Here is a 54,818-nt window from a genome sequence, read left to right on the forward strand (position 1 = left end):
GCCCAAGGTCGGGCAGCGCGCGGCCGGCGTGCGCCGGGCGGCCAGCACAGCCCGGCTGGCGGGCGAGGCACGCCGGCGTTACGCCGCTGCGGCGACCCCGCGCTCGCAGCCGGCCGCGTCACCCGGCGGCGGGAACCTCGCTCCCACCCGGCCGGCGTCACGCGGCGGCGGCGACCTCGCGCTCCCAGCCGGCGGCGGTCTCGCGGAAGCCGACGCGGGTGAGGTAGGCGCGCGACTCGGCGGGCGCGGCGCCGCCGATCACGAGCCGCCGGAAGCCGTGCGCGGCGAAGACGCCGCTGTCGCGGTACACGAACTCGCCGGGCGTGAAGTCGCGGTACCGCGGCGTCACGTAGTCGAGGTCCACGCGACCGACGCCGGAGCCGGCCGACCGGACGACGACGGCGCCGACGAGCTCGTCGCCGCGGACGACGACGAACGCGGCGGACGGCGCGGGGTCGGTGGCGGCGAAGGTCGGGTGGAAGCGGGCGATGTCGGGGGCGTGCTCGGCGAGCAGGTGGTGCAGGACGGCGTCGTCGGAGGGCACCTCGAGGACGCCGTACACCTGCTCGTCGTGGCGTTCGCGCTGCAGCCGGACCAGCCAGTACACGTCGATCACGGCGATGACGCCGTTCATGACGGCGAACGGCCAGATGCCGACGATCGTGTTGTACACCGTGGCTATCACGGCCCCGGCCAGGTTGAGCACGCGGAAGCGCAGCACCCTGGCCTGCGTGAGCGAGACGATGACCAGCAGCGAGCCGGCCCAGCCGACGATCTCGAGCCACACCATCCTGTGAGAGTAGCGACGGACGAAAAGGGCTCGCGCCACCCCCGAGACCGGCGGATGGTGGAACCCATGACAACGTGGTCGATCCGTGAGGTGCCGGTCTGCGACACCGTCGACGCCCCCGAGGCCTGGCTGCTGCACGGCTACACGGCGGCGATGAACGAGGTCCTGCTGACGTCGTGGGGCAACCGGGACTTCGAGCGCACCGCCCAGGAGGTCCTCGGGTCGCTGCACGACCAGCGCTACGACCGCAAGCCTCGCTGGGTGGCGGTGCGCGACGACGACGCCGACGCCCCGGACCCCGAGCGCGTGCTGGCCTACGCCGCCGTGAACATGCCCCTGCAGGACAACACCCACACGGCGCACACGGATCTCGGCGTCCGGCCCGCGCACCGCTCGCAGGGCATCGGCACCGCGCTGTTCGACGCCGTGGAGGCGACGGTGCGCGCCGACGGCCGGACCAACCTCACCATGTCGACGGACCAGCAGGCGGAACCGCCGGAGGGGCCGGACACGCTCGCCCCGTCGACGGGTTCCGGCCGGGTCTCGACGACGGACGCGGGGACCCGGTTCGCGCTCGCGCGCGGCTTCGCCCTGGAGCAGGTCGCCCGGTACTCGCGGTTCGACCTGCCGTTCGACCCGGCGTTCATCGCCGAGCACCGCGCGCAGGCCGAGGCGAAGGCCGGGCCGGACTACGGCACCGTGAGCTGGCGGGGCGCGACGCCGGAGGAGTGGGTGGACCAGTTCGCCCTGCTCAACACGCGGATGAGCACGGACGTCCCGCTGGGCGGCCTGGACCTCCAGGAGGACGTCTGGGACGCGGAACGGGTCCGCGTCACGGAGAAGCAGTTCGAGGAGCGCGGGATCGAGCTGCTGGTCCTGGCCGCGGAGCACCTGCCGACGCGCACGCTGGCCGCGTTCACGGCGTTCATGGCCGTGCCGAACACCGACGAGTTCGTGCACCAGCACGACACGCTGGTGCTGAAGGAGCACCGGGGCAAGCGCCTCGGCATGCTGGTCAAGACGGCGAACCTGCAACGCCTCGCGGCGGAGCGACCGAGCGTCAGGCGCGTCGGCACGTGGAACGCCGAGGAGAACTCCTACATGCTCGCGATCAACGTGGCCCTCGGGTTCCGGCCCGCGGGCGGCTCCGGGGAGTGGCAGCTCAAGCTGAGCTGACCCTCGCGTGCGGCATCGCCTGCTGCCACCACCGGCCCCACCGCTCCTGCACCTGGCCGAACGTGACGTCGTCGAGGCCGTAGGTGGACAGGATGGCGTCGACGGTGCCGTGCGGCGGGGTGTGGGCGGCGGGCGTCTCCATGAGCACGAGGTACATCTCGGAGATGCCGTGCAGCCGGAGGCCGATCTGCAGCGGGGTCACGTAGTCGAGGGTGCCGCCGAGCAGGGTGCCGTCGGGCCGGCGCGCCTGGACGTGCCCTCCGACGGGCACACCACGCACCCCGATGAGCCCGGCGCGGTCGAGCAGCCGGTCGTCGCGCTCGCCGGCGGGCAGCCCGAAGCTGCTGAGCGTGCGGCGCTCCTGGTCGGGGTGCACGGTGACCGCGAAGCGCAGCTGGTGGGCGAACGCGATCCAGCCCTCGTCGATCTCGTCGCGGATGCCGTCGAACGACGAGGTCCCCTGGTGGCTCCGCCGGGTGATGGTCAGGTGCGTGTGGTGGGGCTCGTGCACGGCGGAGCGCAGGGTCAGCGTGTCGTGGTGCGGCCAGTGCAGCTCGTGGATGGTCTCGTCGCCGACGACGTCCTGCGTCTCGGTCGGTCCGTCGACGAAGATCTGCTGGATCTCGGCGTTCAGCCCGTCGTGGTCCCAGCCGAACCAGCGGTGCACGAGCTCGGGCTCGCGCAGGTGCTTCGAGACGGTGCCCAGCGGGGCGCTGATGTCGATCGCCACGATCTGTCGGAGCTCCAGCGTCATCGCCATCACCTCGGTACTCGACCAGCCCAGCGGATCTTCCGACCGTAGCCCGGCCGGGCCGCGCGCGCGATCACTCGAGCGGCAGGACCGCGAGCGCGTCCGGCTCGACGCCCAGCACCACGACGTCGCCGACGGACCACCGACCACCCACGGGGCCGAGCGCGGTGACGACGCCGATCCCGTCGACGTCGACGCGGACCTCGGACCGCCCACGCCGCGACGAGATCCCCCGGACCGTGCCCTTCGCGACGCCGGCGCGGTCGACGACGAACGCGCCCTCGGCCAGGGCCAGGGTCGCGGCCGACGAGGCGACCCCGAGGGCCTCGCGCAGCGGCGCGGCCGCCGGGCCGTCCAGCGCCACGAACGCCTCGTAGCCGAGGAACGACGCGACCTCGCGGCTGACCGGCCGGGTCCACAGCGACGCGGGCTCGTCCACCTGCAGCAGCCGCCCCGCGGACATCACGGCGACCCGGTCGGCGACCGCGAAGGCCTCGTCCTGGTCGTGCGTGACGAACACGGCGGTGGTGCCGGTGGCGACGAGCGCGGCGCGCAGATCGACGGCGAGGCGCTCGCGCAGCGCGCGGTCGAGGGCGGACAGCGGCTCGTCGAGCAGGAGGAGGCGAGGTGCCGGTGCCAGGGCTCGGGCCAGGGCGACGCGCTGGCGCTCGCCACCGGACAGGGTCGCGACGGCCCGTGATGCGTAGCCGGCCAGGCCGACCAGCTCAAGGAGGGGCGTCACGTCGGAACCGCGCGGCAGGCCGTACCCGACGTTCCCCGCGACCGACCGGTGGGCGAACAGCTGCCCGTCCTGGAACATCAGGCCGAACCCGCGCCGGTGCACGGGCACCCCGGCCAGGGAGACGCCGTCCCAGGAGACCGAGCCGGCGGCGAGCGGCTCGAGGCCGGCGACCGCCCGCAGCAGGGACGACTTGCCGCACCCGGACGGGCCGAGCAGCGCGACGACGGAGCCGGGCGCGACGTCGAGCGAGACGCCGTCGACGGCGGTCGACGACCCGTACCGGACGACGACGTCGCGGAGCGACAGACCGTTCACCACTCGCCTCCCGCGCCGGGGGCGCGCAGTCGTTCGCAGGCCGCGACGATCCCCGCGGTGAGCACCGCGAGCACCACCGACGCGGCGAGCGCCATGCCATAGGACTCGGCGCCGGGGCGCCCGATCAGCCGGAAGATCACGACCGGCAGCGTGGGCCGGTCGGGCCGGGCCAGGAAGGAGGTCGCGCCGAACTCCCCGAGCGACGCGGCGAACGCGAACCCGACGGCGAGGCCCAGGGACCGCGTCGCGATCGAGAGGTCGACCGTGCGCAGCACGCGGCCGGGCCCGGCGCCCAGGGTCGCGGCGGCCTCACGCAGGCGCGGATCGATGGCCCGCAGCACCGGCAGCACGGTCCGCACGACGAGCGGGACGGCGACGACGGCCTGCGCGATCGGCACCAGGACCGGGCTGGTGCGCAGGTCGACCGGCAGCCCGAACGGGTGGTGCATCGACAGCAGGAACCCGAACCCGACGGTCACGGCGGACACGCCGAGCGGAAGCATGAACAGCGCGTCCAGCCCGGCCACCGCGCGCCGACCGACCGCCCGCCGGGGTCGTCGCGACACGACGAGGGCCACGAGCCCGCCGACGACGAGCGCGAGCACGGTCGCGTCCAGCGCGACGCGCAGGGAGTTGAGGGTGGCCTGCCAGACGGTCACCGTCAGCGAGCCTCCGGTGGTGCCGAGCGCCGTGTAGTTGTCCAGCCCGACCCCGTCGCGCGTCTGCAGCGAACGGACCACGAGGTTGACCAGCGGCAGCGCGAGCAGGGCGACGACGGCCGCGGTCACCAGCGTGGCAACGACCGTCAGCGCGTGCCCGTCGCCCGGGGGCATCCCGGCGGGCCGGCGCAGGCGCAGGGGGCGGACGGTGTCGAGATCGGTGCTCAGCGACAGCGCCAGCTCCCGCCGCGAGCGCGCGCGGCCCGCCACCGTCAGTGCTACGGCGACGACGACGAGCTGCACCACGGACAGCACGGCGGCGGCGCGCAGGTCGAGGAACTGCGTCGTCTGCACCCAGATCTCGGTCTCGATGGTGCCGAACCGCAGGCCGCCCAGCACCAGGACCGTGCCGAAGGCGGTCGCGCAGTAGAGGAACGTGAGGGAGGCGGCGGACGCGATCGCCGGCGTCAGCGCGGGCAGGGTCACGGTCCGGAACGCGCGCCAGGGCGAGGCACCCAGCGCCCGCGCCGCCTGCTCCGCCCGCGGGTCCAGCCGCTCCCACAGCCCTCCGACAGCCCGCACGACCACCGCGTAGTTGAAGAACACCAGGGCGGCGACGATCGCGGCGAACGTGCCGTCGAGGTGCAGGAACCCCAGCGGCCCGCCGCTGACCAGCAGCGAGCGGAACGCGACGCCCACCACCACGGTCGGCAGCACGAACGGCACCGTGACCAGGGCTCGCACCGCGGCCCGGCCCCGGAACGAGTGCCGGTACAGCACGTAGGCGCCGGGCACGCCGAGCCCCACGGAGATGACCGTGCCGAGAGTGGCCTGCGCGATCGTCAGCCCGACGATCCGCCACGTCCGGGGCCGCGAGAACACGTCCGCGAAGCCGCTCAGGTCCAGGTGCCCGTCGACGACGAACCCCTTCGAGATCATCACCGCGACGGGCCACGCGAAGAACAGCCCGAGGAACAGCAGCGGGACGACGACCGCCAGGGACCAGAACGCGACGAGGCGCGCCCGACCGGACGCCACCGCGGGGGCGGCGTCCGGTCGGGTGAGCGTCGAGACGGCCATGGTCAGCCGATCACCGTGTCCGACCACTGCGTGAGCCACGCCTCGCGGTTCTTCGTGATGTCGTCCGGCGCCACCTCGAACGGGTTCGTCGCCAGCGGGGCGAACGCGGCCCAGTCGTCGGGCAGCGTCGCCGTGGTGCTCGCCGGGTACATGTACATGGAGCCGGGGATGTCGTCCTGGACCTCGTCGGAGAGCAGGAAGTCGAGCAGCTTCTGCGCGCCCTCCGGGTTCGCCGCCCCGGCCAGCACGCCGGCGTACTCGGTCTGCCGGAAGCACGTGTCCAGCAGCGCGCCGGTGGTCGGCTCGGTGCCGCCGTCGGGCACGGTGAAGGGCGGCGAGGACGCGTAGGACAGCACGATCGGGCGCGGTCCGTGGCCGCCGCCGCCGGAGAAGTCCGTGTCGTACGCGTCGGACCAGCCCTCGGCCACCTTGAGCCCGTTGTCCTTGAGGGCGGTCCAGTAGGCCCGCCAGCCGTCGTCGCCGAACGCGCCGATCGTGGCCAGCAGGAACGCCAGGCCCGGCGACGACGTCACGGGGTTGGGGACCACGAGAAGGTCCTTGTACTCGGGCTTGGTGAGGTCCTCGAGGGTCACGGGCTCCGCGAGTCCGTGCGACGAGAACCACGTGTGGTCGACGTTGATGCAGACGTCGCCGTAGTCGATCGGCACGAGGGCGCCCTCGTAGGCGTCCTTGGTCGCGGTCGGTGCGATGACGCCCTCGTCGACCACGCGCGACGCGAACGTGTTGTCGATGCCGAACGTGAGGTCGCCCAGCGGCGCGTCCTTGGTCAGCACCAGCTGGTTGGCGAGCGTGCCGCCGTCGCCCGGCTGCACGACGTCGACCTTCAGGCCGGTCTGCTTCTCGAAGTCGGCCAGGATGCCGTCGGACAGCAGGAACGAGTCGTGCGTGACCAGCGTGACGGTGCCGGACGACGAGCTGGGGCCAGGTTCGTCGGAACCGATGGCCGAGCAGCCTGCCAGCGCGAGCACGGCGGCGGCTGCGACGAGCGAGTGGATCCTCGCCATGGGTGATGCTCCTCCTTGGTCGGAAAGGAGGGGGTCGTCGCGCGCCGACCACGAAGGCCGACGGCGAGGACTGAGAAGCCCGACTCCCTACGCCGGTATCAACCGGATCAGGTTCGAGGGTCTGCGGTGGTCCGCACTCTCAGCGTCCAGACCCGTGGGTCCGACGCTCCCCTGTCGTTCGTCGGCGATCCTACGCCGCCGTGGAGCGGCACGGAGGCGCAGGCCGGGCTACGGTCGTCGCAGACCGTCTCGCACCCACGGAGGATCAGATGTCGGACGACAAGCAGACGCAGTCCATCGTCGCCAAGCTCGTCGGGACCGCCGCGGCGATCGCTGCCGCCTTCGCGGTCCAGCAGGTGCTCAACCTGGCGTGGAAGGCGGGGACCGGGCACAAGCCGCCGAAGGCCGACGACCAGGGCGACGCCGGGCTGACCGAGGTCGTCGTCGCGGCCGGGGTCGCCGGGGCGCTCGTCGCGATGGCCCGGGTGCTGGCCACCCGCGGCACGGCGCGCTTCACCGCGAAGACCGACTAAGCCAGACCTGGACCCGACGGCCGGAGGTGCTGCACGACCTGGACCGGGTTCCCGTCCGGGTCGGCCACCCACGCGATCAACAACCGGTCGAGCCACCCGTGCGGCGCTGCCAGCGCCGGAGCACCGCCGGCGACGAGCCGGTCGAACGCCGCCGGGACGTCGTCGGTCCACAGGACCACGGCCGCGCACTGCCCGCCGGCGATCGGGTCGAGCCCGTGGTCGTCCCGGGTGGACGCCTCCGACGCGATGCCGAGCGTGTACCCGTCGAGCTCGAGGTCGACGTGGATCGGGTCGCCGTCCGTCGGCACCCGGAAGGTCTCGACGAAACCCAGGCGCTGGTGGAAGGCCGACGCGCGCGGCACGTCCGGGCTGAAGAGGATCACCTGCGGAGCGCGGAACATCACCGACCTCCGAGCTCGGGCATCGACGAGATGCCGAGCTCTCGGAGCACCCGCCTCGCGGCGTACCAGCCGCCCAGCCCGTGCACGCCGGGGCCGGGCGGGGTCGACGCGGAACACAGGTACACGCCGGAGCGCCCGGAGAAGTACGGGTCCAGCCGGCGGGTCGGGCGCGCGAACAGCTGGCGCAGGCTGGCCGCCCCGGAGGAGATGTCGCCGTCGACGTAGTTCTCGTCGTGGTCGCTGAGGTGCGCGGCCGGCGTGCAGCGGGAGGTCACGACCACGTCCCGGAACCCGGGCGCGTACCGCTCGATGTGCCGGGTGACGGCCTCGGTGACGTCGACGGTGGAGCCCTTCGGCACGTGCGCGTACGTCCACAGCGGCCGCCGTCCGTGCGCGACGCGTGACCCGTCGACCACGGCCGGGTCGCTGACCAACGTCATCGGCAGCTCTGCGTGCTCGCCGCGGGCGACCGCCCCCTCCGCCCGGACCATCTCGGCGCGCGTCCCCCCGACGTGCACGGTCCCCGCGAGCCCTACCTCGGCCACCGTCCACGGCACCGGGCCGTCGAGGACGAAGTCGACCTTCGCGGCGGCGTCGCCGTACCGGAACGCGGCCAGCTCCGCGCGGATCCGCGGCGGCAGCCGGTCGCCCAGCACGCCCACGAGGGTCCGGGGCGTGGTGTCGAAGACGTAGCAGTGCGCGCGCGGGAGGTCCTCGTAGCGGCGGACGCGATGGTCCGTGCGGACGGTGCCGCCGTGGGCCTCGAGGTCCGCGACGAGCGCCGCCGTGATCGCGCCCGAGCCGCCCCGCGGGATGGGCCAGCCGCCGTCGCCGTGCGCCAGCGCGGCCAGCAGGAGGGCGGTGCCCGCCGCGGCGAGCGAGGGCAGGGGGCCGATCGCGTGGGCCGCGACTCCGGTGAGCAGGGCGGGCGCGAGGTCGTCGACGAACCGGCGGTCCCACGCCCGCGTCCCCTGCTCGAGCACGCCCAGCCCGAACCGGGCCGCCGCCACCGGGTCGACCAGGGGCACCGACCGCTTGTCGCCGAGCGCCACCTTCACCGCCACGTCCGGGTCGAGCGCGCCGACCAGGGACCGCCACGCCGGACCGTCGACGCCGAGCCCGCCGACCGTCCGCGCGAGGTCCCGGTACGCGATGCCGGCGCGACCGCCGGCGAGGGGATGTGCGTAGGACGCCTCGGGCACCACCAGCTCGACGCCGCGCGCGGGCAGGTCGAACGCGCGGAAGAAGGGCGACGCCCATGCCATCGGGTGCACGGCCGAGCAGACGTCGTGCACGACCCCGTCCGCCAGGCCGAGGTCGAGCGTCCGGGCACCGCCGCCGACGGTCGGCTGCGCCTCCAGCACCTCGACCGTCAGGCCGGCCCGGGCGAGCGTGACCGCGGCGGCGAGCCCGTTGGGGCCGGAGCCGACGACGACGACGTCGCGCGCGATCATGACTCCGCGCGCTCGTCCCGCGCCTGCGAGCGCACCACGTCGTCGGTGAGCTCGTCGACCACCAGCAGGTCCCCCCGGACCTTCCCCGTGCGGTACCCGGCCCGGCCCACCATGTGCGCGGCGACCGGCGCCGTGAGCATCTGGAACACGGCCACCAGCACCAGCGCCCACACCGCCCCGCCGGAGCGCAGCCGCAGCGCCAGCCCGATGAGCACCAGGATCAGGCCGAGCACCTGCGGCTTGGTGCCGGCGTGCATGCGCGCCAGCAGGTCGGGGAACCGCAGCACCCCGACGCCCGCGGCGAACGCGAGGAACGCGCCGCCCAGCAGGCAGACCGCGGAGGCCACGTCGGCGACCGTCGTCCACTGGTCCTGCGTCATCGGACCTCCCCCTCGGCTCCGCCGCCGTGGTGCTCGTCGGGACCCTCGCGTCGGCCCGAGCGGCGACTCTCCTCCGCATCGTCCTCGGCGTCCATCCGTTCGGCTTCCTGCGCGGCGATCTCCTCCCGCGTCCGCACCCGGCCCTCGCCCTCGGGCTCCACGGACGCGAACCGCGCGATGGTCACCGACCCGACGAAGCCGACGAGCGAGAGCACCACGAGGATGGGCACCACGTCGGCGCGGCGGTTCACGGCGGCGTAGAGGGCGACGGCGGCGATCATCGTCGTCACCACGATGTCGAGGGCGATGGTCCGGTCGAGCATCGACGGGCCCTTCTCTGCGCGGATCACGGCCAGCGCGAAGCCGGCGGTGAGCAGCACCCCGCAGATCACGACGACGGCGGTCACACGCGCACCCCCAGCCCGGCCGCGGCCAGCTCCTCGTCGGACGCGAACGCGCGCAGCACCCGCTCCTCCTGGTCGAGCACGGACTGTCGCGCCGCCTCGATCCCCCCGCTCTGCCGCACGTCGAGCACGTGCAGGTAGAGCATGCCGGTGAGCCGGTGCGCCTCGACCACGAGCGAGCCGGGCACCAGCGAGCACAGCTCGGCGGTCATGGTCAGGTAGAGGTCCGAGTGGCTGCGCAGCTGCACGCCGATGACCGCACCCCGCGGCACGTACCGGGGGCGCAGCGCGATGAGGCTGACCTCGAACGACGCCTTGACCAGGTCGGTGCCGAAGCGCACGAGCAGCCGGACCAGCCCCACGGGGCGGATCCGCCCGTGGAACTCGATGGGCGCCATGCGCAGGCCCGTCGTGACCGCCAGGGCGATCAGCAGGCCGGCCAGCACGTTGCCCACCGACAGGTCGCCCCACAGGAAGACCCACACGACGGTCAGCCAGGCGACCGTCGCCCACTGGGTGCGCAGCTTGTGCCGGCGCGGGTGCAGGCTCATGGGTGGGTCTCCGCGACGTCGTCGGACACGCCCTGACCGCGCTCGCCGTCGGGCAGCACGGCGTCGACGTACGGGCTGCGCTCGGTCAGGGCCACGGCGGCGCGCTCGGTGTAGGCGTACAGCGGGCCGGCGGCGACCGTGAGCAGCAGGCCGACGCCGACGAGCGCGGCGGTGGGCGCCACCATGCCGAACGGCAGGCGCACGGGCGGGCGAGGCTCCGACGGCGTCTGCCAGAACGCCTTGTTCCACGCCTTGACCAGCGCGTACAGCGTGAGCAGGGACGTCACGACGCTGCCCGCGACGAGCACGTACGCCAGCGGTGTGCCGACTTGTACGCCGGCTTCGAGCAGCCCGACCTTGCCCAGGAACCCGGACAGCGGAGGGATGCCGGCCAGGTTCATGGCGGGCACGAAGAAGAGGATGGCGAGCACCGGCGTGAGCTTGGCCAGGCCGCCCAGCTTGGTCAGCGACGTGGACCCGCCCGCGCGCTCGACCAGGCCCACCACCAGGAACAACGCGGTCTGCACGGTGATGTGGTGCGCGACGTAGTAGATGGCGGACGTGTAGCCGAGGTCGGTGGCCAGCGCGACGCCGAACACCATGAACCCGATGTGGCTGACGAGAGTGAAGGAGAGGAGTCGCTTGATGTCGTCCTGCGCGACCGCGCCGAGGATGCCCACCACCATCGTCGCGAGCGCCGCCCAGAGCAGGGCGTCGTCCAGTCGCCCGTCGGGGAACAGCAAGGTCTGCGTCCGGATGATCGCGTACACGCCGACCTTCGTCAGCAGGCCGGCGAACACCGCCGTGACGGGGGCGGGCGCGGTCGGGTACGAGTCGGGCAGCCAGGCGGACAGCGGGAAGATGGCCGCCTTGATGGCGAACGCGAGCAGCAGCAGCACCTGCAGCACCAGCCGCACGCCCGGGTCGATCTCGGGCAGGCGGAGGGCCAGCTGCGCCAGGTTCACCGTCCCGCAGGCGGCATAGATCATGGCGATGGCGACCAGGAAGAGCACCGAGCTGAGCAGGGCGACGACGATGTAGATGGTCCCCGCTCGGATGCGCTCGCCCGTGCCGCCGAGCGTGATGAGCACGTAGCTGGCGGCCAGCAGGATCTCGAAGCCGACGTAGATGTTGAACAGGTCGCCCGAGAGGAACGCGTTGGCCACGCCCGCGGTCAGCACCAGGTAGGTCGGGTGGTAGATGGAGACGGGCGCGGACTCCTCGTCGTCCTCCCCGCCCTGCGCCAGCGAGTAGAGGAGGACGCAGAGCGTCACCGCGCTGGAGATGGTGAGCATGAGGGCCGACAGCCGGTCGGCCACCAGGTCGATGCCGACGGGCGCGGCCCACCCGCCGACGTCGACCACCAGGGGGCCGTCGTCGGCGAGGACCAGCAGCGCCACGCTGGCTGCCAGCACGAGGCTCAGGGCGACGACGGAGACGAGCCGCTGCACGTTCGGGCGGCGGTAGAGCGCGAGCGCCAGGCCCGCGGCGGACAGCGGGATGACGACGGGCAGCGGAACGAGCCAGGTGTAGTCGTTCACGGGTGCACCTCCCTCGCGGGTGCGCCCTCGTCGGTCTCGTCCCGGGCCTCCGCGGCCTCCTGGTCCAGCGTCTCCGCGCCGCCCGCCATGTCCGAGCCCTCGACCGCCAGCTCGTCGAGCGCGGCGAGCCGGGCGATGCGGCGGTCCTCGACGTCGTCCTGGACCTCGTCATGCCGGTGCAGCTGCCAGGAGCGGTAGGCGAGGGCGAGCAGGAACGCGGTCATGCCGAGGGTGATGACGATGGCGGTGAGCACCATGGCCTGCGGCAGCGGGTCGCTCATCTGGCCCTCGGGCGTCGCGCCGACGATCGGCGGGCGGCCGGCGGCGCCACCGGCGACGAGGAACAGCAGGTTGGCGCCGTTGCCGATGAGGATGACGCCGATGAGCACGCGCGAGAGGCTCCGCTCGAGCAGCAGGTAGACGCCCGCGGCGAAGAGCACGCCGATGGTGACGACCAGGACGATGTTGGGGCTCATGTCGATCACGGCACGCCCCCGCCCCAGCTGGCGGGCTTGGCCCCCGCCTGCACCTGCGACGGCACGTCCCGGTCGCTCTCGATGTCGCCGCCCGCGGCGTCGACGGACACCGGGTCCTCGCCCGTCTCCGCGCGCCGGTCGATCTCGGCGCCGAGGCTGCGCAGGATGTCGAGCACGAGTCCCACGACCACGAGGTACACACCGATGTCGAAGAAGAGCGACGTCACCAGGTGCAGGTCCCCGATCACCGGCAGGTGGAGGTCGAGGATCCAGGACTGCAGCACCTCGCCGCCGGCCAGCAGCGCGAGCAGCCCGACGCCGGCCGACAGGAACAGCCCGAGACCGAGCAGCAGGCCCGGCTGCACGGGGGCGGCCTCGCCCAGCTCGTACCGCCCGCCCGCGAGGTAGCGGACGATGAGCGCGATGCCGGTGACCAGGCCCGCGGCGAACCCGCCGCCGGGCGCGTTGTGGCCGCTGAACAGCAGGAAGACCGAGTACACGATCATCGTGTGGAACAGCAGGCGCACGACGACCTCGAAGATCACCGACCGCCGCTGCGGCGCGAGCGTGCGACCGGCCTGCAGCCACTCCTGCCCGCGCGAGGCGCTCGACGGCACGGCGGACTCGTCGCGGTCGGCGACCATGCCGCCGGCGTCCACCAGCGCGTCGTCGCCGCCGGGCCGGCGCAGCGCCGCCATCGGGTCGTCGACCCCGCCCCAGACGGCCCGGTCCTTGCGCGCGTCCTGCGCCCGGTAGATCGCGCCGGCTCGCCGGGACAGGAAGACGAGCGACGCGACGCCGGTGGCCGCCACGAGCAGCACCGAGATCTCGCCCATGGTGTCCCACGCGCGGATGTCGACCAGCGTGACGTTGACGATGTTCTTGCCGCCGCCGAACTCGACGGCCTCCTTGGCGAAGTCCTTGGAGACGGGCAGGTGCATCCGCGCGGTGGGCGCGACGAGCGCCACGCCGGCCACGGTCAGCCCGACCGCGAGCCCGAGCGCCAGGCGCACCCAGCGGCTGGCGGCGAGCGGCCGGTCGGAGAAGTACGGGGGCAGCCGGCGTAGCACCAGCACGAAGACCACGAGCGTGACGGTCTCCACCAGCACCTGCGTGAGCGCCAGGTCGGGGGCTCCGTGCAGCAGGTACAGGCCCGCCACGGAGTAGCCGCCGATGCCCAGCAGGATGACCGCCTTGAGCCGCCGTCGCGCGCGGACCACGAGCAGCGCGGAGACGATGGTGCCGGCCGCGAACACCAGCTGCGCCGGGTTGTCCCAGACCGTGAAGCTGCTCGGGAACGTGGTGGCGGCCAGCGTGGTCACGCCGACGGCGAGGACGAACACCACGAGGATCAGGCCGAGGTAGAGCGGCAGCGAACCGCGCTGCGTGACCGCGGTGACGTCGGCCGCCACGTCGTCGAGGCGCCGCATGAACCGCCGGTAGACCACGTCGGCCTCGGGCCCGCGGTAGCCCCCGGACTGCCACCGCTCGACGCGGTCCCGCACGACGAACAGGAGCGCGCCGGCCAGCAGGATCGCGAGCGTGAGGACGAACGTCGGCGTGAACCCGGCCCACAGCACCAGGTGCCCGGGCGGTCCCTCCGGGTACGTGTCGGCGTAGGGCCGCAGCAGGTGCTCGCCCAGTTGCGGCAGCAGCGCCACGGCCAGCCCGAGCACCGCGAGGATCATCGCCGGCCACACCAGCAGCAGCGACGGGTGGGTGATCGACGCCGGGTGGGCGTCGTCGCGCGCCGCCTCGCCCAGCGACGTCCCCGGCTCCGTCGACTCCTCGAGGGACTCGGGCACCACGGCGGGCTTCGTCGCGAAGGCCCCCCACCACAGCCGCAGCCCGTACGCCACCGTGAGGACCGAGCCCACGGCGACCGCGCCGAGGAGCACGGGCTGGTCGTGGAGCGCCTCGAGCCCGGCCTCCTTGGCGACGTACCCCGCGAACGGCGGCAGCCCGATCATCGACGCCGTCGCCAGGGCGCCGGCCAGCGCGGTCACCTTGAGCTCGCGGCCCACCCCCGACAGCCGGCGCAGATCGCGCGTGCCGGTGGCGGCGTCCACGACGCCGACGACGAGGAACAGCGCGGCCTTGAACATGGCGTGCGCGCCGAGCATCGCCAGGCCGGCGAGCGCGGTGGCCCGCGTGCCCAGCCCGACCAGCAGCACGATGAGCCCGAGCTGGCTGACCGTGCCGAACGCCAGGATGAGCTTGAGGTCGTGCTGCCGCAGCGCCCGGTACCCGCCGAGCAGCAGGGTCCCGCAGCCCAGCACGGCGACGATCCACACCCACGTCGGGTCCGTCGAGTACGCCGGGGCGAACCGCGCGACCAGGTAGACGCCGGCCTTCACCATGGCCGCCGCGTGCAGGTACGCGCTCACCGGCGTCGGCGCCGCCATCGCCGCGGGGAGCCAGAAGTGGAAGGGGATGAGCGCCGACTTGGTGACCGCGCCGGCGAGCAGGCAGACGATCGCGACCGTGACCGCCGTGGTGCCCTGCGGTGGGTCGGCGATCACCTCGGACAGCCGGTACGTGCCCGCCGCCTCGCCCAGCAGCACGATGCCGACGAGCATCGCGAGCCCGCCCGCGGTCGTGATGACGATGGCCTGCATGGCCGCCCGGCGGCTCGCCTTGCGCTCGGCGTAGTGCCCGATGAGCAGGTACGACGTCACCGTCGTGAGCTCCCAGAACACGAACAGCAGCAGCATGTCGTCCGCGATGACCAGTCCCAGCATCGCGCCGGCGAACGCGACGAACACGCCGCCGAACCTCCCCAGGCCCGACGCGCTCGTCTTGAAGTACGCCGAGCAGTAGACGAGCACCAGGGCGCCGACACCGCCGACGATCAGCGTCATCAGCCACGACAACGTGTCCAGCCGGAACGTCAGCTCCAGCCCCAGCGCCGGGATCCACTCCACCTGCTCGACCGGGCCGTTCCCGGCCTGCACCTGCGACGTCCAGCTCAGCGCCCAGACGGCCGCGGAGGCCGGCGCGAGCGCGAGCACCCAGAACGCCTTGCGGCCCATCAGGCGGACGAGCAGGGGCGCGACGACGGCTGCAGCCAGGTGAACGGCGAGCAGCAGCAGCACGTCCGGCTCCGTCCTGTAGGGCGGGTGGTCGGTCGGTCGGGTCGTCAGGTTCTCGTTGTCAGGGGCAGCTACGAGCATGCGCGTCGGCGGCGAGCGGCGCCCTCACGATGCACTGAAGATTTGGTCAAGACTCTACCAACCGATTTCCCACGCCTCCTCCCACGGTGTCCGGCCGGCGCCGCGTTGCGACGTCCGAACCCGCCGCACGTGTGACCGGTGGGGCCTCTGGGGCACCGCGTGCGCCACACCAGCACCGTCCGCCCCAGGTGCGGCAGGGTCGGACGCCCACGCGCGCTCGGGGGCGGGCGGCGCGGGTGCCGGGCCCGCGGCGCCGCTACCGTGGCCGCGTGGATGCGCTGCAGGTGGTGTGCCTGGTCGTCGTGGCCGTCGCGACCGTGGTCGGCGTCGCGATCTTCGCGCGCGGCGCGGGCGCGATCCTGCGCACCGTCCGCATCGGGCGGCCCGAGTCGGGGCGCTGGGCGCCCGTGGGTCCCCGGCTGGCGACGCTCACGCGCGAGGTGCTCGGGCACGGACGGTTCCAGCACCGGCCCGTGGTCAAGATCGCCCACTGGGTCGTCATGGTGTCGTTCGCGCTGCTGTTCCTCACGCTGCTGACCGGCTACGGGCAGGTGGTCGACCCGTCGTTCTCACTGCCGCTGATCGGTCACTTCCCGCCGCTGGAGTGGGCCATCGAGGCCATCGCGTGGGCGTCGCTCGTCGGGATCCTCGCCCTGATCACCCTTCGCGTCCGGCTCGGCTCGGCGGAGCGCGGGTCGCGCTTCTTCGGGTCGAACCAGGCACAGGCGTTCTTCGTCGAGGCCACGGTGCTCGTCGTCGTGCTCTGCGTGCTGGTGCTGCGCGGCCTGGAGTACGCCCTCGGCCCGCAGGACGCGTGGCACTTCCCGCTGACGGCGTGGTTCGGGTCATGGTGGAGCGGGGTCGCGACGAGCACCCTGGAGACGGCGATCGTCGTCGTCGCGACCGTGAAGATCCTCGTGTCGATGTCCTGGTTCGTGGTCGTCGGTCTGCAGCCCACCATGGGCGTCGCGTGGCACCGGTTCCTGGCCGTCGTCAACGTGTACGCGCGCCGCGAGCCGACCGGCGGCGTCGCGCTCGGGCCGCTGCAGCCGATGACGCTCGGCGGCGCGCCCGTCGACCTCGAGGCGCTCGAGGACCTGCCCGACGACGCGCGCCTCGGCGTCGGCGCCATCGAGGACTTCACCTGGAAGGGCCTGCTCGACTTCTCCACCTGCACCGAGTGCGGGCGCTGCCAGGACCAGTGCCCGGCGTGGGCGACGGGCAAGCCCCTCTCGCCGAAGCTCGTCACGCTCGCGCTGCGGGACCACGCCGCGGCGACGGCGCCGTACCTGCAGGCGGGGTCGGTGGACCAGAGCCATGCGGGCATCGACCTGCTCGGGTCCGGCGTCATCGACCCCGACGCCCTGTGGGCCTGCACCACGTGCGGCGCGTGCGTGCAGCAGTGCCCGGTCGACATCGAGCACGTGGACGCCATCGTCGACATGCGGCGCTACCAGGTGCTCATGGAGTCGGCGTTCCCCAAGGAGCTGGGCGGCACGTTCAGCAAGCTCGAGCGGCAGGGCAACCCCTGGGGGCTGCCCGCGCGGAACCGGCTCAACTGGGCGAAGGGGCTCGACTTCGACGTGCCGGTGGTCGGCGTCGACGTGGAGTCCGCGGCCGAGCTCGAGTACCTCTTCTGGGTCGGCTGCGCGGGCGCGTACGAGGACCGGGCGATCCGCACGACGAAGGCCGTCGCGGAGCTGCTGCACACGGCCGGCGTCAGCTTCGCCGTGCTCGGCGACGGCGAGTCCTGCACGGGTGACCCCGCCCGGCGCGCCGGGAACGAGCTGCTCTTCCAGATGCTGGCGAGCGCGAACGTCGAGACCCTGAACGAGATCGGCGCGCAGCGGATCGTCGTGACCTGCGCCCACTGCTTCAACACGATCGCCCGCGAGTACCCGCAGCTCGGCGGCCGGTACGAGGTCGTCCACCACACCGAGCTGCTCAACACCCTGGTCGCGGACGGTCGGCTGACGCTCCTCGAGAGCAGCGACGAGCGGACCGTGACCTACCACGACCCCTGCTACCTGGGCCGGCACAACCAGGTGTACGCACCGCCGCGCGAGCTGCTCGGCGCGATCCCGGGGCTGGCGCTGGCCGAGATGCCCCGCAACCGCGAGCAGTCCTTCTGCTGCGGCGCCGGCGGCGCGCGCGTGTGGATGGAGGAGTCGATCGGCACCCGCATCGGCACCGTCCGGGCCGACGAGGCGATCGCCACCGGCGCCGACGTCGTCGCGACCGCCTGCCCGTTCTGCACGGTGATGCTGTCCGACGGGGTCGCCGCGTCGCACACCGTCGGCGTCCCCGAGGTCACCGACATCGCCCTGCTCCTGCTGGACCGCGTGAAGGAGACACCGTGATCGGCCCCCGCACCACCGAGCAGCGCCGCCAGGACGTGCTCTACCGCCTCGGCCACGACGTCGACGCGTGGGTCGCGACGACCGACACGGCCACCGGCGCGCCGCGCCTGACCCCGCTCTCGTTCCTCTGGCACGACGACGCGCTMATCTTCTCGACGCTGGGCACGAGCCCGACCGCGCACAACCTCGCGACGAACCCGTCGGTGCAGGTCGGCATCGGCCTGACCCGCGACGTCGTGCTCGTGCAGGGAACCGTCGAGGTCCTCCCCGAGGTCCCCGACGAGCTCGGCGACGCGTTCGCGGCGAAGGCCGGCTTCGAGCCGCGCTCGCTGCGCGACCCCTACCCGTACTTCCGGCTGACCCCGCGGACGATCCAGGCGTGGCGCGAGGAGAACGAGCTGGCCGGCCGCTGGATCATGCGCGACGGCGCCTGGCTCGCACTCGACGCCTGACGCGGGATCACGGGGACTCCTCCTCCAGCAGGTCCCAGTCGGTGACGATCTCGACGGACTCGGCCGCCGTCCAGGTCGCCAGCTGGTCGGTGGCGTGCGCGCTCGTGGGATCCCCCGAGGCGCCGAACGGGACGCCCCACCGGCTGCGGGCGCGGTCGTCGAGATCCCACACCCAGCGCGCGACGGACCCGCGCCAGCACCGGTCGCTCACGCCGGGCACGCTCGCGGTGCACCGCACGCAGTCGGTGTCGCCCGACAGCGGGACCGGGTCGACGGCCAGGCCGGCAACCCCGAGTGGCACGGCGACGGGCTGGAGTCGATGGCGCTCGCCCCAGCTGTCGTCGACCGGCGACGACGCGACCCGCTCGAGCGCCTCGCGCGCCAGCGCGGCGCCGTCGATGCCGAGCGACGCCGAGGCGAGGAGCCGCGGCAGCGCGTCCGCCACCCGCCCGGCCACCGTGAGCCACGGGTCGAACAGGGCGCCGTGCCCATGCGGCTCGTGCAGTCGCGCCAGGGACGGGTGAGCGGTGACCAGCACCGCGACCTCCGTCCGCCAGGCGGCGAACGCGCCGGCGTCGACGCTGCCCGCGGACATGTGCCGGTCCCAGACCAGCAGCCGGTCGCGCAGCCCGAAGGCCTCGGGCGAGAGGTCGTCGGCGCGACGCACCCAGGCGAGCAGCTCGTCGGCGCCGCCCAACAGGGTGTCGCCGTGGATGGCGGCCATGTCGGCGGGCGCCCAGGCGCGCGGCTCGGACAGCAGCTCGCGGATCCGGCGCGCCCGGTACGGCGCCACGTACGCGCGCCCGAGGTCGCGCTCGGCGGCGGGCTTCTCGTTGGCATCCACCGCCACGTCGCGCACGGTCGCGGGCTCGGCCAGCGGGTGCCACCGTGCCGGCCGGGCGGCCTCCGACCAGGCGTCGTGGGGCAGCCGGCGGTCCTGCGGCGGTCGCGTCACGACGAGACCGGCGTCGAAGGTCAGCACGGCCCCGGCGGAGTCCGCGGCGAGCACCCGGTTCACGGGGTCGACCCAGCCGCGCAGGGCGTCGGCGACGTCGGCCGCCGAACGGGCGCGGAGCAGCGGCAGCAGGCAGGAGAACCCCACGTCGGAGGACACCCTCGCCGGGAACCGGACGCTCAGGCCGTCGAGCACGACCGGTCCGCGGTCGGTCTCGACCACGTCGACGCCGACGTCGGCCCCGTCCCGCACGCGGATGGTCTCGGTGTGCCGGGAGACGGGCGCCCAGCCGTCGGGGCCGAGCGCGGAGAGCCCGTCGGGCGACAGCCGCTCGCGGAAGACCTCGACGTGGTGCGCGATCGCGTTGGTGATCCCCCACGCCGCCGTCCCGGTGTGCCCGAAGTGCTGCACGCCCGGGACGCCGGGGAAGGCCAGGCCGACCACGTCGAACTCGTCGCACGCGAGCCTGACCTGCTGGTACACGCCCGGCAGCTCGATCATCCGGTGCGGGTCGCCCGCCAGCAGCGGTTTGCCGGACGCGGTGCGCGAGCCGTGCAGCGCCCACGCGTTGGAGCCCGGCGCGGCGGTCTCGCCGGAGTCGAACAGGTCGACGGCGTCGTCGCCCAGCGTCCGGTGCACGTGCTCGTTCCACAGCAGCCGCGGGAACATCGAGAAGAGCGCGTGGTTGACGAGCATGATCCCGAGCGGGGCCCACGCCGGCCACGGCTCCTCCGCCATCACCCCGTTCACGCCCGCCACGTAGGCGTCGACGAACGCGCGGTCCTCGTCGGCGAGAGCCGCGTACTCACGCCGCGCCGTGTCGGCCAGCTGGGCGCGCCGGGCGAAGCGGTCCCACTCGAGCCCGGCGCCCCCGAGCTGCTCGGCCAGCCGCCCCTCGGCGCGCCACCGGCCGACCTCGAGCTGGCGCCCTCGGTCGAGCGCCGTGACACGCCCCTGCTCGTACGCCAGCGTCCGGTGGTCCGCCGCCCGGACGTGGGGCACACCGAGGGCGTCGCGGTAGACGGTCATGAGTTCGTGGTCGGCTCGCGCACGCGAAGAGCTCCCTGTCAGGGGGACGGCGTCGTCGTTCACCGTAGCCCGACGGGCTCCACGCAACGAGGGCTCCCGCGACGGGTCGAATCGATCCAAGATTCGTCGGGAAGGCGCTATCCAAGCGCCGCAGACGAATGTCACGATGGAACCCGTGACCGACAGCACCCACGCGCACCTCGCCCTCGTCGACATCGACGGTGCCCACCCGGTCCGGTCGGTGTTCGGGCTGCTGGGGGCGCACCGGCGCCGCGTCCTGAGCGCGGTCGCGTTCTTCACGCTCAAGGACGTGCCGCTCTGGCTCATGCCCGTGATCACGGGCAAGGTCATCGACGTCGTGGTGGCCGGCGGCCCGACCAGCGAGCTGTGGCTCTGGGCGGCGGTCGCCGTCGCGGCGCTGCTGCAGAACTACCCCAACCACGTGCAGTGGACCAAGCTCTTCATGGGCGTGGTCCGCCAGATCGGCGCCGACCTGCGCAACGGTCTGACCTCGCGCCTGCAGAGCCTGTCGATCGGCTTCCACAGCCGGGTCAGCGCGTCGATCGTGCAGACCAAGGTCGTGCGCGACGTGGAGAACGTCGAGGTGATGCTCCAGCAGATCGCGCACCCGTTGCTGAGCGCGACGATGGTCATGCTCGGCGCCATCGTCATGACCGCGCTGGCCGTGCCGGAGTTCCTGCCGGTCTACGCGCTGACCATCCCGCTCGCCGTGCTGCTGCGCGCCGTGCTGGCCCAGCGGTCCCGCGAGCGCAACGAGTCGTTCCGCCGCGAGGTCGAGCACTTCTCCGCGCGCGTCGGCGAGATGGCCACCCTGATGCCGATCACCCGCGCGCACGGCCTGGAGGCCACCGCCGAGGAGCGCGTCGCGGTCGGCGCCGAGGGCGTGCGGTCCGCCGGCTTCCGGCTGGACGTGCTCAACGGCCGGTTCGCGTCGTTGAGCTGGGTCAGCCTGCAGCTGCTGGGCGTCCTCTGCCTGGTGCTCGCCGCGTGGATGTCGATCACCGGGATCATCGCCATCACCGCCGGACAGGTGGTGCTGCTGAGCTCGTACTTCGCGCTGATCACCGGCGCCGTGACCAACCTGCTGATGCTCCTGCCCATCGGCGCCAAGGGCATCGAGTCGGTCCGGTCCATCGCCGAGGTCATGCAGGAGCCGGACCTCGAAGAGAACGCCGGCAAGCGCCGCGTCGAGCGGGTCGAGGGGCGGCTCACCCTCGAGCACGTGCACTTCCGCTACCCCGACGCCGACCAGGACGCACTCGACGGCATCGACCTGACCATCGAGGCCGGCCAGACGGTCGCGTTCGTCGGCCCGTCGGGCTCCGGCAAGTCGACCGTCCTCAACCTGGCACTGGGCTTCCTGCGGCCGACCGGCGGGCGGCTCCTGCTCGACGGCGTCGACACCGCGCTCCTCGACCTGCGCTCCGTGCGCCGGCACGTCTCGGTGGTGCCGCAGGAGTCGGTGCTGTTCGAGGGCTCCATCCGCGACAACGTCGCGTACGGCATGCCGAAGGTGTCCGACGAGCGGGTGCGCGCCGCCCTGGTCGACGCCAACGCGGCCGAGATCGTCGACGCCCTCCCGGACGGCTGGGACACCGTCGTCGGCGAGCGCGGCGCCCGCCTGTCCGGTGGCCAGCGCCAGCGCATCGCCATCGCCCGGGCCCTCGTCCGCGATCCCCGCATCCTGCTGCTCGACGAGGCGACCTCCGCGCTCGACCCCGAGTCGGAGGCCGCCGTCAAGGAGGCCCTCGCCCGGCTCATGCGCGGCCGCACCACGCTCGTCGTCGCGCACCGCCTGTCGACGATCCGCTCGGCGGACCGGATCGTCGTCCTCGACGACGCCCGCGTGGTCGAGGTCGGCACCCACGACGACCTGCTCGCCGCCGACGGCCGCTACGCCCGCCTCCAGCGCGCCCAGCAGGTCTGACCGTCAGCGCTCGAACGCCCACGTCCGGTCGGTGAGCATCCTCGCGATGGCCAGCCCGATCGCCAGCGCTGCGACGACGAGCGCGGCCTGCACCCCGTAGTCGAGCGCCTGGACCGTCCGGCCGTTGGAGATGTGGAACACGGCCCGGTAGACCAGCACGCCGGGCACCATGATCGTCACGGCGGGGACGTAGACGGTGATGCGCGGGACGTCGAGCCGTGGCGCCACGACGGCGGCGAGCAGGCCCACCACCAGCGCCGCCATCGCCGCAGCGGCCTGCGGAGGCACCGACGCCGCGACCAGGTGGATGCGCGGCACGTTGGCGGCCATCCCGACGACGGCCGCCGCGAGCGCGATCCGCCAGGGGCTGTTGAACATCAGCGCGAAGCCGAGCACCCCGAGGAAGCTGGCGACCAGCTGGAGCGCGATCAGCGGACCCGCGGCGAGGGCGGGCGGGCTGGGCGGGTCCGGGGTGAGCCCGACCACGAGCGAGAGGGCCCAGACCGCGAGGCCGGCCGACGTCACGATCATCAGCGCGTAGGTCAGCCGGGCGACCGCCGCCGAGAAGTCGAGCTTGGCCAGGTCGAGGAAGCCGGTCACCAGGGGGAACCCCGGGATGAGGAAGAGGACCGCCGACACGTAGCCGACCTCGTGCCGTCCGCCCGTGACGCCCAACGCCTGCAGCAGCGTGACGAACCCCAGGTAGCCGAGGCACGCCACGGTCGCGGCGAGCATGGTGACGCCGAACTGGTTGAACTTGCGATGCAGCATCGTGCGCCGCAGCGCCTGACCCAGGTACGCCCCGACGAAGACGCCGGCGATCTCGACGACACCCCCGTTGTTGAGGAACGAGAAGGCCGCGCAGGCGATCGCCGCCCACAGCGCGTTGAGCGGCACGGGGTACAGCGGCGCCTTGCCCGCGATCCGGTCGAGCTCGGTCGAGACCTGCTCGACCGTCGCGGTGCCGGCGGTGCCGGCGGTGTCGAGCCGGCCGGCCAGGCGCTCCAGCCCCGCCAGCCGGTCCACGTCGACCCCGATGCTGCGGACCTCGGTCACCTCGGTGCGGAAGCTCGCGCCCCGGTGGGAGGTCGTGGTGATCTCCGTCAGGGTCACGTGGGCCTCGTGCCGCTCGATCCCGAGCGCGTGGGCGACGCGCGCCATCGACGCCTTGACCCGGTAGGCGCCCGTGCCGGCCGACAGGCTCAGGCGCCCGACCTGCAGCACCACGCCGGAACGACGGATCAGCTCGAGCTCGTCGTCGTCCGGCGTCCTGGGCACGACCCCATGATGTCGCGCGCCGCGACCGCCGGGCGGGCCGATCGTCCCGGCTACTGCTCGGCGACCACCCGGAGCATCCGCAGCAGCTCGGCCTGCTCGGCCTCGGACAGCCGCCCGAGCCGCTCCGCCGCCCCTTCGTGCCGCTGCGCGGAGATCGCGGCGAGCAGGGCGCGCCCGGCCGGGGTGAGCTCGAGCAGGGTCGCGCGCCGGTCGGTGGGGTCGGGCAGCCGCCGGACGAGCCCGTCCTGCTCGGCCAGGTCGACCTTCGACGTCACCGAGCGCGGCGCGACGTCCAGCGCCGCCGCGAGCTCCCCGAGCCGCCGCGGGCCGTCGCACTTCTCCAGCATCCGCAGCAGGCGCAGCTGCCCGGGCGTGGTGCCCTGCAGCTCGAGCCGGTCGGCCGCGTCCCGCCGCACGCCGCGGAGCACGCCGTAGAGCAGCTCGAGCAGCTCCCCCGATTCGTCCACGGCCGAGAGGTTACCCCATGTTGTGAACCAGGCACATAGTGAGTTAACCTCAGCATCGCATCGGAGAAGGAATCCGCCGCCGCAGCGGCCGGTTGCTCCGGTGGAGCCCCAGAACCAGGAGGTGGGCCCGTGTCGATGGCCACCGGAAGTCCCAACATGCGCAGCTTCGCCAAGGACCGCACGGTCGCGGACCACAAGCTCACGCGCGCCACCCTCAAGCGCATCCTCGAGTTCGCGCGCCCGTACCGGGTGAAGCTCGCGGTCTTCGTCGTCCTCATCGGGCTCGAGGCGGCCGCGGGCGCGGTCACGCCGCTGCTGTTCAAGAACCTCATCGACGACGGCATCAGCAAGGGCAACACCACTCTCGTGCTGGGCATCGCGGCGGTCGTCGCCGGCCTCGCGATCGTCGGCGCGGGCCTGTCGGTCGCGGACCGCTGGGTGTCGTCGCAGGTGGGCGAGGGACTGATCCTCGACCTGCGCACCGCGGTGTTCGACCACGTGCAGCGCATGCCGCTCGCGTTCTTCAGCCGCGCCAAGACCGGCGCGCTCGTGCAGCGCCTCAACGGCGACGTGCTGGGCGCGCAGCAGGCGTTCACCAGCACGCTGCAGAACGTGGTGAGCAACTCGCTGACCATCGTCTTCGTCCTCGCGGCGATGCTGAGCATGTCGTGGCAGCTGACCCTGCTGAGCCTGGTCCTGCTGCCGGCCTTCGTCTTCCCCGCCCGCTGGTTCGGCAAGAAGATCGCGAAGATCACGCGCGAGAGCTACGACCTCAACGCCGAGGCCGCGCAGATCATGAACGAGCGGTTCAACGTCGCGGGTGCCCACCTGGTCAAGATCTTCGGCGACCCGGAGCGCGAGTCGGCCGGCTACGCGGCGCAGGTGGGTCGGGTCCGCGACATCGGCGTCACGCGCGCCCTGTACTCCACGTGGTTCCGCGTCGGCCTGACCACTCTCGCGTCGGTGGCGGTCGCCATCGTCTACGGGCTCGGCGGCGTGATGGCGATCCGCGGCGAGCTCACCGTCGGCGTCGTCGTCGCCCTCACCGCCTACCTGGGCCGCCTCTACGGACCGCTCACCGCGATGTCCAACGTCCAGGTCGACGTGATGACCGCGCTGGTCAGCTTCGAGCGCGTGCTGGAGGTGCTCGACCTGGAGCCGACCGTCGCCGAGAAGCCGGACGCCGTCGACCTGCGGCCCGCGGTGCAGGAGCACGGCGCGAGCGTCGAGCTCGACACCGTCGGCTTCCGGTACCCGGGTGCCGACGAGGTCTCGCTCGCGTCGCTGGAGTCCGTCGCGACCCTGCGCCACGAGCCCATCGACGACACCCTGCGCAACGTCAGCTTCACGGTCCCGGCGGGCCACATGGTCGCGCTCGTGGGTCACTCGGGCGCCGGCAAGACGACTATCTCCCAGCTGGTCACGCGCATGTACGACCCGACCCGCGGCGCGGTGCGCATCGCCGGCACCGACCTGCGCGACGTCACGCACGCCTCGCTGCGGGCCACCGTCGGCGTCGTCAGCCAGGAGGCGCACCTGTTCCACGACACGATCGCGGAGAACCTGCGCTACGCCCGGCCCGAGGCCACCGACGACGACATCGAGCGCGCGCTGCGCCAGGCGCACATCGCGGACCTCGTGGCCAGCCTGCCCGACGGCATCCACACCGTGGTCGGCGACCGCGGCTACCGCCTGTCCGGCGGCGAGCGTCAGCGCCTGGCCATCGCCCGGCTGCTGCTCAAGGCCCCCGACGTGGTGGTGCTGGACGAGGCCACGGCGCACCTCGACTCCGAGTCGGAGTCCGCGGTGCAGGCCGCCCTAGACGAGGCCCTGGTCGGTCGCACCAGCATCGTCATCGCGCACCGCCTGTCGACCATCCGCCAGGCCGACTCGATCGTCGTGATCGAGGCCGGCCGGGTGATCGACCAGGGCACGCACGCGGACCTGCTCGCGCGCGGCGGCGTCTACGCCGAGCTCTACCGCACCCAGTTCGCCAGCACCGAACCGACGCCCGCCGCCGCCTGAAAACCGGCCACTCGCGACCCACCTCGCCGGTACCGTCGCCGCATGATCGGACGCATCGACGAGGTGGTCTTCGACTGCGCGAACCCGCCGGCCCTGGCCCGCTTCTGGGCCGACGTGCTCGGCGGCGAGCCTCGGGCCCGCGACGACGACTGGCACTACGTCGACCCGCCCGGCTGGACGCGCGTCGCGTTCCAGCGGGTGCCCGAGGGCAAGGTCGCCAAGAACCGGATGCACCTGGACGTCGAGGTCGCCGACATCGCCACGGCCACCGCGCAGGCCGAAGCGCTCGGCGCGACGCGGCTCGGCGAGGTCCACGCCGACACCGCCGGCTCGTTCCAGGTGCTGCGCGATCCCGAGGGCAACGAGTGGTGCGTGGTGAAGCCGGCCTGAATCCTGTTGCGACCGGCGGGGCCCGAGGTCCACTGTCGACCCCGTGACCGTCCCCCCGCGCCTCGCGCCCCTGCTCGCCGAGTACGACTTCGCCAGCAACCGCCTCCTGCAGCGCCTCACCGGCCCGACCATGGACAGCGGCGACGACGTGCAGGTCGAGGTGCCGCCGCTCACCGACGCGGAGGTCCTCTGGGAGCCGGTCCCGGGCGCCTGGACGATCCGCCGGCAGGTCGACGGGCCGGGCGGGCTGGGCGCGACGCGGCTGGTCGGGTCGGGCGAGTGGGGCCACGACGGCGGCCGCCCGCACCCGTGGCCGCCGCCGGTCACGTCCATCGGCTGGCGGATCAACCACGTGGCCAAGACGCTGGCCGGCCGCGCGGACCACACCGACGGCACGCACACCCACACGGAGGCGGGCGACGAGCCGCAGGGCACCGCCGCGGGCGCCGTCGCGGGCCTGGCCGCGGCGATCGCGGCGTGGCGCGCGACGCTGCTGGGTGCCGACGACGCCGCCCTCGACACGGTCGGCTACAGCACCTACCCCAACGGGTCGGACGCCGAGGAGACGTTCCTCGACGTCGTCTGGTGGATGAACCAGGAGGTCGTCCACCACGGCGCCGAGATCGCCCTCCTGCGAGACCTGTACATCCGGCTAGCGTGATCGGCATGACCTTCTGGATCTGCGCCACCTGCGCGGTGGAGAGCGCCGAACAGCTCGACGTCTGCCCGATCTGCGCAGACGAGCGCCAGTGGGTGCCGGCGGCCGGGCAGCGCTGGACCACGCTGTCGGAGCTGCGGTCGCAGGGCTACACGGCGTCGGTGGACCCGCTGGAGCCGGACCTGTTCGCCGTGACCAGCACGCCGGGCGCCGGCATCGGCCAGCAGGCGAAGCTGCTGGTCACGCCCGAGGGCAGCCTGCTCTGGGACCCGATCGGCTTCCTCGACGACGCCGTGGTCGAGGCGATCGCCTCCACGGGCACCGTCCGCTACATCGCCGCGAGCCACCCCCACATGTTCGGCGCCCAGGTCGAGTGGAGCCGCGCGCTGGGCGGCGCCGAGGTGCTCGTCGCGGAGGCCGACGCCCGCTGGGTCAACCGCCCGGACCCGGTGATCCGCACGTGGTCGGGCGAACGGGAGATCCTGCCCGGCGTGGCCCTGAGCCAGCCCGGCGGCCACTTCCCGGGCAGTGCGATCGTCCACTGGGCGGCCGGCGCGGAGGGTCGCGGGGTCCTGCTCACGGGCGACACGGTCTTCGCCAACCCCGACCGCAAGTCCGTGGCCTTCATGCGCAGCTACCCGAACCACCTGCCGCTGTCCGGCGCGGTGGCCCGGCGCGTGGCCGACCACCTGGACCGCCTGGAGTTCGACCGGCTCTACGGCAACTTCGCGAACGTCATCGCGGACGACGCCAAGGACGTGGTCCGCCGATCGGCCGACCGGCACATCGGCTGGGTCGACGGCGCCTTCGACCACCTCACCTGAGCGCCTCCTCGAGCCGGTCGACGAACGCGGCCTGAGCGGTCACGACGAGCCGCCGCGCCTCGTCCGGCGCGAACCAGCCGGCCCGGTCCAGCTCCGGCACCATCAGGGTCTGCCCCGACCGCGGCGGCCACGTGATCTCGACCAGGTTGCTGGTGATCGAGGAGACGTCCACATCGCCTTCCAGGGCCCACGCCGTCACGACCTTGCCGCCGCTCTGCCGGACGTCGCCGAGCGGGATGGGCTCACCGGCCGGCACCGGCACGCCGAGCTCCTCGGCGAACTCCCGACGAGCGGTCGTCCACGGATCCTCGCCCGGCGACGGCTCGCCCTTCGGGATCGACCACGCGCCCGCGTCCTTGCGCGCCCAGAACGGTCCGCCCATGTGCCCGAGCAGCACCTCGAGCCCGGCCGTCCGCCGGAACAGCAGGATCCCGGCGCTCGTCCGCGCCGTCACAGCCCGAGCTCCGCCCGAATGACGTCGGCCGTCTCCGACGGCGTCTGGTCCGACGTGTCGAGCCACAGCCCGATCCGCGGTGTCCCGTCGCGCAGCCCGGAGTCGAGGTCCTCGACGGTCCACGACCCGTAGCCGGTCTTGGCTCGGGCTGCCTCTCGCGCGTGCACGGTCGCGGCTGACGGCGCCAGCACGACCACTTGCGGCGGGTGCCGGAACATCGCCACCCAGGCGGGCAGGTCGTCGCCGAGCGCGATGTCCTGGACTACGGCCGTGAACCCGGCGTCCGCGTACTCGTCGGCCACGAGGGCGGACAACCGGTAGCGCAGCCGCAGCTGCCTCACGGACTCGTCGGACAGGTCCGGCGCGACGTCGGCCCGCCCGGAGACGAGCATCCGTCGGAACACGTCGCCTCGCACGTGCGCGGCCCGCGGCAGCCGCTCGGCCAGCAGCTGCGCGACGGTCGACTTCCCGGCGGCCATGACCCCGGTGATCAGGACGACCGAGCCGCTCACCTCAGACGTCCTCGGGGTCGACCAGGAAGTCGGCCTCGTCGGCGATCTCGCCGCCGATCGCCGAGTGCACGGCCCGCGCGACGGACTGCACGAGCGGAGCGGCGCGGGAGCGGGCGACGCGGTGCTCGAACGACGGCCGCTCGGCCTCGAGCTCCTCGATGAACGGCGGCTCCCAGTGCACGCGGTAGGCAACCACCCCGCCGGCGGTCCAGGGCAGGCTGCGCATGAGCGGCGGCAGCGAGGTCTCGGCGCCGGCCTCCACGGACAGCGTGCCGTCGTGCCCGAGGTCGACGAGCACGCCGTACGCCTCGGGCGCCGGCGGCACCGCGATCATGATCTCGTCGTACGCCGCGGCCTCGTCGAGGAGCCTCCGCCGCTCGGCCTCGTCGGCGACCCCGTGCTGCTCCAGCGCTGCCGACAGCCCGCGCCCGCCGGCCTCGGCGACCCACCCGGGCCGGCCGCCCGAGTCGCGGCCGACGCCGGGCTGCGGGCCGGTCCACGTGCCGGTCGCCTCGCTGAGCCGTGCACGCGGAAGCACCTGCTGGACGACGGCAAGGGCCTCGGCGGGCTCGAGCCACGAGTCGGACAGCACCGTGAGGTCGATCGCGCTGTCGACGTCGGGCGTCAGGACCGTGCCGTGCTCGCCGATGCGCACCGAGCCGCCCAGCCGACGGGCGGCCGCCACCAGCCACTGCAGCACCCGCTCCTCCTCGCGGATCGGCATCGCGTCGGGGAAGGCACGCTTGAGGCCGTCACGGTCGCCGCCCGGGTAGGGCTTCTCGCCGCGTTCCCGAGGGCAGACGAGCACGTACGCGAGCGTGCACGTCGTCGGCAGTCCGAGGCTGACAGCGTCCTCGGCCTCCACGCGGTACGGACCGTTGAGCGTGGACAGCCGGGCGAGCCGGAGCGTGCGCGGCGGGACGGTCGCGGACCCCACGGCGCGGATGCCGAGCGCCGCCGTCATCGGCCCCATGATCCCGCGCGGCTGCAGGGCGTCCTGCTGCTGCTCCTCCCAGCGCGCGTTGGCGAACCGGCTGATGGCCAGCACCTCGACCTCGTCGGCCTCGACGTCGGGCGGCAGCGCGAGAAGGTGTCGGTCCCGCAGACCAGGGTCGTCCGCCCGCAGCCGGGTGAGCCGGGCCACGCCTCAGACGTCCGTCCGGTGGAAGTTCTGCCACGACCGCGACGCCGTCGGGCCGCGCTGACCCTGGTAGCGCGAGCCGTACTCCGACGAGCCGTAGGGGTGCTCGGACGGCGACGACAGCCGGAAGAAGCACATCTGGCCGATCTTCATGCCGGGCCACAGCAGGATGGGCAGCGTCGCCACGTTGGACAGCTCGAGCGTCACGTGGCCGGAGAACCCGGGATCGATGAAGCCCGCGGTCGAGTGCGTGAGCAGGCCGAGGCGTCCCAGCGACGACTTGCCCTCGAGCCGCGCGGCGATGTCGTCGGGAAGCGTCACGGCCTCGTACGTCGACCCGAGCACGAACTCACCGGGGTGCAGCACGAACGACTCGCCCGCGGAGACCTCGACCAGCCGCGTCAGCTCCGGCTGGTCCGCCGCCGGGTCGATGAACGGGTACTTGTGGTTGTCGAACAGCCGGAAGTACCGGTCGAGGCGCACGTCGATGCTCGACGGCTGGAGCATGGCCGGGTCGTAGGGGTCGAGGGCCACGCGGCCCGACTCGAGCTCGGCCCTGATGTCGCGGTCGGAGAGCAGCACGGGGGCCACGCTAGTCCGGTCCGCGCGGTCCTCAGGGCTGGTCCGCGTCATGGACGAGCAGCGCCACCTGCGTCCGGTTCTCCAGCCCGAGCTTGAGCAGGATGCTCGACACGTGCGCCTTCACGGTGGCGAGCGAGACGTACAGCTCGCGGCCGATGTCGGCGTTGCTCGCACCGCGCCCGATCGCGACGACGACGTCCCGCTCGCGGTCGGTCAGGAGGTCGAGCGATGCCCGGGCCGCGGCCCGCGACCCGCCCGCGCGGGCGGTCGAGTCCATAAGCCGACGCGCCACCCGCGGCGACAGCACCGGCTCGCCCGCGGCCGCCGCCAGCACCGCCTCGACGATCCGCTCCGGGTCGGTGTCCTTGAGCAGGTAGCCGCTCGCGCCGGCGTGCATGGCGGCCTCGACCTCGTCGGCGGTGTCGAACGTGGTGAGCACGACCACGGCGGGCGGGTCCTGTCGCCGGCGCACCGCCCGCGTCGCCGTGATGCCGTCGACGCCCGGCATCCGGAGGTCCATGAGCACGACGTCGACGGGGTGGACGTCCAGCGCCGCGGGCACGGCGCCCCCGTCGGCGGCCTGCCCGACCACCGCGATGCCGCGCGCCCCGTCGAGCATGAGCGTCAGCCCCGAGCGCACGAGCGCGTCGTCGTCGACCACCAGCACCCGGACCGTCACGGCTCCCACGGTAGCCACGCCTCCAGCACGAAGCCGTCCGACGTCGACTCCGCCGACACCGTCCCACCCAGCAGCTCGATCCGTTCCGTCAGCCCGACAAGACCGGTGCCGGTCCCGGGGCCGAGGCCCCGGCCCCCCGGTCCGTTGCCCACCCGCACCCGCAACCCGTCGTCGAGCCGGACCGCGACGGACACGGTCGAGCCGGGCGCGTGCCGCCGCGCGTTCGTCAGCCCCTCCTGGCAGGTCCGGTACACCGCGAGCCCGACCGCGGTGGGGACGACGAGGTCGGCGGCGTCGAGCGTGACGCGCGCCCCCGCCGCGCGCTCCTGCGCCACGAGCGCGGGGAGGTCGGCGATGCCCGGCGTCGGCCGCAGCTCCTCCGGCGACTCGCGCAGCACGCCGATCACGGTCCGCAGCTCGTCGAGCGCCTCGCCCGCGCTGGTCCGCACCACGCCGGCCGCGGCCTGCACCTGCTCCGGCGACAGGTCCGCCCGGTACTCCAGGGCGCCGGCGGTCGTGGCCAGCAGGGTCAGCCGGTGCGCCAGCGTGTCGTGCATCTCGCGCGCGATCCGGGTGCGCTCGGCGCGGCGGGCGTCGGCCACCTTGCCCGCCTGCTCCTCCTCCGCCCGCCGGGCCCGCGCCCGCCACTCGTCGACCAGCGCGTCGCGCGTCCGGCCGTACGCGCCCCAGCCCAGCAGCGCCGCGTGGACCGCGACGTCGCACAGGAGCCACCATCCGAGCGGCAGCCCGACGGACCGCCAGAGCGCCTGCACCGCGTGCCCGACCAGGCTCGCGACCGCCACGGGAACGGCGATCCGCAGCCGCTCACGGCGGGCGACCACATAGGTGCCGGCCGTCGCCGACGGCGTCGCCGCCGGGCTCAGCGCCGCGAGCACGCCCAGCAGCATCCCGCCGAGCAGCGGCCGGGTGCGCAGCAGGGGCAGCACCGCGATGGCGAAGACGCCGAGCAGCAGGTCGACCGCCAGCGGCACGCCGTCGCCCCGTGCGGCCCACGCGGCGAAGAAGGTGAGCGCGGCCATCCCCGCCAGCAGCCCGAGCAGGACGGGAACGGCGGGAACGTCGCGTCGCAGGGACGGGTCGTCGCAGGTCATGCGGTGAGCGTAGGAACGCGGCCGACCGGGCCACCACCGACCAAAGGAGGGGGCACCCCGGTCCTCGGGCGGCAGGACGCCCGACCACGGCCCGAGGTGGCGGCACCGGCCCAACCGGGAGCGTGGGCGTCGTCCACCTCGACCGTCAGGAGAAGCTCATGGCCCGTCCGATCCCCGTCTGGCTCGTCGCCGTCACCGCCGCCGCACTCGCCCTCGTGATCTGGGGGCTCGCGGTCCCCGTCGCCGGCGTCGACCTCGAAGCGGGCACACCCACGCAGACGATCGGCGCACCGGCCGTCGTGCTCACCGTCCTCGTCGTCACCCTCGGCGCCTGGGGCGTCCGCACCCTGCTCCGCCGCCGGACGGCCGTCGCGTGGCGGCTGACCTGCGGCATCGTCCTGCTGATCTCGCTGCTGGGGCCGCTCAGCGCATCGTCACCCGCGGCCGTGGCCACGCTGGCGGCGCTCCACCTGACCGTCGGCACGGTCCTCGCGGTCGGCCTGGACCCGCGGCGCGTTCCGGTCCGCACGCCCGCCCTGGCAAGCTGACCGGGCCGGGGGCCGACGAGGGTTTTCTGCTCCTCGGCCCCCCGGGCCGTTCCACCACACGATCTTGGCGGCTATGCTCTCGTCGGGAGATGCGTGGGAGCGCTCTCGCACACTGATATCGCGCCGGAAGCCACGACGCACCGCCCGCACTGCAGCGGGGGAGGTCGGGGAGCAGCAGGCGCCACTGCCGAGCACTCGAGGGGCAAGTCCATGCGGTACGGCCAGTTTGACGACGAGGCACGCGAGTACGTCATCGAGACGCCTCACACGCCCTATCCGTGGATCAACTACCTGGGCTCCGAGCAGTTCTTCTCGCTCATCTCGCACCAGTCCGGCGGGTACTCGTTCTACCGCGACGCCAAGATGCGCCGCCTGACGCGGTACCGCTACAACAACATCCCCGCCGACGCGGGCGGCCGGTACTTCTACGTGAACGACGGCGGCGACGTGTGGACCCCGTCGTGGCTGCCGGTCAAGGCGGACCTCGACCACTTCGAGACCCGCCACGGCCTCGGCTACACGCGCATCACGGGCGAGCGCCGCGGGATCTCCGTCGAGACCCTGTTCTTCGTCCCCATCGGCGAGACGGCGGAGATCCAGAAGGTCACCGTCACCAACACGTCCGACGCCACGAAGTCGATCAGCCTCTTCTCGTTCGTCGAGTTCTGCCTCTGGAACGCGCAGGACGACCAGACGAACTACCAGCGCAACCTCTCCATCGGCGAGGTCGAGGTCGAGCAGGACGGGCCGTACGGCTCGGCCGTCTTCCACAAGACGGAGTACCGGGAGCGCCGCGACCACTACGCCGTCTACGGCGTGAACACGCACGCGTCGGGCTTCGACACCGACCGCGACACGTTCGTCGGCGCCTACAACGGCCTCGGCGAGGCGACCGTCCCGCGCGCGGGGAAGTCCGCGGACTCCGTCGCGTCCGGCTGGTACCCGGTCGGCTCGCACTCGATCGAGCTCACGCTCGAGCCGGGCGAGTCCCGGTCGCTCACGTACGTGCTCGGCTACGTCGAGAACCCGGACGAGCAGAAGTGGGCCGACGACGCCCACCAGGTCATCAACAAGGAGCCCGCGCACGCGCTGCTGGGCCGCTTCGCGACGACCGAGCAGACCGACGCCGCGTTCGAGGCGCTGCGGGCGCACTGGACCGGGCTGCTGTCGACGTACTCGGTGACGAGCACCGACGAGAAGCTCGACCGGATGGTCAACATCTGGAACCAGTACCAGTGCATGGTCACGTTCAACATGTCGCGCTCGGCGTCGTTCTTCGAGACCGGCATCGGCCGCGGCATGGGCTTCCGCGACTCCAACCAGGACCTGCTCGGCTTCGTGCACCTGATCCCGGAGCGGGCCCGCGAGCGCATCATCGACATCGCGTCGACGCAGTTCGAGGACGGCTCGGCGTACCACCAGTACCAGCCGCTGACCAAGCGCGGGAACAACGACATCGGGTCCGGCTTCAACGACGACCCGCTGTGGCTGATCGCCGGCGTGGCCGCGTACATCAAGGAGACCGGCGACGACGCGATCCTCGACGAGCTCGTGCCGTTCGACAACGCGCCCGGCTCCGAGGTCCCCCTCTTCGAGCACCTGGTCCGCTCGTTCCAGTTCACGGTCGACAACCGTGGGCCGCACGGCCTGCCGCTCATCGGCCGCGCCGACTGGAACGACTGCCTCAACCTCAACTGCTTCTCGACCACCCCGGGCGAGTCGTTCCAGACCACGGAGAACCAGGCCGGCGGGCACGCCGAGTCGGTGTTCATCGCCGCGCAGTTCGTGCTCTACGGCGCCGAGTTCGCGGAGCTGGCGTCGCGCCGCGGCCTGACCGAGGTGGCCTCGCAGGCCCGCAAGGTGGTCGACGAGGTCCGAGCCGCCGTCCTCGAGCACGGCTGGGACGGCGAGTGGTTCCTGCGCGCCTACGACTTCTACGGCAACCCCGTCGGCACCGACGCCAAGCCCGAGGGCAAGATCTGGATCGAGCCGCAGGGCTTCGCCGTCATGGCCGGCATCGGCGTGGACGGGCTGGAGACGAGCTCGCCGGCCATCAAGGCGCTCGACTCCGTCGGCGAGATGCTGGGCACGCCGCACGGCCTGGTACTCCAGTACCCCGCGTACACGACGTACCAGATCGAGCTCGGCGAGGTCTCCACCTACCCGCCCGGGTACAAGGAGAACGGCGGCATCTTCTGCCACAACAACCCGTGGGTGATCATCGGCGAGACCGTGGTCGGCCGCGGCGCGAAGGCGTTCGACTACTACAAGCGGATCACGCCGGCGTACCGCGAGGAGATCTCGGACACGCACAAGCTCGAGCCGTACGTGTACGCGCAGATGATCGCGGGCAAGGAGGCGTCGCGCGCCGGCGAGGCCAAGAACTCGTGGCTGACCGGCACGGCGGCGTGGAACTTCGTCGCGGTGTCGCAGTACCTGCTCGGCGTGCGCCCGGACTACGACGGTCTGGTCGTCGACCCGCAGATCGGCCCGGAGGTCCCCTCCTTCACCGTGACGCGCGTGGCTCGCGGCGCGACCTACCAGATCCACGTGACCAACTCCGGGACCGAGGGCGCCCGCGGGCGCCTGACCGTCGACGGCACGCCGGTCGAGGGCAACCTCGTCCCCTACGCCGCCCCGGGGCAGGTCGTCCGGGTCGAGGTGACCGTCTGACCCCGCGGGGTCCCGACGGGATGCTGCGATGACGGCTGTCCAGGACATCGAAGCGCTTGCGCCGCCCGCCCTCGAGACGTCGCGGGTGGTCACCCTCCGCAATGCGACGTGGGAGCTCGACGTGCTCCCGGGCACGGGTGCCGCCCTCGCCGGCGGTCGTGTCCGCACGTCCGACGGGRTCTGGCGCGACCTCCTGCGCCCGACGCGGCGGTCCGCCCTGGGCCAGCCGGAGAAGTGCTCGAGCTTTCCGATGGTGCCGTGGTCCAACCGGATCAGCGACGGGCTGCTGACGTTCGGCGGCCGCACGTGGCAGCTCCAGCGCAACGGTGCGGACGGGACCGCCATCCACGGCGCCGTCGCGTACTCGGCGTGGTCGGTCGTCGAGCGGTCGGACAGCCGGGTCGTCCTCGAGCTCGACACCACCGGACTGGTCGGCGTGAACTTCCCCTGGCAGTTCCGGGCGCAGATCACGTACACGCTCACCGGCGGCCGGCTCACCGTCGGGACCTCCGTGCGCAACGTCGACGTCGAGCCCTTCCCGGCGGGCTTCGGGCACCACCCGTACCTGCAGCGCACGCTCTCCCCGGTGGGCACGTCGGCGCCGCCGACGCCCGGCCAGCCCGTCCTCGAGGTCCCCGCACGGAAGGGCTACTCGCTGGTCAACGCCCTGGCCCAGGGGCCGGCGGGCGACGTCCCCGCGCGCGCCGACTTCCGGGTCGCCCGACGACTCGGCCTGGGGTTCGTCGACGACGTCCTCACCGACTGGGAGCCGGGCGCACCGGTGCGGATCACGTACGAGGACCTCGGCGTCGCGGTCGACGTGCACGCCGACCCCGTCTACGCGCACCTCGTCGTCTACGCCCCGCGGCGCCGGTCGTACTTCGCGGTCGAGCCCGTGACCAACGTGAACAACGGCTTCTCGCTGCACGCCGCGGGCGTCCCGGGCACGGGCGTCTTCGTCCTGGAGCCGGGCGAGGAGCGCTGCGGCGCGTTCACCATGACCGTGCGGGGTTGAGTTCGGCGGCAGCGACCCATCCGGGTATGCTCTCTGCCGGACCGATCCTGTCGGTCACGCGGGTGTAGTTCAGTGGCAGAACTTCAGCTTCCCAAGCTGATAGCGCGAGTTCGATTCTCGTCACCCGCTCCCAGCACCTCACTGCGACCGCAGCAGTCGCACCCCTCACGCCCGCGCAGGGCCGGATCCCCACCCTCCTGAGGATCCGGCCCTGCGACGTCTTCCCAAGAGTGCGCCAGTAATGGCGTCGAGTCAAGCAGTCATTGACTGTCGTCACGGCGTTCATCTGACCGCCGCCGGGTGTTCGCCGCGGGTCCGCCTCGCGTCGGTCAGCGCCGGACGGAGCGCGAACTGAGACACTCCCCTCGTGAGCGCAGCCCGCAGCGAGCTGAAGAACATCGGCTACGAGCTCTTCATCGGAGCGCTGTCGCTGCTGTCGATCTTCAACCTCGTCCTCATCGCCTTCGCCCGTCGCGGCGGCGACCTGGACGAGGTCCTCCTCGTGATGAACGCGATCTTCAGCGGGATCTTCCTGATCGACTTCAGCTACCGGCTGGCGACCGCTCCCTCGCGCAACGGCTACTTCTTCCGGCACTTCGGGTGGGCCGACCTGCTGGCGAGCCTGCCGTTCCCGCAGCTCAAGTTCCTGCGCATCTTCCGCCTGGTCCGGGTCTTCCGGCTGCTGCGCGAGACGGGCGGCCGGCGCGTGCTGCGCAGGCTGGTCCGGGACCGCGCGGGCAGCGCGCTGTACACCCTGCTGTTCACCGGCATCCTCGTGCTCCAGTTCGGCAGCATGGCCATCCTCGCCGTCGAGGACAACGCCCCCGACGCGAACATCACCGACGCGTCCGACGCGCTCTGGTACACGATCGTGACCATCTCCACCGTCGGCTACGGCGACCGCTACCCGGTGACCAACGAGGGCCGCGTGATCGGGGCCATGATCATTGTCGTCGGCGTCGGCATCTTCGGGACGTTCACCGGCTACCTGGCCAACTTCTTCCTGTCGCCCCGCAAGCGCGCGCCCAAGCCGGCCGACGAAGCCGCCGTGCCGCTCGACCGGCTGCGCGCGCTGCTGGCCATGCCGGGCGCCACCCTCGCAGACGTCGACCGGCTGCTCGCGCTCCAGCGCGACGCGCCCCCGGGCGACGAACAGCCCGTCAGCTGAGGTCGAGCGCCAGGGTCCGCCCCCACTCGTGCTGCTCCGCCAGCACGAACCCGACCCGCTGGTAGAACGCGATCGCGCCCCCGTTCCTGTCGTCCACACCGAGGTACATGCCCGGGACACCGCGGCCGCGCAGGGCCTCCGACAACGTCTCGACCAGCCGGCGCCCGAGCCCCTGGCCCTGCGCGCGCGGCAGCAGGTCGATGTGCATGTGCGCCGGGAACCGCTCGACCAGGGCCTCGTCGGCACGCGGCCAGTCGTGGATCCGCTGCACGAGCACGTGGTCCTCGGTGCCGTCGCGCGGATCCTCGCGGAGCGGGTAGCGCGCCCGCAGCGCCGGCCACCACGCCTGCTCGAGCCACTGCTCGAACCGGGCGGTGTCGGCCGTCGCCACGATGTAGCCGACGATCCCGAGCTCGTCGACGACGACGAACGTGAGACCGGGATCCGCGATCGGGTACGGGCCCGCGTAGAGGTGCGCCAGCAGGTCGGGGTCGCGGTACAGAGCCCTGGCGTCGCCGCCGACCTCGCCCGTGAGCAGGCAGATGCGGTAGATCGACGGCAGGTCGGACGGGTGGAACGGCCGGATGACAGCGGGCATGAGCACGACCTTCTCACGCCTCGTTCACCGCTTGCGTGCCGCATTCGTTCCAGGATCGCGCCCGACGTGCCGATGACTCAGGTGTGACGCTCCTCACCGACACCACCCCCGACGTCCTGCACCAGGTGTTCGTCGTCGCCGTCGGCAAGTGCGACGACGACGGCAACCCGCTGGGCCCGCTGTACAGCGTGCTGAGCTGCGCGCCCGAGCTCCATGCGAGCGCGGTCGTGGCGACGCCCGCCGAGGCGTTCGCCCTCGCCCGCGAGCGGATCGACGCCCAGGCGCACCCCGAGTCGTACGAGATCGTCAGCCTGCTGGACTGACCTCCTCGACCGGCCGCGCCACCTGGCGCAGCGGCCGGAAGAACGTCCGCAGGTCATCGACCAGCACGTCCGGCGCCTCCAGCGCCGCGAAGTGACCGCCCCGCGCGTGCTCCGTCCAGTGCACGAGCCGGTGCGCCCGGGCGTCGACGTGGCGGATCGCCGGGTCGGTCGGGAACAGGGCGTGGCCGAACGGCACGTCGTCGGCCACGGCCTCCCGGGGTGCGGCGACGCGGTTCTCGAAGTAGAGGTGCGTGGACGTCGCGCCCGACCCCGTCACCCACAGGAAGGTCGCCAGGTCGAGCAGGTGGTCGCGACCGACGGCCTCGGCCGGGTCGTCGACCGCCGGGTCGGTCCAGTCGTGCACCTTGTCGACGATCCACGCGAGCTGCGCCACCGGCGAGTCCGCCAGCGCATAACCGAGGGTGTGCGGCCGGGTGGACTGCAGCGCCGCGTACCCGGTGTCGGTCTCGCGGCGACGCGACGCCCACGCCAGCCGCTCGCGCTCGGCATCCGTCCCCGCCTCGTGAACCTCCGGCACGTCGAGGTTCCCGTGCACGTGCACCCCGACCACCCGCCGGGGCGCCACCCGCCCGAGCTCGGGCGAGACGACCGACCCCGTGTCTCCGCCGGCCGCGCCATAGCGGTCGTATCCGAGCGACTCCATGAGGGTCGCCCAGGCTCGGGCGATCCGGCGGTGGTCCCAGCCTGGGCCGGCGAGCGGCGTCGAGAGCCCGACGCCGGGCAGCGACGGGACGACGACGTGAAAGGCGTCCGGCCCCGGCGCGGTCAGCTCCGGCAGCAGGTCCAGGTACTCGAGCACCGACCCCGGCCAGCCGTGCGTGAGCACGAGGGGCAGCGCCGACGGGTCCGCCGAGCGCGCGTGCAGGGCGTGGAACGTCTGGCCCTCGATCTCGACGAGGACCTGTGGGACGGGGTCGAGCCGGGCCTCGACGACGCGCCAGTCGTACTCGTCGAGCCACGAGGACACCAGTCCGCGCAGGTAGTCCACCGGGACGCCGCGCGACCAGCCGGCACCGGGCACGGTCGCGGGCCAACGCGTCCGGCGCAGGCGGTCGCGGAGGTCGTCGAGGACCTCGTCGGCAACGTGCACGGCGACCGGCCGCACCGAGGTCAGGCGGGGGCCGACGCGGTGTACGTCTTCTCCGGCCAGTAGGCCCACTCCTCGAACAGCTCGGCACGCCCGTCGGGGCCGAACCGGAGCACCCACAGGTCGCGGTACTCCTGCGGCTCGTCGCCGCCGTACCGCACCTCGACGCGGACCACCGCGTCCCGGCCGTCGGCCGCGATGACGTTCGCGGTCATCTCGAAGGGTGTGTCGTCCTTCCAGAACCCGCGGATGGCGTCGATGCCCTCCAGCGGCTCCGGGTCGTACGGCGAGCGCAGGTACCGGGCGTCCTCGTGGAAGAGCCGGTCCAGCCCGTCCGCGTCCTGCGCCCGCCACGCCTGCTCGTACCGCTCGACCCAGCCCGTGACCGCGTCCCTGCCCATGGCGTGCTCCTCGCGCTCGACGGAGTGTCGGTGCGTCGAGTCTGCACCGGGCGTCCGACATCGTCACTGCACGCGCGGTCCCGCCTCCCCGCGCCGCAGCACGGACAGCTCCACGCGCGAGCGCAGCTGCTCGGCGGGCAGGACGTGCGCGAGGTCCGCGAGCACGCCGTCGCAGGCCGCGACGACGGCGTCGAGGTCGGAGTCGGGGTCGACCGTGGCGCGCAGGCGCACGACGAGCTCGCCGCGATCGGCCAGGACGGCGCCGCGCGCGGACCGGACCAGGGGGTCGTCGGCGAGCACCTCGGCGGCGGTGGCGACGGCGGGACCGGGGTCGACCACCAGCCGGCCGGCCTGCTCCCCCGCCGGCAGCCGCAGCGACCCGACGGAGCGGCGCGGCAGGTGCGCGAGCAGCCACCAGAGGCCGAGCAGCACGAGCAGGACGCCGACGACGCCGGCGAGGGCGGCGTAGCTCGACGCCTCGGTCACCTGGGCCGTGTCGACCGCCACCGACGACGGCACGTCCGGCCACACGTCGCCGAGGAAGCCGACCTGCCACCCGACCGCGGCGACGCCGAGGACGAGGAGCACGAGCCCGAGGAGCAGGAGGGCCACCCGGTCGAACGCGAGGACCGATCGCCTCATCGCCGGTCACCCCCCGCGTGCAGGCCTGCGGTCACCCTGCTGGTCACGCGGACGGAGAGGGGCTGCACCAGGGGCGCCAGGCGCGCCGTGACGGCGGCCCGCACGGCGTCGGCGACGTCGTCGCCCTCCAGGGTGGTCACGGTGACCGTGACCGAACGTCGGGTGGCGGTCGCCCGGGCGGACAGCACCCGGTCCACGTCGTCGGCGGCCGCTGCCGCGAGCCGGGCGGCGTCGGCGATGCCGATCGTGGTGCCCGCCGACGACGTCACGGCGAGCCGCGTGCGGACGCGGCGCCCGAGCGCGATCACCACGAACCACAGGCCGAGCAGCGCCAGCAGCGCGCCGACCACGGTGACGAGCGCCGACGGTGCGACGCCGTCGAGGCGGTCCAGGGCGGGGGCGATCCACGGCTCGCCGTCGATGGTGCCGGCAGCGACGAGGGCCTCGCGGACCACGAGCACGCCGACCGCGACGACCAGCACCGCGAGCGCGATGCTCCACCAGGCGACCCGGCCGGCGCGGGTCGCCGCGGCGGCGGGCGCGAAGGCGCGCGGAGTCTCGACGTGGGTCATCGCACCCTCGCGACCGGTCGGGAGTCGGCCGTGGGACGCACGACCTCGCGCACGGCCACGCCGACGTACGCGACGTCCTGGCCGGCCTGGCGCTCGAGCTCGCGACGCACGGCCTCCTGCACCTGCGTCGTGACCCGGGCGGCGGAGGCGGGCCAGACGATCGCGACCTCGACCTCGACCCGCGCGCGGGTGCCGGCGCGCTGCCAGTGCACCCGGGGGTAGCCGCGACCGAGCCGGCGCTCGATCGACCCCGCGGACTCCTCCGGCGCGACACCCGGCACCTCGAGCGTCACCTGGCGGGCGATCCGCGTGAGCGCGCGGTCCGCGATGGTGAGCGTGCCGCGGGCGTCAGCCACGGCGTCGGCCCGCGACCAGGCCGGAGACGTCGAGGCGACCCTCGACGACCAGACCGACGAGCACCCCGACCGCGGCGAGCACGAGGGCGAGCACGAACATGCTGAACCCGCCCACGGCGGCGACGAGCGCGAGCAGCAGGCCGGCGAACAGCCCGATGGCGACAGCTGACATGGTGACTCCTCAGACGATGGTGTCGATGTCCTCGACGTGGACGCGGACGGGCATCGGCGCGATCGCGGAGACCGCACGCCGGATGCGGGCGGCGGTGTCGGGCACGGGGACCAGGTCGGAGACGACGACGTGCACCTCGGTGCCCTCGTCGTCGATGCGGACTCCCGTGACCCGGCGGCCGGGCAGGTAGGTGCCGAGCTCGCCGAAGCGACCGCCGTGGAGACGGACCACGCCGGGCACGGCGAGGACGGCGACGGCCACGGCCTCGGCCGGGGTGAGCGGGTCGACGGCGACGTCGCCGATGACGACGACCTCGGGCGCGGGCTCGACCAGGTCGAGGGGGACGACGTCGGGTGCCACCTCCAGCGGCGTGGGCACCGGAGCCTCGTCGGGACCCGTCACTGGACCCGCTGCTCCTGGGGGGCGGCCGGCTTCGCGTCGTCCTGGGGCAGGTGCACGTCGTTGACGGAGACGTTGACCTCGACCACGTGCAGGCCGGTCATCTGCTCGACCGCGCTGATCACGTTCCGGCGGATGCCGTTGGCCAGGTCGGCGATCGAGACGCCGTACTCGGCCACGAGGTCGAGGTCGACGGCGGCCTCGGTCTCCCCGACCTCGACGGACACGCCCTGGGAGTGGTTGGTGCGCGCGCCGGGGATGCGCTCGCGCAGCGTGCCCATGGCCCGGGCGGCACCGCCGCCGAGGGAGTAGACACCGGTGACCTCGCTCGCCGCGATGCCGGCGATCTTGCTGACGACGGTGTCGGCGATCGTCGTGCTGCCCTCGGGGGTGACGAGCGCGCTCTGGCGGGAGCGGGTGGTGGGGGCCGTGACGGTGGACTCGCTCATGGTGACCTTCTCTCGACGACGTCCGCGCGCGGTCGGCGCGTGCTCCTGGTTGGTCGCCGTCCTGTCCGGTTCGTCACGCGATGATGGTGTGACCTGCGTCACATCGGCCGGGATGCGCCGCGCGGGCAGGAGGCACACAGTGCTCGGGATGGACGAGCGCGAGGTTCCCGACGACGTGCTCGCCCGGCGCGCCGGCCTCGGCGACCGCCGGGCGTTCGCCGACCTGGTCGACCGCCACGGCCCGGCGCTCTATCGCTATGCCCGTCGGATGCTCGATGATCCTCGGGACACCGAGGACTGCGTGCAGGAGGCGTTCGTCGCCGCGTGGACCGCGTTGCCACACTTCGAGGGCAGGTCGACGCTGCGCACCTGGTTGTTCGCCATCACGGCGCACAAGGTGCGGTCGCTGCAGCGCAGGCGCCCCCGCACCGCGCTCCCCCTGCCGTTCGCCCCGGACGACGCGGTCGATCGCCGCGCGGTCGACCCGCAGCGGTCGGCCGAGGACGCGGACCTGCTCGAAGCGCTGAACGTGGCGCTGCGTGAGCTCCCACCGGGCCCACGGTCGACGTGGCTGCTGCGGGAGGTGGAAGGTCTGACCTACGACCAGATTGCCGAGGTCTCCGGCACGACGACGAGCACCGTCCGCGGGCAGCTCCACCGGGCGCGGGCACACCTGATCCAGCGGCTGGAGGCGTGGCGATGAACGGGGACCAGCTCCTCACCCAGGCCGCCCGCACCTTGCGCGAGCACACCGATTCCGGCTGGGTCGCCCTGCGGGACGACGTCGTCGCCGCGGCCGTGCGCGCCTTCCGGCCCTCGGCACGCGTGCGCGGCCGGCTGCCCGACGGCGAGCTGTGGGTGGCGTCGAGCGTCCTGGTCGCCCGCGCGCGGGAGTCGCTGGCCGACGTCCCGCAGGCCGGCGCCCTGCGGATCACGTGCACGACCACGCCCGACGACGACCTGGACCGGCTCACCGTCGAGGTCGTCGCGCTCTACGGCACGCCGCTCCTCCCGCTCGCCGACGAGGCCCGCCGCCGGGTGGCGACCGCCGTGGCGCAGACCCTCGGGCTCGCCGACCCGCCGCTGGCCCGCGTCCGCGTGGACGTCTCCGTCGGCGACGTCACCGACGACGAGCGACGGCTGTGAGCGCTACGCCGGCGTGATGTCGCCGAGCGTCCACGAGCGGTCGAAGTACGGCTCGAGCGGCCCGTAGAACCGGAAGTATGAGAACCAGTGCTGACCGGGGATGGTCTGGACCCAGTTGTCCTCCCGGCCGGCCGGCGCCTGCGGTCCGAACCACAGGTCGACCGACCCGTCGGCGTTGCGCACGAGCTCGGCGTCGCGCGAGCCGCGGTCGCCGCGCTGCTGCTCGTTGTCGATCAGGCAGCGCGTCCGGACGTCGTAGACGGTGGCCGACCAGAACCCCGCCGCGGGCACGTCGGCCGGGACGTGCAGCGTGTAGTCGCGGCCGCCGTCGAGCCACTCGCCGTCGGACGCGACGTAGGACGCGAGGTACGCCTGCCCCTTCCCCGGTGTCTGGCTCTTCATGGCCTCGGAGAAGCTGACGGCCTCGTAGAACCACGACGCCCGCTCGAACAGCTCGTCGTACCAGGGCCCGCGCTGCGCCGAGCCGGTCATGGGCACCGCGAGGTCCCAGGCGCGGTCGGGCCAGTACCGCGACCCCTCGAAGCGCTTGGCGAACGTGTTGGCCTGGGCCATGAGCTCACCGGCCTCGGCGCCCTGCGTGAGGATCCGCTGCAGACGCTCGTCGGGCGTGAACGGTGCGCCCTTCTCGATCCCGAGCTGCCGCATCATCGCGAGGAAGAACCGGTCGCGCTCGTCGACGACCTCGTCCTGGTAGATCGCGTGCAGCAGCGCGAAGTAGGCGAGGCCACGGGGCTGGTCGCCGTCCCAGCGCCGGCCCTCCGGCGACAGGACGCGGGTGGGCGGCGCCGCCTGGCCGTCGAGCCGCGTGATCCGCAGCCCGTCGACGATGCCCTGCGCGCGCACGGGGTCGGGGTCGAGCGTGCGGAAGCCGAACATCACGTTCATCCCCGTGGCGCGGTGCACGTAGTACTCGCCGTCCAGCGTCGGCTCCTCGGTGCCCGGCGGCAGGATGAGGTGCCGGCCGCCGCCCCCCTGGTCGGGTCCCATCTCGCCCAGGATGGCGAACTCCCGCTGCCAGAAGTCCGACGCCCCGCCGGCCACGGGACCGGGCGGGACCTCGACCACGAGCGGGCCCGTGCGGCCCAGGTCGATGAACGCGACGAGGTACGGGGTGGTCGCGTTGGCCGTGATCAGGCCGAGCCGGTCGGCGTACGTGACGTAGTGGACGATGTCGTAGTCCGTCGCCATGAAGACCGTCCGGTGCTGCTGCTGCCACTGCGCGTACGAGACCAGCGGCAGGGCCCAGAGGTACACCTGCGTGGCCAGCTGGAGGTCGAGCGCGTCGAACACCAGGGGCAGGTCCGCGCGGGCCGGCAGCTCACCGTCGAGGCGGACACGGCCGAGGTCGGAGGGCAGTGTCATGGCCTGAGTCTGGTGCGGACACGCAGGGCCGGCCAGCGCAGCGACCCCGGGACGTAGGACACACTCCTCTGTGTGACCGACCTGCTCTCGTCCCCCCGCCTGCAGGGCGAGTCGGGAGCCGTCGATCATCGCGCGGACTGGTCGTGGCTCCCCGACCCCGCCGACGTCCCGTCCACGGCCGACCTCGCGCGCGCGCGCGACGAGGCCGAGCGCCTTCTTGCGGACCACGGCGTCACGTACGGCGCGGACCAGGAGGACGGCGAGCACCCGTGGCACCTGGACCCCTTGCCGGTCATCGTCGACGAGCCCGAGTGGGCCCGCCTCGACGCCGGCCTCGTGCAGCGCGCGGAGCTGCTGGACGCGATCCTGCAGGACGCCTACGGCCACCGCGCGCTGCTCACGGACAAGCTCCTCCCGCCGACGGTCGTGCTCGGGCACCCCGGGTTCGTCCGCGCGGTCGACGGGCTGCGGCTGCCCGGCGGCCGCGAGCTCGTGCTGACGGCGACCGACCTGGTCCGCGACAGCGCCGGAGCCTGGTGCGCGGTGGCCGACCGCACCCAGGCGCCCTCGGGCGTCGGTTACGCGATGGAGGACCGGCGGATCGTCTCGCAGGTGCTCTCCGGCGTGTACCGGCAGGCGTCGATCCAGCGGCTCGGGCCGTTCTTCCGGGCGCTGCGGCTCGCGCTGCGCGACGTCGCGCCCGGGGACGCCGAGCAGCCCCGGGTCGTGCTGCTGACCTCCGGACCGGCCAGCGAGACGGCGTTCGACCAGGCCTACCTCGCGTCCATGCTCGGCCTCCCCCTCGTCGAGGGCTCGGACCTGCTGGTGCGGGACGGACGGGTCTGGATGCGCGGCGTCGAGGGCCTCGAGCCCGTCGACGTGGTGCTCCGGCGCGTCGACGCGGAGTGGTGCGACCCGTTGGACCTGCGGCAGCGGTCCCGGCTCGGCGTCCCCGGGCTCGTGCGCGCCGTGCGGGCCGGCACCGTCAGCGTGGTGAACCCTCTGGGCAGCTCGGTGCTGGAGAACCCCGCGCTGCTCACCTACCTGCCCCGGCTGGCCAACGCGGTGCTCGACCAGGACCTCGCGCTGCCGTCGGCGCCCACGTGGTGGTGCGGCGAGCCGAGGTCGCTGCAGCACGTGGTGAGCCGGCTCGAGCACCTCGTGATCCTGCCGACCGTGCGCGGCACCGACATCGGCACGATCCTCGGCTGGACGCTCAGCCACCGCGAGCGCGAGCAGCTCGCGGCCCGGATCACCGCCGAGCCGTGGCTGTGGGTCGGTCAGGAGCCCGTCGGACCGGCGGGTCCCACGATCGACGGGACGCCCGTCGGTGTCGGCAGCGACCTCCCGTCGGCGGAGGGCGTCGGCCCCGCGGACCTCGGCCCCCGGGCCGCGGTGCTCCGGACGTACGCGGTGGCGCACCGGTCGACCTACACCGTGATGGCGGGCGGGCTGGCGCGCGTCGCCGCCGGGCACGTCGTCTCGTCGGCCCTCGGCGCGGCCGCCAAGGACGTGTGGGTGCTCTCGACGCAGCCGGACGCCCCGCTCGAGCCGTGGGTCCCGTCCGACGAGTCGTCGGCCGGTCAGGCGCCGGCGGTCCGCCGCCCCGCCACCGGCATCTCGCCGCGCACCGCCGAGAACCTCTACTGGATGGGTCGCTACGCCGAGCGCGCCGAGGGCGCCACGCGCGTGCTCCGCGTGGTGATCGACCGCTGGGACGACTTCCACAGGCGGCCGGAGTCGGCGGGCGGTCGGGCGCTCGACGTGCTGCTCGCGTCGCTGACGCCCACCGACGAGGGCGTGCCCGCGTTCCGCGACCTCGTGCTCGACCCCGGCACACCGGGCACGGTCGCGCGGTCCGTCCGACGGCTCACCGCGTCCGCCGCCGCGGTCCGCGACCAGCTGTCGACCGACACGTTCGGTCCGCTCGCCCGCATCGACCGGGCGCTGCGCGACGAGCGGCACAAGACCCGCGGCCGGTCGCACGGCCCGGACGCCCTCGACCTCGGCGTGGAGGGGGGCGGCGCCGTCACCGCCGGGCTGCGACCCGCGCTCGAGAAGGTGCTCGAGGGGCTGCTCGCGGTCGCGGGCATCACGGCCGAGGGCCTGGTGCGCGACGTCGGCTGGCAGTTCCTCGACGCCGGCCGACGCATCGAGCGCGCGCAGAACCTGGTGGAGAACCTGCTGGCCATCGTCGTGCAGCGCCGGCCTGACGACGTCGAGTCGGTGCTGCGCGAGTCGGTGCTGCTCGCGCACGAGTCGGCCATCACCTACCGCCGCCGGCACCAGACCGGGGCCGGCCTGGCGGAGGTGCTCGAGCTCCTGCTGCTGGACGGCACCAACCCGCGGTCGCTCGCCTACCAGGTGGACCGGCTGCAGGAGGCCCTGGCGCTCGTGCCGCTGGCCGGCCGCGCGCCCGACCAGCGCGACCACCTGCTCGCCGACGTCGCCGACCTGCTGGCCGAGGTCGACGCCGCCGCGATCGCCGGGGCGACCACCGACGACGGGCGGCGCGCGAGGCTGGCGGAGACCCTCGAGTCGATGCTGTGGCGCCTGCACTCCGCGGCCGACGAGATCGAGCGGGTGCACTTCGTCCGCCGCGCACCGAGCCGCGCGCTCGAGGATCCGTGGGACGCCCGGGACGGTGAGGGACAGTGAGCCGCACCTACGACCTGGTGCACCGCACCACGTACACGTACGCCAACTCGGTGACGGACTCGTACGGCCGCACGACGATGACGCCCCGCGACGTCCCTGGCCAGGCGTGCCTGTCCACCCAGATCGAGATCGAGCCGACGCCGGCCGACACCGCGGCCCACGTCGACTACTACGGCAACCGGACCACGTATTTCGGGGTCACGACGCCCCACACGCGGCTCGTGGTCACGGCGCGGTCCACCATCGAGGTCACGCGCCACGCGCCCGACCCCGCCGCGCTGCCGACGGTCGGCTGGCACGAGGTCGCGCGCCGCGTCGCGGCCGGCGAGGTGGGCCGCCTCGACCCGAGCCTCGTCGACCTGCGCGAGGCGTTGCTGCCGTCGCCGCACGTGGCGTTCGCCGACGAGGTCTGCGAGTGGGCGGCGCCGACGTTCGCCGACGACCGCCCGGTGGTCGAGGTGCTGGTGGAGCTGGCGCACCGGATCCGCACCGAGCTGGCGTACCGCTCGGGCTCCACCACCGTGCACACCACGCAGGCCCAGCTGCTCGCGCAGAAGGCGGGCGTCTGCCAGGACTTCGCCCACCTGATGATCGCGGCCCTGCGCCTGCACGGTCTGCCCGCGCGGTACTCCAGCGGGTACATCGAGACCCGGCCGCCGGCGGGCCGCGAGAAGCTGCGCGGCGCGGACGCGTCGCACGCGTGGGTCTCCGCGTGGGTGCCCGGCGCGGGGTGGCTCGAGGTCGACCCGACCAACGACCAGCTGGTCGACGACCGGTACGTGCTGCTCGGCTGGGGTCGCGACTACGACGACGTCCCGCCGCTGCGCGGTGTGATCTTCACCGAGGGCTCGGGCTCGCGGCTGCAGGTCTCGGTCGACCTGGTGCCCAGCGGCAGCGAGCGGTTCCTCTAGCGCCGGGCCGTCGCCCGGTCCCGCAGCTCGTCGGGTGGCACGACGAACCCGCCGGCGTCCACGACGGTGCCGCCGACCGCCCGCCAGAGCGTGGCGACCACCCGGGCGACGGACGGCTCCACGCGCGACCGGGCGATGAGGTGCAGCTGCGACGGGTGCTCGCTGCGCAGCTCCTCGGGCTCCGGCGGGTGCCACGTGACGTGGTACGACCACGGCCCGAACTCCCGCCAGTCCAGCCGCGACAGCGCCACGGGGACCTCCCGCGAGCGCGCCGTCCGCACCGTGATCGACCCGTCGTACTCGAACGTGCCCGTCACGGAGAAGGCCGCGGGTCCCGACGAGTCCTGCTGCGGGTGGGGGACGTCCGTCGGACCCACGCGCGCGCCGGTCATCGCCGGCCGGACGAGCGGGAGGGCGTCCTGCGCCGAGAGGGGCACCGGCGACCAGAGCGTCAGGTCGACCGCCGACCCGGGGTCGGGCGTGACCAGCCGGGCGCGGTCCGCCGGCACGATGGCGCCTGCCGCGCGCCGGGCCGCGGCGGTCATCCAGCCGTAGACCAGGTCGAGCGGGGCGTTCTCGACGGCGGGCACCAGGGCGTACAGGTCGACGTCCTGCGAGGTCAGCCCGGCCGCGTGCGCGTCGGCGCGAGCGAGCGGGGTCGGGCCCTCGAGCGTCGCCACGGCGTCGATCCGCAGCACGCCCGCGACCGGTTGGGTCACGTCGACCGAGCTCCCCCGAAACCGCGCGCCGGTCATCGGTCGGGCGGTGGCCGCCGCCTGCGCCGCGCTCACCGGGGGCCGGGTCCACGCGGCGTCGGGGAACCAGGCTGCCGCGAGCGCGGCCACGTCCGTCCCGCGTGGCACCACGAGGACGTGCCGGCGGTCGAACTCCCCCGGGAGACTCACCTGCGGCTGGGTCATGGCCGCGCACCGTACACAGGTCGTGATGCGGGCGTGTTACGGCCCGGCGCGTCTGCGCGGCGAGTCCTCGCTGGTCACGCCGTTATCCACACGTTCGGCGGTGTTGCACACCCCTGTGGACACCGCCTGTGGACAACTGGTCAGCCGCGCACGTCGTGCAGGTGGTGCACCACGTCGTGCAGGAAGTACTGCCCGAGCGTCAGCACGGTGAACTCGGAGCCGTTCGACCGTCGCCCGGCGCGCTCCCACTGGTCGGCGGCCACCGAGTCGAACCGCGCGGCCGCGACGTCCGCGGCGTCCGACAGCTCGTCGGCCACCACGGCCGGGTCCTGCAGGTCGTACCGGTCCTCGAGCGCGGTGGCGTCCTGGTCCCAGTTCTCGAACAGCGGGTCCTCCTGCGTGAGCAGCAGCTCGAGGCGCCCGTCGAAGATGCGGAAGACGTCCCGCACGTGCGCGCCGTACTCGAGCGTCGACCACGTGGCGGGCGCGGGCCGGACCCGCGCGTCGGGGCGGTTCAGCGCAGCGACCCAGCGCGGCGCGAGGTCGCGCACGGTCCCGCCGATGGCCGGCCCGTCGACGTCCGTCGCCGTGAAGCCGCACTCCGGGCACCGCTGCGACAGCACCCACGTCCAGTCCTTGGTGTCCGGCTGGATCTCTTCGTTCGTCGTCATGGACCGCACGGTAGACGACGCGCCCGAGCAGCCGCAGCCATCGGCCGTCGATGTCCCGCCAACCGCTCAGCGCACCCGGACGACGTCGTCGCGCGTCTCGTCGAACCGCGCCGCGTCCGGCGACACGACCTCGCCGGCGATCCACTGGTCGTCGCGCACCCGCGTCTGCGCAGGTCCTGCCCCCATGCCCTTGCCCCCTTCGCCCCCTCGGGCGTCGCACGTCGCGGCCGGGCGAAGTTCCCCTCCGATCCTCGCCCAGCCGCCGCGCGCGCGTCCGCCACCTGCAGGGGTCGCCCTCGCTAGCTGGACGGTAGGGGGCGGCGCGTTGCAGGACCGTTGCAGCCGTCGGCTCAACCTCTGGGCGTCCCCGACCGTGTACAGGTCATGAGCACACTCATGCTGGGGGGTCGGTCCTCGCCGGGGGACGAGCCGTCGTCGGAGGACGCCTCGGTCCTGCCGTCGTCGGCGACCGCGTGGGACCGCGACGCCGAGTTCACCGCCTTCATGGCGGAGGCGACGCCCGCCCTGGCCCGGACGGCGTGGCTGCTGTGCGGCGACGCGCACCGCGCCGAGGAGCTCGTCCAGCAGGCGCTGATGCGCACCTACCTGGCGTGGTCGACGGCCCGCCAGCGCGACCCGCTGGCGTACACCCGGCGGACGCTGGCCAACCTGCGGATCGACACGTGGCGCAAGCACCGCCGGGAGGTGCTGACCTCGGTGCTCCCGGAGGTGTCCGTCGACGCCGGCGCCGACCGGCACGCCGAGCGCGACCGCCTGGTCCGGGCGCTCGCCACCCTCAGCCCGCGCCAACGACGGATCGTCGTCCTGCGCCACCTGGAGGGCCTCTCCGAGCGCGAGGTCGCCGACGACCTCGGCGTCTCGCTCGGCACCGTGAAGTCCACGGCGTCGCGCGGGTTGGGCCAGCTCCGCACCGCACTCACCGAAGGGAGCACGTCATGAGCGCCGACGAGGAGTTCACGCGCCACCTGCGCGAGCGGATCGACGCGGTCGGCCCGGCCATCACCGTCGACACGTCCGGTGTCATTCGCGGTGCCCGCCGCCGCCGGACCGTGGTCCGCAGCGGCGCCGCCACGGCCGCCGTCACCGCGGTCGCGCTGGTCGGCTGGCTCGCGGCCGCTCAGCCGTTCACCACGGCGACCGGCTACGCGCCGGCCGTCGAGCCCGAGCCGGTCGCGACGCAGGACGTGCCCACGCCGACGCCGTCCGCCACCACCGACGCGGCCGACGCGGGCTGGCCGGACGCGGCGTACTGGCACACCACGGTCGAGGTCCGTCAGGGCGCCGACGTCGAGGTCAACGAGACCTGGTACGGGCACACGGCGCCGGGCCTGATGGTCTCGGACGGCGACCTTGCCAGTGCGTCGGGCATGGGACCGGCGTCGTGGACCGACCTGCCGATCAACGGCGTCGACACGATCATCACCTGGGACGCCCTCTACGCGCTGCCCACCGATCCCGCGGTGCTCGAGCAGCTGCTCCGCGGCGCCGTGCAGCCAGACCGCCGGGCGGGCACCGACGACGAGAAGGTGTTCGGGATGATCCAGGACCTGATGAACAACAGTCCGGCGTCCCCCGCCCTGCGACGAGCCCTCTGGTCAGTCGCGTCAGGACTGCCGGGCGTCGTCGTGACCCCTGGGGCCACCGACACGAAGGGCCGGCCGGCGACGATGCTGGCCAACCCGACGGCCACCTTCTGGCCGGAGGCCCTGTACGTCGACCCGGACGACGGGCGGCTGCTCCAGGTGGACACTGCCGACGCCGTCGTGGTGTACCTGGACGCCGGCCCGGCGACGGCGCCGCCGGTCGAGCCGACCCTCGAGGGCAGCGGGTGCACCAGCTGGGCCACCTGCTGACCGACCCACCGGGGCGGGTCCGCGCGAGCGGGCCCGCCCTACCTGTGCCGCGGCACGTCGAGCCGACGGCCCAGGAGGTCCAGCCGGCCGGTCGCCCGGACGTGCACCGGCGAGCCCTTCGGCGCCAGCCACGCCAGCCGTTCCCACGCCTGCCAGTCGTCGGCGCCGGCGTCGGAGGCCAACCACCGGCTGACCACCGCGGGCAGCGGGCTGGCCAGCACGGCGGCCCGCAGGTCTGCCGTGAGCTCCTCGCGGATCCGTTCGACCCCGGGCGCGGCGGAGCGGGCGAGGACCGGCGCCGGGTAGGCCGTCAGCGCGGCCTCCGTGTCCCCGGCCTCGAGCAGCGCGTGCACCATGTCGGCGTCGGTCCGCAGCGGGGACGTGAGCCGGTAGGGCCGCGACTCGCTGAGCAGCGGGCCGACCAGCCGGCGCAGCCGTGAGACCTCGGCGCGGACCGTGACGTCGGACAGCTCGTGCTCGCTCAGCTGCACGGCGAGCTCGTCGGCGCTCAGCCCCGCCGGGTGCCGGGCCAGCAGCAGCAGGATCTCCGCGTGACGCAGGCTCAGCCGGATGTCTGCCGCGCCCACGTGAACCATCGGCGCACCCAGCACGCGCAGACGAGCGACCGGTCCCTGGGTCCGCAGCAGCGGCGAGGCCGGCGGCGCGGGCGCCGGGGCCACCCGCGCGAGCTCGGCCTCGATCGCCGCGACCGTCGCCCGGACCAGCGACATCACCAGCGGCGACGCGACGACGTCGCCCCCGGTGACGTCGAGGACGCCGAGCATCCGACCCTCGGGGGAGTGCACGGGGACGGCGGCGCAGTTCCAGGGGTGCACCCTGCGCGCGAAGTGCTCGGTCCCGACGACTTGCACGGGCTGGGCGGTGACCAGGGCGGTCCCGAGAGCGTTGGTCCCGGCGCAGTCCTCGCGCCAGACGCCGCCCTCGACGAACCCCACGCCCTCGACGCCGCGACGGACGGAGGTGTCACCCTCGACCCAGAGCATCCGGCCGACGTCGTCGGTCAGCGCGGTCACCCACCCCGCGTCCGCACCCGGGCGGACCAGCAGCTCCCGGACCACCGGCATCGCGGCCGCGAGCGCTAGGGCGCTGCGGTACCCGACGAGGTCGTTGCCGCCCATGTCGACCGGCACGTTCTCGACCTCGGGGTCGACACCGCTGCGCAGGCTACGGCGCCACGAGGCCGCGACGACCGAGCGCACCGCGCGGCTGGACAGCTGGCCCGTGGTGACGAACCGGTCGTGCGCAGCGCGGACGCGGGCGGAGTCGGTGAGCTCCGTCATCGCTCCTCCTCGCGCACGTCGTCGCGACCACGCGGACACGCGGTTGTCCGAAAGTGTACGAACTGGACACCCGTCCCGTCCCCTTCTTCACGCATGAGTCCGGGTCAGTCGGTCACCGGGGTGGTGGCTCGCCCGGGGCTCAGCGCCAGGATGATCCCGACGACGGTGATCACGAGCACGACGGCGACGAGCGCGACGATGATCGGGTCGACGCCCGCGAAGAACGCGGGCATCGCGGTGAGGACCGACAGCACCCGGGCACCGGCGGCGAGCCGCACCGCGCCCCGGCGGCGCTGGACCAGCGCGACGATCACCGCGACGACAGTCACCACCCCGAGCGCGACGTCCAGGTAGAGGATCGTGTCGGGCGGTCCGACCTCGCCGTCCGGCGTGTCAAAGCCCAACGAGGTGAAGTCCGAGAGGCCGAGCAGGCCGAGGATCACGAGGCCCACCTTGTTGCGCGTGAGCAGGGCGGGCCGCGGCGCGGCGGCGGTGGCGGTGGTCTGCTGGGACATGGGGACTCCTCAGTTCGTGGCGACCGCCGGTGGGCCGCCTGCGGACCACGCTGTCGCCGTCCGACCCCCCGCCGGATCGGTGCACGACCCACCCTGCCGGGCGGCTCCCCGGTTGTCATGGGGGTGCAGCCCTATTCCGCGCCCGGTCCGCGGCCCGATCATGGTCGTGTGGAGACCATCCGGGTCCTGATCGCCGACGACCACCCGGTCGTGCGTCGCGGGCTGGGTGCCCTCATCGGGTCGCTCGACGGGTTCGAGGTGGTCGGGGACGTCGCGGACGGCGCGGCGGCGGTTCGCGAGACGCTGCTGCTCGCCCCCGACGCCGTCATCATGGACATCTCCATGCCGGGCGTCGACGGGCTCGAGGCCACGCGCCGCATCGCCGCCGCCGCACCGCACGTCGCGGTGCTCGTGCTGACCATGCACGACGACGACGACACCGTCTTCTCCGCCCTGCAGGCCGGCGCCCGGGGGTACCTGCTCAAGGGCGCCGAGCAGGACTCGATCGCGCACGCGCTGCGCTCGGTGGTCGCGGGGCAGATCATCTTCGGGCCGGGCGTGGCCGCCCGGGTGCTCGGCTACCTGTCGACGCCCACCCCCGGCGTCGCCTTCCCCGAGCTCACGCCGCGCGAGCGGGAGGTCCTCGACCACGTGGCGCGCGGCGACTCGAACGGCCGCATCGCTACCGAGCTGCACCT

General features: G+C 73.5%; 57 protein-coding genes, 1 tRNA gene and 1 riboswitch (1 of these 59 running past the window's edge). Of the genes, 22 read left to right on the forward strand and 36 right to left on the reverse strand.

The annotated features are described in order from the left end of the window. Nucleotides 1–157 precede the first annotated feature (157 nt). Nucleotides 158–790, reverse strand: coding sequence for a hypothetical protein (locus AC1DQC_RS14660; protein WP_477051981.1), 633 nt, complete (start codon nt 788–790; stop codon nt 158–160). A 66-nt stretch (nt 791–856) separates the two neighbouring features. Here AC1DQC_RS14660 and AC1DQC_RS14665 point away from each other — a divergent pair, with 66 nt between their 5' ends. Beyond that, on the forward strand, nt 857–1,966 hold the full coding sequence (locus tag AC1DQC_RS14665) for a GNAT family N-acetyltransferase (RefSeq protein ID WP_477051982.1): 1,110 nt from the start codon (nt 857–859) through the stop codon (nt 1,964–1,966). Here AC1DQC_RS14665 and AC1DQC_RS14670 read toward each other — a convergent pair. From AC1DQC_RS14670 to AC1DQC_RS14685, 4 genes are all read right to left on the reverse strand, one after another. Continuing rightward, the gene (locus AC1DQC_RS14670; RefSeq protein WP_477051983.1) at nt 1,953–2,720 is read right to left on the reverse strand and encodes a hypothetical protein; all 768 of its coding nucleotides are present in this window, start codon (nt 2,718–2,720) and stop codon (nt 1,953–1,955) included. The genes AC1DQC_RS14665 and AC1DQC_RS14670 overlap by 14 nt on opposite strands. A gap of 70 nt (nt 2,721–2,790) precedes the next feature. Beyond that, nucleotides 2,791–3,777, reverse strand: coding sequence for an ABC transporter ATP-binding protein (locus AC1DQC_RS14675; RefSeq protein WP_477051984.1), 987 nt, complete (start codon nt 3,775–3,777; stop codon nt 2,791–2,793). Further along, entirely contained in the window at nt 3,771–5,513 is a 1,743-nt protein-coding gene (locus AC1DQC_RS14680) for an ABC transporter permease (RefSeq protein WP_477051985.1), read from the reverse strand. The genes AC1DQC_RS14675 and AC1DQC_RS14680 overlap by 7 nt, the downstream gene beginning before the upstream one ends. Before the next feature lie 2 nt (nt 5,514–5,515). Then, the gene (locus AC1DQC_RS14685) at nt 5,516–6,538 is read right to left on the reverse strand and encodes a thiamine ABC transporter substrate-binding protein (RefSeq protein ID WP_477051986.1); all 1,023 of its coding nucleotides are present in this window, start codon (nt 6,536–6,538) and stop codon (nt 5,516–5,518) included. A 67-nt stretch (nt 6,539–6,605) separates the two neighbouring features. Continuing rightward, a riboswitch (TPP riboswitch) is annotated at nt 6,606–6,721 on the reverse strand. Nucleotides 6,722–6,807: 86 nt separating this feature from the next. Between AC1DQC_RS14685 and AC1DQC_RS14690 the strand changes: the two genes are divergently transcribed. Continuing rightward, nucleotides 6,808–7,071 carry a DUF4235 domain-containing protein gene (locus AC1DQC_RS14690; protein WP_477051987.1) on the forward strand — a complete coding sequence of 88 codons (264 nt, stop codon included), beginning with the start codon at nt 6,808–6,810 and terminating at the stop codon, nt 7,069–7,071. Here the strand turns inward: AC1DQC_RS14690 and AC1DQC_RS14695 are convergent. From AC1DQC_RS14695 to AC1DQC_RS14730, 8 genes are read right to left on the reverse strand one after another with little or no spacing between them, the layout of a single operon-like run. Beyond that, nucleotides 7,068–7,472: a VOC family protein gene (locus AC1DQC_RS14695; RefSeq protein ID WP_477051988.1), complete on the reverse strand. Its 405-nt coding sequence runs from the start codon at nt 7,470–7,472 to the stop codon at nt 7,068–7,070. The genes AC1DQC_RS14690 and AC1DQC_RS14695 overlap by 4 nt on opposite strands. Beyond that, a complete protein-coding gene (locus AC1DQC_RS14700; protein WP_477051989.1) occupies nt 7,472–8,926 on the reverse strand; it encodes a phytoene desaturase family protein in 1,455 nt (484 codons plus the stop codon). The genes AC1DQC_RS14695 and AC1DQC_RS14700 overlap by 1 nt, the downstream gene beginning before the upstream one ends. Then, nucleotides 8,923–9,306, reverse strand: coding sequence for a monovalent cation/H(+) antiporter subunit G (gene mnhG, locus AC1DQC_RS14705; protein WP_477051990.1), 384 nt, complete (start codon nt 9,304–9,306; stop codon nt 8,923–8,925). Before mnhG ends, AC1DQC_RS14700 begins: the two co-directional genes overlap by 4 nt. Further along, nucleotides 9,303–9,713: an MrpF/PhaF family protein gene (locus AC1DQC_RS14710; protein WP_477051991.1), complete on the reverse strand. Its 411-nt coding sequence runs from the start codon at nt 9,711–9,713 to the stop codon at nt 9,303–9,305. The genes mnhG and AC1DQC_RS14710 overlap by 4 nt, the downstream gene beginning before the upstream one ends. Continuing rightward, entirely contained in the window at nt 9,710–10,261 is a 552-nt protein-coding gene (locus tag AC1DQC_RS14715) for a Na+/H+ antiporter subunit E (protein WP_477051992.1), read from the reverse strand. Before AC1DQC_RS14715 ends, AC1DQC_RS14710 begins: the two co-directional genes overlap by 4 nt. Then, nucleotides 10,258–11,802, reverse strand: coding sequence for a Na+/H+ antiporter subunit D (locus AC1DQC_RS14720; protein WP_477051993.1), 1,545 nt, complete (start codon nt 11,800–11,802; stop codon nt 10,258–10,260). Before AC1DQC_RS14720 ends, AC1DQC_RS14715 begins: the two co-directional genes overlap by 4 nt. Beyond that, a complete protein-coding gene (locus AC1DQC_RS14725) occupies nt 11,799–12,278 on the reverse strand; it encodes a Na(+)/H(+) antiporter subunit C (RefSeq protein ID WP_477051994.1) in 480 nt (159 codons plus the stop codon). Before AC1DQC_RS14725 ends, AC1DQC_RS14720 begins: the two co-directional genes overlap by 4 nt. A 5-nt stretch (nt 12,279–12,283) precedes the next feature. Further along, entirely contained in the window at nt 12,284–15,373 is a 3,090-nt protein-coding gene (locus tag AC1DQC_RS14730; protein ID WP_477051995.1) for a Na+/H+ antiporter subunit A, read from the reverse strand. Nucleotides 15,374–15,720: 347 nt separating this feature from the next. Here AC1DQC_RS14730 and AC1DQC_RS14735 point away from each other — a divergent pair, with 347 nt between their 5' ends. Next, a complete protein-coding gene (locus tag AC1DQC_RS14735; RefSeq protein ID WP_477051996.1) occupies nt 15,721–17,811 on the forward strand; it encodes a (Fe-S)-binding protein in 2,091 nt (696 codons plus the stop codon). Beyond that, nucleotides 17,808–18,263, forward strand: coding sequence for a pyridoxamine 5'-phosphate oxidase family protein (locus AC1DQC_RS14740; RefSeq protein ID WP_477051997.1), 456 nt, complete (start codon nt 17,808–17,810; stop codon nt 18,261–18,263). The genes AC1DQC_RS14735 and AC1DQC_RS14740 overlap by 4 nt, the downstream gene beginning before the upstream one ends. Nucleotides 18,264–18,270: 7 nt before the next feature. On the opposite strand, the gene AC1DQC_RS14745 is transcribed toward AC1DQC_RS14740, so the two are convergent. Continuing rightward, nucleotides 18,271–20,247, reverse strand: coding sequence for a penicillin acylase family protein (locus AC1DQC_RS14745; RefSeq protein WP_477051998.1), 1,977 nt, complete (start codon nt 20,245–20,247; stop codon nt 18,271–18,273). A 175-nt stretch (nt 20,248–20,422) separates the two neighbouring features. Between AC1DQC_RS14745 and AC1DQC_RS14750 the strand changes: the two genes are divergently transcribed. Next, the gene (locus AC1DQC_RS14750; protein WP_477051999.1) at nt 20,423–22,195 is read left to right on the forward strand and encodes an ABC transporter ATP-binding protein; all 1,773 of its coding nucleotides are present in this window, start codon (nt 20,423–20,425) and stop codon (nt 22,193–22,195) included. Between the two features lie 3 nt (nt 22,196–22,198). On the opposite strand, the gene AC1DQC_RS14755 is transcribed toward AC1DQC_RS14750, so the two are convergent. Then, nucleotides 22,199–23,473, reverse strand: coding sequence for a threonine/serine exporter family protein (locus tag AC1DQC_RS14755; RefSeq protein WP_477052000.1), 1,275 nt, complete (start codon nt 23,471–23,473; stop codon nt 22,199–22,201). Between the two features lie 50 nt (nt 23,474–23,523). After that, on the reverse strand, nt 23,524–23,940 hold the full coding sequence (locus AC1DQC_RS14760) for a MarR family winged helix-turn-helix transcriptional regulator (protein ID WP_477052001.1): 417 nt from the start codon (nt 23,938–23,940) through the stop codon (nt 23,524–23,526). Nucleotides 23,941–24,075: 135 nt separating this feature from the next. On the opposite strand from AC1DQC_RS14760, the gene AC1DQC_RS14765 reads away from it, so the two are divergent. Genes AC1DQC_RS14765 through AC1DQC_RS14780 form a run of 4 tightly spaced genes read left to right on the forward strand, consistent with a single transcriptional unit; the run spans nt 24,076 to nt 27,837 of the window. After that, nucleotides 24,076–25,965 carry an ABC transporter ATP-binding protein gene (locus AC1DQC_RS14765; protein ID WP_477052002.1) on the forward strand — a complete coding sequence of 630 codons (1,890 nt, stop codon included), beginning with the start codon at nt 24,076–24,078 and terminating at the stop codon, nt 25,963–25,965. 42 nt (nt 25,966–26,007) lie between these two features. Further along, a complete protein-coding gene (locus AC1DQC_RS14770; RefSeq protein ID WP_477052003.1) occupies nt 26,008–26,355 on the forward strand; it encodes a VOC family protein in 348 nt (115 codons plus the stop codon). A gap of 43 nt (nt 26,356–26,398) precedes the next feature. Continuing rightward, entirely contained in the window at nt 26,399–27,016 is a 618-nt protein-coding gene (locus AC1DQC_RS14775; protein WP_477052004.1) for a DinB family protein, read from the forward strand. 5 nt (nt 27,017–27,021) lie between these two features. Next, nucleotides 27,022–27,837, forward strand: a complete 816-nt coding sequence (locus AC1DQC_RS14780) for an MBL fold metallo-hydrolase (protein WP_477052005.1) — start codon at nt 27,022–27,024, stop codon at nt 27,835–27,837. Here the strand turns inward: AC1DQC_RS14780 and AC1DQC_RS14785 are convergent. The 6 genes from AC1DQC_RS14785 to AC1DQC_RS14810 are packed head-to-tail and all read right to left on the reverse strand — an operon-like array spanning nt 27,830 to nt 32,317. After that, nucleotides 27,830–28,291: an NUDIX hydrolase gene (locus AC1DQC_RS14785; protein ID WP_477052006.1), complete on the reverse strand. Its 462-nt coding sequence runs from the start codon at nt 28,289–28,291 to the stop codon at nt 27,830–27,832. The genes AC1DQC_RS14780 and AC1DQC_RS14785 overlap by 8 nt on opposite strands. Then, a complete protein-coding gene (locus tag AC1DQC_RS14790) occupies nt 28,288–28,803 on the reverse strand; it encodes an AAA family ATPase (RefSeq protein WP_477052007.1) in 516 nt (171 codons plus the stop codon). The genes AC1DQC_RS14785 and AC1DQC_RS14790 overlap by 4 nt, the downstream gene beginning before the upstream one ends. Before the next feature lies 1 nt (nt 28,804). After that, a complete protein-coding gene (locus tag AC1DQC_RS14795) occupies nt 28,805–29,947 on the reverse strand; it encodes a hypothetical protein (RefSeq protein ID WP_477052008.1) in 1,143 nt (380 codons plus the stop codon). Nucleotides 29,948–29,950: 3 nt separating this feature from the next. Beyond that, on the reverse strand, nt 29,951–30,526 hold the full coding sequence (gene dcd, locus AC1DQC_RS14800) for a dCTP deaminase (protein WP_477052009.1): 576 nt from the start codon (nt 30,524–30,526) through the stop codon (nt 29,951–29,953). A gap of 31 nt (nt 30,527–30,557) precedes the next feature. Beyond that, a complete protein-coding gene (locus tag AC1DQC_RS14805; protein ID WP_477052010.1) occupies nt 30,558–31,205 on the reverse strand; it encodes a response regulator in 648 nt (215 codons plus the stop codon). Then, complete coding sequence (locus tag AC1DQC_RS14810) at nt 31,202–32,317, reverse strand: sensor histidine kinase (protein ID WP_477052011.1); 1,116 nt, start codon at nt 32,315–32,317, stop codon at nt 31,202–31,204. Before AC1DQC_RS14810 ends, AC1DQC_RS14805 begins: the two co-directional genes overlap by 4 nt. Before the next feature lie 158 nt (nt 32,318–32,475). On the opposite strand from AC1DQC_RS14810, the gene AC1DQC_RS14815 reads away from it, so the two are divergent. The 5 genes from AC1DQC_RS14815 to AC1DQC_RS14835 all read left to right on the forward strand — a co-directional run bounded on the left by AC1DQC_RS14815 (nt 32,476) and on the right by AC1DQC_RS14835 (nt 37,721). Next, nucleotides 32,476–32,865: a DUF6069 family protein gene (locus tag AC1DQC_RS14815; RefSeq protein ID WP_477052012.1), complete on the forward strand. Its 390-nt coding sequence runs from the start codon at nt 32,476–32,478 to the stop codon at nt 32,863–32,865. A 210-nt stretch (nt 32,866–33,075) separates the two neighbouring features. Continuing rightward, entirely contained in the window at nt 33,076–35,538 is a 2,463-nt protein-coding gene (locus tag AC1DQC_RS14820) for a glycoside hydrolase family 94 protein (protein ID WP_477052013.1), read from the forward strand. Nucleotides 35,539–35,566: 28 nt separating this feature from the next. Then, nucleotides 35,567–36,553, forward strand: a complete 987-nt coding sequence (locus tag AC1DQC_RS14825) for an aldose epimerase family protein (RefSeq protein WP_477052014.1) — start codon at nt 35,567–35,569, stop codon at nt 36,551–36,553. Nucleotides 36,554–36,611: 58 nt separating this feature from the next. Next, nucleotides 36,612–36,682: transfer RNA gene (locus AC1DQC_RS14830), tRNA-Gly, on the forward strand. Between the two features lie 238 nt (nt 36,683–36,920). Next, nucleotides 36,921–37,721 carry an ion transporter gene (locus AC1DQC_RS14835; protein WP_477052015.1) on the forward strand — a complete coding sequence of 267 codons (801 nt, stop codon included), beginning with the start codon at nt 36,921–36,923 and terminating at the stop codon, nt 37,719–37,721. On the opposite strand, the gene AC1DQC_RS14840 is transcribed toward AC1DQC_RS14835, so the two are convergent. Then, complete coding sequence (locus AC1DQC_RS14840; RefSeq protein WP_477052016.1) at nt 37,714–38,319, reverse strand: GNAT family N-acetyltransferase; 606 nt, start codon at nt 38,317–38,319, stop codon at nt 37,714–37,716. The two genes, AC1DQC_RS14835 and AC1DQC_RS14840, sit on opposite strands and share 8 nt — an antisense overlap. Nucleotides 38,320–38,402: 83 nt before the next feature. Between AC1DQC_RS14840 and AC1DQC_RS14845 the strand changes: the two genes are divergently transcribed. Next, nucleotides 38,403–38,642, forward strand: a complete 240-nt coding sequence (locus AC1DQC_RS14845) for a hypothetical protein (RefSeq protein ID WP_477052017.1) — start codon at nt 38,403–38,405, stop codon at nt 38,640–38,642. Here the strand turns inward: AC1DQC_RS14845 and AC1DQC_RS14850 are convergent. From AC1DQC_RS14850 to AC1DQC_RS14885, 8 genes are all read right to left on the reverse strand, one after another. After that, entirely contained in the window at nt 38,626–39,768 is a 1,143-nt protein-coding gene (locus AC1DQC_RS14850; protein ID WP_477052018.1) for an alpha/beta fold hydrolase, read from the reverse strand. The genes AC1DQC_RS14845 and AC1DQC_RS14850 overlap by 17 nt on opposite strands. Before the next feature lie 5 nt (nt 39,769–39,773). Then, nucleotides 39,774–40,151, reverse strand: coding sequence for a nuclear transport factor 2 family protein (locus AC1DQC_RS14855; RefSeq protein ID WP_477052019.1), 378 nt, complete (start codon nt 40,149–40,151; stop codon nt 39,774–39,776). A gap of 63 nt (nt 40,152–40,214) precedes the next feature. Next, the gene (locus AC1DQC_RS14860; RefSeq protein ID WP_477052020.1) at nt 40,215–40,793 is read right to left on the reverse strand and encodes a hypothetical protein; all 579 of its coding nucleotides are present in this window, start codon (nt 40,791–40,793) and stop codon (nt 40,215–40,217) included. Next, on the reverse strand, nt 40,790–41,365 hold the full coding sequence (locus AC1DQC_RS14865; protein WP_477052021.1) for a DUF6286 domain-containing protein: 576 nt from the start codon (nt 41,363–41,365) through the stop codon (nt 40,790–40,792). The genes AC1DQC_RS14860 and AC1DQC_RS14865 overlap by 4 nt, the downstream gene beginning before the upstream one ends. Beyond that, nucleotides 41,362–41,721: an Asp23/Gls24 family envelope stress response protein gene (locus AC1DQC_RS14870; protein WP_477052022.1), complete on the reverse strand. Its 360-nt coding sequence runs from the start codon at nt 41,719–41,721 to the stop codon at nt 41,362–41,364. The genes AC1DQC_RS14865 and AC1DQC_RS14870 overlap by 4 nt, the downstream gene beginning before the upstream one ends. Then, on the reverse strand, nt 41,714–41,893 hold the full coding sequence (locus AC1DQC_RS14875) for a DUF2273 domain-containing protein (RefSeq protein WP_456825695.1): 180 nt from the start codon (nt 41,891–41,893) through the stop codon (nt 41,714–41,716). Before AC1DQC_RS14875 ends, AC1DQC_RS14870 begins: the two co-directional genes overlap by 8 nt. Before the next feature lie 9 nt (nt 41,894–41,902). Then, nucleotides 41,903–42,271, reverse strand: a complete 369-nt coding sequence (locus tag AC1DQC_RS14880; RefSeq protein ID WP_477052023.1) for a hypothetical protein — start codon at nt 42,269–42,271, stop codon at nt 41,903–41,905. Between the two features lie 20 nt (nt 42,272–42,291). Continuing rightward, complete coding sequence (locus AC1DQC_RS14885; protein ID WP_477052024.1) at nt 42,292–42,741, reverse strand: Asp23/Gls24 family envelope stress response protein; 450 nt, start codon at nt 42,739–42,741, stop codon at nt 42,292–42,294. Nucleotides 42,742–42,889: 148 nt separating this feature from the next. Here AC1DQC_RS14885 and AC1DQC_RS14890 point away from each other — a divergent pair, with 148 nt between their 5' ends. Together AC1DQC_RS14890 and AC1DQC_RS14895 are read left to right on the forward strand one after the other, a co-directional pair. Then, complete coding sequence (locus tag AC1DQC_RS14890; RefSeq protein ID WP_477052025.1) at nt 42,890–43,444, forward strand: RNA polymerase sigma factor; 555 nt, start codon at nt 42,890–42,892, stop codon at nt 43,442–43,444. Further along, complete coding sequence (locus AC1DQC_RS14895) at nt 43,435–43,887, forward strand: hypothetical protein (RefSeq protein WP_477052026.1); 453 nt, start codon at nt 43,435–43,437, stop codon at nt 43,885–43,887. Before AC1DQC_RS14890 ends, AC1DQC_RS14895 begins: the two co-directional genes overlap by 10 nt. A 3-nt stretch (nt 43,888–43,890) precedes the next feature. Here the strand turns inward: AC1DQC_RS14895 and AC1DQC_RS14900 are convergent, their stop codons facing one another. Next, complete coding sequence (locus AC1DQC_RS14900; protein ID WP_477052027.1) at nt 43,891–45,270, reverse strand: DUF1254 domain-containing protein; 1,380 nt, start codon at nt 45,268–45,270, stop codon at nt 43,891–43,893. A gap of 72 nt (nt 45,271–45,342) precedes the next feature. Between AC1DQC_RS14900 and AC1DQC_RS14905 the strand changes: the two genes are divergently transcribed. Both AC1DQC_RS14905 and AC1DQC_RS14910 read left to right on the forward strand, forming a co-directional pair. Beyond that, the gene (locus AC1DQC_RS14905; RefSeq protein WP_477052028.1) at nt 45,343–47,928 is read left to right on the forward strand and encodes a circularly permuted type 2 ATP-grasp protein; all 2,586 of its coding nucleotides are present in this window, start codon (nt 45,343–45,345) and stop codon (nt 47,926–47,928) included. Continuing rightward, nucleotides 47,925–48,839, forward strand: a complete 915-nt coding sequence (locus tag AC1DQC_RS14910; RefSeq protein WP_477052029.1) for a transglutaminase family protein — start codon at nt 47,925–47,927, stop codon at nt 48,837–48,839. The genes AC1DQC_RS14905 and AC1DQC_RS14910 overlap by 4 nt, the downstream gene beginning before the upstream one ends. Here the strand turns inward: AC1DQC_RS14910 and AC1DQC_RS14915 are convergent. Together AC1DQC_RS14915 and AC1DQC_RS14920 are read right to left on the reverse strand one after the other, a co-directional pair. Then, on the reverse strand, nt 48,836–49,759 hold the full coding sequence (locus AC1DQC_RS14915; protein WP_477052030.1) for a hypothetical protein: 924 nt from the start codon (nt 49,757–49,759) through the stop codon (nt 48,836–48,838). The genes AC1DQC_RS14910 and AC1DQC_RS14915 overlap by 4 nt on opposite strands. 140 nt (nt 49,760–49,899) lie before the next feature. Continuing rightward, entirely contained in the window at nt 49,900–50,430 is a 531-nt protein-coding gene (locus AC1DQC_RS14920) for a DinB family protein (RefSeq protein WP_477052031.1), read from the reverse strand. A gap of 384 nt (nt 50,431–50,814) precedes the next feature. Between AC1DQC_RS14920 and AC1DQC_RS14925 the strand changes: the two genes are divergently transcribed. Both AC1DQC_RS14925 and AC1DQC_RS14930 read left to right on the forward strand, forming a co-directional pair. Beyond that, entirely contained in the window at nt 50,815–51,390 is a 576-nt protein-coding gene (locus AC1DQC_RS14925; RefSeq protein ID WP_477052032.1) for a SigE family RNA polymerase sigma factor, read from the forward strand. Next, nucleotides 51,387–52,304 carry a hypothetical protein gene (locus AC1DQC_RS14930; protein WP_477052033.1) on the forward strand — a complete coding sequence of 306 codons (918 nt, stop codon included), beginning with the start codon at nt 51,387–51,389 and terminating at the stop codon, nt 52,302–52,304. Before AC1DQC_RS14925 ends, AC1DQC_RS14930 begins: the two co-directional genes overlap by 4 nt. A 38-nt stretch (nt 52,305–52,342) precedes the next feature. Here the strand turns inward: AC1DQC_RS14930 and AC1DQC_RS14935 are convergent, their stop codons facing one another. Together AC1DQC_RS14935 and AC1DQC_RS14940 are read right to left on the reverse strand one after the other, a co-directional pair. After that, nucleotides 52,343–53,605 carry a sigma-54-dependent transcriptional regulator family protein gene (locus AC1DQC_RS14935; RefSeq protein ID WP_477052034.1) on the reverse strand — a complete coding sequence of 421 codons (1,263 nt, stop codon included), beginning with the start codon at nt 53,603–53,605 and terminating at the stop codon, nt 52,343–52,345. Between the two features lie 104 nt (nt 53,606–53,709). Then, on the reverse strand, nt 53,710–54,120 hold the full coding sequence (locus tag AC1DQC_RS14940; RefSeq protein ID WP_477052035.1) for a hypothetical protein: 411 nt from the start codon (nt 54,118–54,120) through the stop codon (nt 53,710–53,712). A 168-nt stretch (nt 54,121–54,288) separates the two neighbouring features. Between AC1DQC_RS14940 and AC1DQC_RS14945 the strand changes: the two genes are divergently transcribed. Continuing rightward, nucleotides 54,289–54,818 carry the 5' portion of a response regulator gene (locus AC1DQC_RS14945; RefSeq protein ID WP_477052036.1) on the forward strand. The gene runs 118 nt beyond the window's last position, so 530 of the gene's 648 nt are visible here — the first part of the coding sequence; its start codon is at nt 54,289–54,291; its stop codon lies off the right edge, out of view.

It is taken from the genome of Cellulomonas sp. P4_H12 (assembly GCF_056400905.1).

Bases quoted from the DNA above. Each gene is read 5' to 3' on its own strand.
- AC1DQC_RS14925 (WP_477052032.1), top strand. From the start codon at position 50,815: ATGAGCACACTCATGCTGGGGGGTCGGTCCTCGCCGGGGGACGAGCCG.
- AC1DQC_RS14865 (WP_477052021.1), bottom strand. From the start codon at position 41,365: ATGACCCACGTCGAGACTCCGCGCGCCTTCGCGCCCGCCGCCGCGGCG.
- AC1DQC_RS14670 (WP_477051983.1), bottom strand. From the start codon at position 2,720: ATGACGCTGGAGCTCCGACAGATCGTGGCGATCGACATCAGCGCCCCG.
- AC1DQC_RS14680 (WP_477051985.1), bottom strand. From the start codon at position 5,513: ATGGCCGTCTCGACGCTCACCCGACCGGACGCCGCCCCCGCGGTGGCG.
- AC1DQC_RS14765 (WP_477052002.1), top strand. From the start codon at position 24,076: ATGGCCACCGGAAGTCCCAACATGCGCAGCTTCGCCAAGGACCGCACG.
- AC1DQC_RS14920 (WP_477052031.1), bottom strand. From the start codon at position 50,430: ATGACGACGAACGAAGAGATCCAGCCGGACACCAAGGACTGGACGTGG.
- AC1DQC_RS14820 (WP_477052013.1), top strand. From the start codon at position 33,076: ATGCGGTACGGCCAGTTTGACGACGAGGCACGCGAGTACGTCATCGAG.
- AC1DQC_RS14890 (WP_477052025.1), top strand. From the start codon at position 42,890: ATGGACGAGCGCGAGGTTCCCGACGACGTGCTCGCCCGGCGCGCCGGC.
- AC1DQC_RS14700 (WP_477051989.1), bottom strand. From the start codon at position 8,926: ATGATCGCGCGCGACGTCGTCGTCGTCGGCTCCGGCCCCAACGGGCTC.
- AC1DQC_RS14810 (WP_477052011.1), bottom strand. From the start codon at position 32,317: ATGACCTGCGACGACCCGTCCCTGCGACGCGACGTTCCCGCCGTTCCC.
- AC1DQC_RS14725 (WP_477051994.1), bottom strand. From the start codon at position 12,278: ATGAGCCCCAACATCGTCCTGGTCGTCACCATCGGCGTGCTCTTCGCC.
- AC1DQC_RS14815 (WP_477052012.1), top strand. From the start codon at position 32,476: ATGGCCCGTCCGATCCCCGTCTGGCTCGTCGCCGTCACCGCCGCCGCA.
- AC1DQC_RS14690 (WP_477051987.1), top strand. From the start codon at position 6,808: ATGTCGGACGACAAGCAGACGCAGTCCATCGTCGCCAAGCTCGTCGGG.
- AC1DQC_RS14935 (WP_477052034.1), bottom strand. From the start codon at position 53,605: ATGACGGAGCTCACCGACTCCGCCCGCGTCCGCGCTGCGCACGACCGG.
- AC1DQC_RS14855 (WP_477052019.1), bottom strand. From the start codon at position 40,151: ATGGGCAGGGACGCGGTCACGGGCTGGGTCGAGCGGTACGAGCAGGCG.
- AC1DQC_RS14665 (WP_477051982.1), top strand. From the start codon at position 857: ATGACAACGTGGTCGATCCGTGAGGTGCCGGTCTGCGACACCGTCGAC.
- AC1DQC_RS14940 (WP_477052035.1), bottom strand. From the start codon at position 54,120: ATGTCCCAGCAGACCACCGCCACCGCCGCCGCGCCGCGGCCCGCCCTG.
- AC1DQC_RS14715 (WP_477051992.1), bottom strand. From the start codon at position 10,261: ATGAGCCTGCACCCGCGCCGGCACAAGCTGCGCACCCAGTGGGCGACG.
- AC1DQC_RS14780 (WP_477052005.1), top strand. From the start codon at position 27,022: ATGACCTTCTGGATCTGCGCCACCTGCGCGGTGGAGAGCGCCGAACAG.
- AC1DQC_RS14885 (WP_477052024.1), bottom strand. From the start codon at position 42,741: ATGAGCGAGTCCACCGTCACGGCCCCCACCACCCGCTCCCGCCAGAGC.
- AC1DQC_RS14860 (WP_477052020.1), bottom strand. From the start codon at position 40,793: ATGAGGCGATCGGTCCTCGCGTTCGACCGGGTGGCCCTCCTGCTCCTC.
- mnhG (WP_477051990.1), bottom strand. From the start codon at position 9,306: ATGACGCAGGACCAGTGGACGACGGTCGCCGACGTGGCCTCCGCGGTC.
- AC1DQC_RS14930 (WP_477052033.1), top strand. From the start codon at position 51,387: ATGAGCGCCGACGAGGAGTTCACGCGCCACCTGCGCGAGCGGATCGAC.
- AC1DQC_RS14875 (WP_456825695.1), bottom strand. From the start codon at position 41,893: ATGTCAGCTGTCGCCATCGGGCTGTTCGCCGGCCTGCTGCTCGCGCTC.
- AC1DQC_RS14660 (WP_477051981.1), bottom strand. From the start codon at position 790: ATGGTGTGGCTCGAGATCGTCGGCTGGGCCGGCTCGCTGCTGGTCATC.
- AC1DQC_RS14900 (WP_477052027.1), bottom strand. From the start codon at position 45,270: ATGACACTGCCCTCCGACCTCGGCCGTGTCCGCCTCGACGGTGAGCTG.
- AC1DQC_RS14915 (WP_477052030.1), bottom strand. From the start codon at position 49,759: ATGACCCAGCCGCAGGTGAGTCTCCCGGGGGAGTTCGACCGCCGGCAC.
- AC1DQC_RS14840 (WP_477052016.1), bottom strand. From the start codon at position 38,319: ATGCCCGCTGTCATCCGGCCGTTCCACCCGTCCGACCTGCCGTCGATC.
- AC1DQC_RS14745 (WP_477051998.1), bottom strand. From the start codon at position 20,247: ATGACCGTCTACCGCGACGCCCTCGGTGTGCCCCACGTCCGGGCGGCG.
- AC1DQC_RS14770 (WP_477052003.1), top strand. From the start codon at position 26,008: ATGATCGGACGCATCGACGAGGTGGTCTTCGACTGCGCGAACCCGCCG.
- AC1DQC_RS14695 (WP_477051988.1), bottom strand. From the start codon at position 7,472: ATGTTCCGCGCTCCGCAGGTGATCCTCTTCAGCCCGGACGTGCCGCGC.
- AC1DQC_RS14685 (WP_477051986.1), bottom strand. From the start codon at position 6,538: ATGGCGAGGATCCACTCGCTCGTCGCAGCCGCCGCCGTGCTCGCGCTG.